The following is a 55015-nucleotide window of genomic DNA, read 5'->3' as shown; positions in this document are numbered from 1 at the left end:
TCGCAGGGTGTGGTTGAGGCCGTCGATGTGCGCCTCGAGCTTCTGCCGTTCCTGGACCATCCGGTCGAAGGCGTCGTCGCTCGCCTCGACGCTGGGCTCGTAGGTGCACGGCAGCAGCTCGACGATGGTCCGGCTGGTCAGACCCGCCGCGAAGAGCTGCTGCAGCAGCACGACCCGCTGGACGGCCTCCTCGCCGTAGTGCCGCTGACCCGACGCGCTCCGCACGGACGTCAGCAGCCCCTGCTCCTCGTAGTAACGCAGCGACCGTGCGCTCACGCCGGCCCGCTCGGCCAGCTCCCCGATCCTCATCCGATCCCCACCATCTCCATGATCCGGCTCACATCGACGCCGACGGACTTGCCCCTGACGTCAGTGTCAGGTTTTACCGTCATCGACGCACACCCTCGAACACCATAGGAGCAACGATCCATGACCAGTCTCTTCAGCAGCCACCGGGTCGGCGGGCTCGTCCTGCCCAACCGCGTCGTGATGGCCCCGATGTCCCGCGTGCGCGGCACGGCGGACGGCCTCGCGACCGAGCAGATGGCGAGCTACTTCGCCCAGCGCGCGACCGCCGGGCTGCTGATCTCCGACGGGATCCAGCCCAACCGGGTCGGCACCGCGAACCCCGGTGCCGCGGGTCTGCGCGACGCGCGCGAGGCGGCGTCGTGGAAGCCGGTGACGGACGCGGTGCACCTCAACGGCGGCCGCATCTTCGCCCAGCTGATGCACGGCGGCCGGATCGGCCACGAGTCGGTGAGCGGCGTGCAGCCGGTCGGGCCCTCCGCCGTGGCGGCCGGCGCCTCCGTCTTCACCCCGAGCGGGCCGCAGCCGGCCCCGGTCCCCCGCGCGCTGGCCACCGACGAGGTCCCCGAGCAGGCGCGGTCGTACGCCGAGGCGGCGGTCCGCGCGCTCGACGCGGGCTTCGACGGCGTCGAGCTGCACGGCGCCAACGGCTACCTGATCAGCCAGTTCCTCTCCTCCAACGCCAACCTGCGCACCGACTCCTACGGCGGCTCGATCGCCAACCGCATCCGGTTCGCGGTCGAGGCCGTCGAGGCCACCGCGGACGCGATCGGCGCCGACCGGACCGCGATCCGCCTCTCCCCGGGCGCCGGGCTGTGGAACGTGGTCGAGGAGGACGTTCCCGGCCTGTACGGCGCGCTGCTCACCGAGCTCGACCGTCTCGGTTTGGCCTACGTCCACCTCGAGGCGACCACCGACGAGGCCACGATGGTCGCGCTGCGCCGGCGTTGGAGCGGCACCTTCATGGTCAACCCCAGCACGTGGCTGCAGCGTGGCGATGAGCCGTACGGGCCGGTGCCGACCAACCGGGAGTCGGCTGACCACTGGCTGGGTCTCGGCGCGGACCTGATCAGCTTCGGCCGCGCCTACCTCGCCAACCCCGACCTCGTCGAGCGGCTCCGCCTCGGCCTGCCGCTCAACGCGGCAGACCCGGCCACCTTCTACGGCGGCGACGAGACCGGCTACCTGGACTACGGCACCTACCGGCACACCGCCTGACGTCGACACGTCCGGATCTCGATGCGCTCCGCCCAGGGGCTCGTTGGTCGAGTGCGAGCGCCGGCGAGCGGATCGAGACCCGGTCAGGCGGTGCGGGTGGCCAGGATGTCGGCGAACGCCTCGAGCGCCTCACGCACGGCACCGGCGGGGACCGGGCCCAGGCAGGCCTTGGCCCGGCGGGCCTCCTCGGCGACGTAGGCACGGGCCTCGTCCATGGCGGGGTGGGCCCGCAGCAGGGCGAGCGCCTCGGCGAGGTCGTCGTCGGAGGCGGACAGGTCGGAGTCCAGCAGCGCGATGAGGCGGGAGTCGGACGGCCGGGCGGCACGTCGGGCCATCAGCACCGGCAGCGTCGGGACGCCCTCGCGCAGGTCGGTGCCGGGCGTCTTGCCGGACACGTCGCCGTCGGAGGCGATGTCGAGGATGTCGTCGGAGATCTGGAAGGCCGCGCCGACGATGTCGCCGTACGCCGTGAGCGCCTCCTCGACCTCCTTGGACGCGCCGCCGAACAGCGCGCCGTAGCGGGCGGAGGTGGCGATCAGGATGCCGGTCTTGCCGGCGATGACGTCGAGGTGGTGGGCGACCGGGTCGTCGCCGGCGAGCGGTGCCTGCGTCTCCAGGATCTGGCCCTCGACGAGCCGGGCGAACGTCTTCGACTGGATGTGCACGGCCTCGGGCCCGAGCTCGGCGGTCAGCTCGGAGGACCGGGCGAAGAGGAAGTCGCCGGTGAGGATCGCGACGTGGTTGTCCCAGCGGGCGTTGGCGGAGTCGGCACCCCGGCGGACGAGCGCCTCGTCCATCACGTCGTCGTGGTAGAGCGACGCCAGGTGGGTCAGCTCGACCACGCACGCGGCGGTCAGGACGTCGTCGCTGTCGGGCCGGTCGCCGCACTCGGCGGCGAGCAGCACCAGCAGCGGCCGGAACCGCTTGCCGCCGGCCTCGAGCAGGTGCCCGGCCGCCTCGGTCACGAACGGCGCGCGTGACTGCACGTGGCCGGCCAGCGCCTTCTCCACCAGCGCGAGACGGCTCTTCAGCCGCTGCTCGAGCTCGGGGTCGGAGACCGGGAGTGCGAGTTCGGGTGTGCTCACCTGATGAATGATCCCGCATGGTGCACGAGATCGAGAACCGGACCCGGCACGATCCCCAACACCAAGGTCGCGATCGCCGTCACGGCGATCACCCCGGTCGTCAGCGGCGAGGCGGCGGTGACGGCCGCCGCACCCTCGGTCTCACGGTCGGTGAAGAACATCAGCAGGATGAAGCGGACGTAGAAGAACACCGCCACGATGCTCGATGCGATGGCGACGATGACCACCGGCCACGCGCCCGCCGACAGCGCGACGGAGAAGACCGCCCACTTGCCGATGAAGCCCGCGGTCAGCGGGATGCCGGCCATGGAGAGCAGGAAGTAGGCGAAGACGGCGGCGGTCAGCGGTGCCCGCCGGCCGAGCCCGGCCCACGCGGCGAACCGGCTCGTCTCGCCACCCGCGTCGCGGACGACCGAGACCAGGGCGAACGAGCCGACGATCGCCAGGCCGTACGTCGTCAGGTAGAACAGCACCGCCTCGAGACTGCTGATCTCGCCCTTGCCCAGGTCGCCCGCCGCCTGCACGCCGAGGAGGCCGGTGAGGAGGAAGCCGGTGTGCGCGATCGACGAGTAGGCGAGCATCCGCTTCACGTCGGTCTGCACGACCGCCACCACCGCGCCGACGATCATCGTCAGGATGGCGACCACCCAGAGCATCGGCTGCCAGCTCCACCGGTCGGCGCCGAACGCGACGTAGAAGAGGCGGAGGAACGCGCCGAAGGCGGCGATCTTCGTGGCCGCCGACATGAACGCCGTGACGGCCGTCGGGGCGCCCTGGTAGACGTCGGGCGTCCACGAGTGGAACGGGACGGCGCCGACCTTGAAGAGCAGGCCGACGCTCATCATCCCGACGCCGATGAGCAGCAGGGAGTGGTTGGCCCAGTCGCCCTGGACGGCGGCCGCGATGCCGGAGAACTGCATCGTGCCGGCGTACCCGTAGACGAGCGCGAGCCCGTAGAGGAAGAAGCCGGAGGAGAAGGCGCCGAGGAGGAAGTACTTGAGCGCCGCCTCCTGGGACAGCAGCCGACGCCGGCGGGCGAGACCGCAGAGCAGGTAGAGCGGGAGCGAGAGCACCTCGAGCGCGGCGAACAGCATGATGAGGTCGTTGGCCGCCGGGAACAGCATCATCCCGAAGACGGCGAACAGCAGCAGCGGGTAGACCTCGGTGTGCTCGAGGCCGCGGGTCGACGCCTCCCGCTCGGCGGTGGTGCCGGGCAGTGCCGCGGCCTGGCCGGCGAAGACGGTGACGCCCCCCTCGACCCGGCGCTCCGCGAACAGCAGCGCGCCGCCGATCGCGCAGACGAGCACCAGACCCCACAGGTAGACGCTCGGCCCGTCGACCGCCAGCGCACCCTCGGCGCCGACGAGACCCCGGGCACCCTGGAGCGCGTCGAGGTTCACCCCGACGTAGACGGTGCCGGCCAGGGCCACGACCAGGCCGACGACGGTCAGGCCGATCTGGGTGAGGTAGCGGTTCTGCCGCGGCACGAACGCCTCGACGAGCACACCGGCGCAGGCGACGCCGAAGACGACGAACAGCGGCCAGAGCTGCGCGTACTCGATGTGCGGCTGGGTGAAGTTCACGGTCACTTCCCTCCTGCGACGACCGGGGCGTCGTCGGACACGCCGGCGTGCTCCATCAGCGCGCTGATCGTCGGGTTGGCCACGTCGAGGAGCGGGCCCGGCACGAAGCCGAAGAGCACCAGCGCGACGACCAGGGGCGCGAGTACGCCGACCTCGCGCCGGTCGAGGTCGCGCACCACCGGGATCTCGGCGGGCGACACCGCCGGGTCGCCGCCCGGTCCGGTGAAGACCCGCTGGTAGGCCCAGAGCACGTAGACGGCGGCCAGCACGATGCCGGTGACCGCGACCGCGCCGACCCACCAGTGGTAGTCGAACGCGCCGATCAGGACGAGGATCTCCGAGACGAACTGGGAGAGGCCGGGCAGGCCGAGCGTCGCGAGTCCGGCGACGAGGAACAGGCCCGCCAGCACCGGCGTCATCCGCTCCTGGCCGCGCAGCTCGCTGATGCGGACCGTGCCGTGCCGGCGCAGGAGGAACCCGACGGCCAGGAACAGGCCGGCGGTCGCCACTCCGTGGTTGATCATGTAGAGGATCGCGCCGGAGCCGCCCTGGCTGGTGAACACGAAGATGCCCAGGGTGATGAAGCCGAAGTGCGACAGCGACGTGAGGCCGACCAGGCGGAGCAGGTCGTCCTGGCCGATCGCGAGGAAGGCGCCGTAGACGATCGAGATCAGCGCGAGCGTCACGACGACGGGCGTGGCCCACTGCGACGCGTTCGGGAACAGCCCGAGGCAGAAGCGCAGCATCCCGAACGTGCCGATCTTGTCGAGGATGCAGACCAGCAGCACGCTCGTGGCCGGGGTCGCCTTCTCGGTCGTGTCGGCCAGCCAGGTGTGCAGCGGGAACAGCGGCGCCTTGACCATGAACGCCACGAAGAACGCGATGAAGATCCAGCGCTCGATGTCGGTCGAGAGGTCCAGCTTCTGCAGGTCGGTGATGAGGTACGACGGCCCGCCGCCCGTCTGGGCCGACTCGACGTAGAGCGCGATGACGCCGGCGAGCAGCACGAGGCCGCCGCCGAGCTGGTACATGAGGAACTTCAATGCCGCCCAGGAACGTCCCTCGCGGCCGAAGCCGCCGATGAGGAAGTAGGCCGGGATGAGGGTCGCCTCGAAGACGACGTAGAAGAGCAGCACGTCGGTGGCCGTGAAGACGACCAGCGAGAAGCCTTCGAGCGCGAGCACCCAGGCGAAGAAGGACGACCGGGTGGTGTCGCGCCAGGCGGCGACCAGGACGATCGGCACGAGCGCCACCGTGAGCAGCACCATGAGCAGGCCGAGGCCGTCGACGCCGAGGGCGTAGTGGGCGCCGAAGGCCTTGATCCAGGTGACGTCCTCGGTCATCTGGAAGCCGCGCTCACCCTTGTCGAAGCGGGCCGCGACGATGATGCCCTGGATGAGGGCGAGCAGCGAGAACGCGAGCGCGATCTGCTTCGGCCGGCCTCCGCCCGCGGGTGTCAGCAGCGTGACGAGCGCGCCGACGAGCGGCAGGGCGCAGAGGATGGTCAGCGTCATGTGAGGTTCACCGCCAGCAGGGCCAGGACCACGACGAGGGTGCCGCCGAGGACGGAGAGTGCGTAGGAGCGGACGTAGCCGTTCTGGACCCGCCGGAGCAGGCCCGCGACGGCACCGACGGCCACCGGGCCGCCGGTGAGCAGTCCGTCGACGACGTACTTGTCGGTGTCGACGAGCGTGCGGGTGACGTGCTCGCTCGGCCGGACGACCAGGGTGTCGTTGATCGTGTCGCCGTAGAGGTCGTGACGGGCCACCGTGACCGGCCAGGCGACCTTCTGCGGCGCGACGTCGGGGACCGGACGGCGGCCGACGAGGAGCCAGGCGACCCCGACGCCGATCGCGACGACCACGACGGTGAGGGTCGAGACGGCCCAGCCGGGCAGCCCGCCGGACTCGTGCTCGGGGGTCCCGACGACCGGCCCGAGGTAGTCGACGATCCAGTCGCCGATGAGCATGACGCCGCCGAGGACGCTGAGGGCGGCGAGCACGATCAGGGGCCCCGTCATGACCTGCGGTGACTCGTGCGGGTGGACGCCCTGGCGCCACCGCTTCTCGGTGAAGAACGTCATCAGCATCAGCCGGGTCATGTAGAAGCCGGTGACGCCGGCGCCCAGCAGCGCGAGGACACCGACCACCCAGTTGTCGTGGAGCGCTGACTCGATGATCTTGTCCTTGCTCCAGAACCCGGAGAACCCGGGGAAGCCGATGATCGCGAGGTAGCCCATGGTGAAGGTCAGGAACGTGACCGGCATGGCCTTGCGCACCAGCCCGTAGTGGCGCATGTCGACGTCGTCGTCCATGCCGTGCATGACCGAGCCGGCGCCGAGGAACATGTTGGCCTTGAAGAAGCCGTGCGTGAGCAGGTGGAAGATCGCGAACGCGTAACCCGCGACGCCCAGGCCGGCGCCCAGCATCATGTAGCCGATCTGGCTCATCGTGGAGCCGGCCAGCACCTTCTTGATGTCGTCCTTGGCGGTTCCGATGATCGCTCCCCACAGGAGCGTCACGACCGCGACGATCACGACCACCGTCTGCGCGGCGGGCGCGTGCTCGAAGACGAAGTTGGACCGGACGATCAGGTAGACGCCGGCGGTCACCATGGTGGCCGCGTGGATGAGCGCCGAGACCGGGGTCGGACCCTCCATCGCGTCGAGGAGCCAGGCCTGCAGCGGCACCTGGGCCGACTTGCCGCAGGCGCCGAGCAGGAGGAGGAGGCCGAGGATGTTCATCCGCGTCTCGCTCGCGTCACCGGTCGCCTGGCTGATCACGCTGAAGCTCGTCGAGCCGAACGTGACGAACACGAGCATGATCGCGAGGCTCATCCCCATGTCACCCACGCGGTTCATCACGAACGCCTTCTTCGCGGCGGCCGCGGCGGACGGCTTGTGCTGCCAGAACCCGATGAGCAGGTAGGACGCCAGGCCGACGCCCTCCCAGCCGAGGAAGAGCGCGATGTAGTTCTCGGCGAGCACCAGCGTGAGCATCGCCGCGACGAAGAGGTTGAGATAGGCGAAGAAGCGCCGCTTGCGGTCGTCGTGGGCCATGTAGCCCAGCGAGTAGATGTGGATGAGGCTGCCGACGCCGGTGATGAGCAGCAGGAACAGGCTGCTCAGCGGGTCGTAGAGCAGGTCCATGCCGACGTTGAGGTGGCCGGTGTGCATCCACGTGTAGAGGTGCTGCTTCACCTGCCGGTCGCCGTCGTCGCGGCCCAGCGCGACCACGAACATCACGAGGCTGAGCAGGAAGCTGCCGATCGGGAGCAGTGTGGCCAGCAACGGGCCCCATCCGTCGGTACGGCGCCCGCCCACCAGCAGGATCGCGGCACCGAGGGCCGGCAGGGCGATGACCAGCCAGAGCAGGGTGAAGACGCCGTCCGCGTGGGCAGGGTCGACGACGGGGATGCTGTTCACATCGAGGAGGGGCATCTACGGCCTCAGAACTTCAGCAGGCTGGCGTCGTCGACGGAGGCCGAGCGACGGGTCCGGAAGATGGTCATGATGATCGCGAGCCCGACCACGACCTCGGCGGCGGCGACGACCATGACGAAGAACGCCGCGATCTGGCCGTCGAGGTTGCCGTGCTGGTAGGAGAACGCGACCAGCGCGAGGTTGGCGGCGTTGAGCATGAGCTCCACGCTCATGAAGGCCACGATCGCGTTGCGCCGGGTCAGCACCCCCACCGCGCCGATGGTGAACAGGATCGAGCTCAGGACGATGTACGGCGTCACGTCGTTCATTCGGCGTCCTCCTCGGTCTCGATACGCTCGCTGGCGCTCGCTACTCGACCAGCGGAGCCTGCGTCGCCCTCGGTCTTGATGCGACCAGCGGAGCCTGCGTCGCCCTCACTTCCGCTGGTCGAGTAGCCCGAGCCGCTAGGCGAGGGCGTATCGAGACCAGTGAGCCCGGGCTCCTGCGGGATCGTCCGGACCGCCCCGCGGGCGGCGAGCACCCGGTTGACCGAGGCGTCGGACGTCGTACCGTCCGGGAGCAGGGCAGGGGTGTCGACCGCGTTGTGCCGGGCGTAGGTGCCCGGCGGCGGCAGCGGGCCGGGGTGCTCGCCGGTCTCGGAGAAGGCCCGGATGCGCTGGGCGGCCAGGCCGGCCTGCGTGACCTTCGGGTCGAGCCGCTCGCGGTGCGCGAGCACCATCGCACCGATCGCCGCGGTGATCAGCAGCGCGCTGGTGACCTCGAAGGCGAAGACGTAGCGGGAGAAGATCAGGTTCGCCAGCGCCTGGATGTTGCCGCCCTTGTTGGCGGTCGTGAGGCCGGTCATCGTGCCGAGGCTCATCTGCGCCACGCCGATCACCAGCGTCAGGCCGAGGACCAGCCCGCCGACGATCGCGAGCAGCCGCTGGCCGCGGATCGTCTCGACGATCGAGTCAGACGCGTCGACGCCGACGAGCATCACGACGAAGAGGAACAGCGTCAGGATCGCGCCGGTGTAGACGACGATCTGCACCGCGAACAGGAAGGTCGCGTCGAGGGCGGCGTACTGCACGGCGAGGCTGATCATGACCACGGCCAGCAGCAGCGCCGCGTGCACCGCCTTGCGGACGAAGAGGATCCCGAGCGCGGCGATCACCATGATCGGCGCCAGGGTCCAGAACGCGGCGCTCACTCCGCCACCTCCGCCGACTCCGCCCGGCGAGCGGCGAACTCGGCGGCGAACGCCGGGTTGGCGTAGGTGCCGCGGTAGTAGTCGCCCTCGTCGTCGGAGAGCCGCATCGGGTGCGGCGGCTGCTCCATGCCCGGCAGCAGCGGGGCGAGCAGGTCCTGCTTCTCGTAGATGAGGTCGGCGCGGTTGTCGTCGGCCAGCTCGTACTCGTTGGTCATCGTGAGCGCCCGGGTCGGGCACGCCTCGATGCACAGCCCGCACAGGATGCAGCGCAGGTAGTTGATCTGGTAGACGCGGCCGTAGCGCTCACCGGGGCTGAACCGCTCGTCCTCGGAGTTCGAGGCGCCCTCGACGTAGATCGCGTCCGCCGGGCAGGCCCAAGCGCACAGCTCGCAGCCGACGCACTTCTCCAGCCCGTCGGGCCAGCGGTTGAGCTGGTGCCGGCCGTGGAACCGCGGGGCGGTCGGCATCTTCTCGAACGGGTACTGCTCGGTGACGACCTTCTTGAACATGGTCCGGAAGGTCACCCCGAACCCGGCGACCGGGTCCCACAGGGACTCCTTGAGCGTCATCAGGCCTCCTCTCGGACCACGGTGCGGCCCTGCTGCGTGAAGCTCAGCGGCTGCGCGGCGCCGCGGACGGCGCCACCGGTGGGCATGGGCGGGGTCGGGAAGCCGCGGCCGCCGTTGGTGGAGCCGGTCGAGACCCCGACCTTCGGCTCGGCGGTGTCCTCGGTCTTGCGGGTGGGCCAGAACGAGACGACCAGCAGCGCGACGACGAGGACGCCGAGCGCGATGAGCAGGGTCGGCCGGTCGAGGCCGCCCTCGAGCTGGATCGCCTTGACGGTGGCGACGGCGACGAGCCACACCAGGCTGACCGGGATGAGCACCTTCCAGCCGAGCGCCATGAACTGGTCGTAGCGCAGTCGCGGCAGTGAGCCGCGCAGCCAGATGAAGATGAAGATGAAGAACAGCACCTTGCCGAAGAACCACAGCACCGGCCAGTAGCCGCTGTTGGCGCCCTCCCAGATGTGGTCGATCCAGAACGGCGCGTGCCAGCCGCCGAGGAACAGGGTCGTCGCCAGGGCGGAGACGGTCGCCATGTTGATGTACTCGGCGAGGAAGAACAGCGCGAACTTCAGGCTGGAGTACTCGGTGTGGAAGCCGCCCACCAGCTCGCCCTCCGCCTCCGGGAGGTCAAACGGCGCCCGGTTGGTCTCACCGACCATCGCGATGCAGTAGATGATGAAGCTCGGCAGCAGCGTGAGGCCGAACCACAGGTTGTCCTGCGCGGCGACGATCTCGCTGGTCGACAGGCTGCCGGCGTAGAGGAAGACCGCGACGAGCGCGAGCCCCATCGCGACCTCGTAGGAGATCATCTGGGCGCTGGAGCGGATGCCGCCGAGCAGGGAGTACGTCGACCCGGACGCCCAGCCGCCGAGCACGATGCCGTAGATGCCGATGCTGGCGATCGCCATGACGAACAGCACCGCGACCGGCATGTCGGTCAGCTGGAGCGGCGTCTCGTGGCCGAAGAAGTTGACCTCGGGCCCGAACGGGATCACGGAGAACGTCACGAACGCCGGGACGACCACGATGATCGGCGCCAGCAGGTAGACGACCTTGTCGGCCGCCTTGGGGATGATGTCCTCCTTCAGGGCCAGCTTCACGCCGTCGGCGAGTGACTGCAGCAGGCCGAAGGGGCCGTTGACGTTGGGGCCGATGCGGTGCTGCATCCGGGCCACCACACGACGCTCCCACCAGATGTTGAAGAGCGTCAGCAGCACCAGGACGAGGAAGACCAGGACCGTCTTGATGATGATGATCCACCACGGGTCGTGGCCGAACTGATCAAGCACCGGTGACCTCCACTCGTGAACCCGGCGACGCGACGTCGGCGAGCAGGCCACGTCCCGTCGAGCTCGTCGGCAGCCAGACGACGTCGTCGGCGATGTCGGCGACCTCGGCGGGGACCGTGACGGAGCCGCGGTCGCCGGTGACCGTCACGGTCGTCCCGAGCCGCTCGATGCTGGCGGCGCTCAGCCGCGCGACCGGCGGTCGGGCCGTGGCCGCGAGCGCCTTGTCGCCCTGCTGCAGCGCGCCGTTGTCGAGGAGCAGCCTCCAGGTCGCCAGCTTGAACGGCCGCTCGCTGGCGGGGGTCTCGATACGCTCGCTGGCGCTCGCTACTCGACCACCGAGACGCTCGCTGGCGCTCGCCGCTCGACCACCGAGTCTGTTGCCGACCCTGTCGCTGGTCGAGTAGCCCTCGCGAGGAACGAGCGAGGGCGTATCGAGACCACGCGACCCGAGCGCACCGAGCTCGTCGGCGATGCCCCGCAGCACGCGGGCATCCGTGAGCGCCTGCGGATTGTGGAAGATCTGCGGGAAGGACCGCTCGCGGCCCTCCCAGCTGACGAACGTGCCGGCCTTGTCGGTGATCGCCGCAACGGGGAGCACCACGTCGGCGGCGCGGGTCACGTCGGTCTCCCGCAGTTCGAGGCTGACGACGAACGCGGCCGCGTCGAGCGCGGCACGGAACGCGGCCGGGTCGCCGGTGTCGTCGGGGTCGACGCCGCCGACCACCAGACCGCCGATCTCACCGGAGAGGACAGCCCGGACGATCTCGTCGGCGTCCCGTCCGCCGACGCCCGGCAGCAGGCCGGCCTCGACGGCGCCCCGGTCGCCGGCACGACGGGGCACCCAGGCGAGCCGGGCACCCGACTTCGCGGCCAGGTCGGCCGCCGCGGCGAGCGCGCCCGGCGAGGTCGCCAGCCGCTCGCCGACGAGGATCACGGCGCGGGAGTCGAGGCCGTGGTCGGCGTGCCCGAGCAGCGAGGACAGCGCGGCCGCCTCGTCGCCGGGCGCCGTCGGGACGACGGTCGCCGACAGCTTGCCGAGGCCGCGGGTCGTGAACGGCGACAGCGCGACGACGCGGGTCCGCCCGGCTCGGACGGACTTGCGCAGGCGCAGGAAGATCGTGCCGGCCTCGTCCTCGGGCTCCAGACCGGCCAGCACGACGACCGGCGCGGACTCCAGGTCGGCGTACGTGACGCCGAGGCCGGTGCCCCTCACGTGCTCGTCGAGGAAGGGGACCTCCTCGGCGGACAGCGGGCGGGCACGGAAGTCGACGTCCTCGGTGCCGAGGGTCTCCCGGGCGAAGGCGGCGTACGCCCGGGCGTCCTCGAGCGTGAGCCGGCCGCCGGGCAGCACGCCGGTGCCACCGGCGGCGGCGAGCCCGCGCGCGGCGACCTCGAACGCCTCGAGCCACGAGGCGGGGCGCAGCGCGCCGTCCTCACGGATCTGCGGGTAGGTGATCCGGTCGGCGCCGTAGAGGTAGGCGAAGCCGAACCGGTCCTTGTCGGTGATCCACTCCTCGTTGACCTCCGGGTCGTCGCCGGCCAGCCGTCGCACCACCTTGCCGCGACGGTGGTCGACGCGGATCGCGGCACCGCTGGAGTCGTGCTCGGTGACGCCGGGCGTGGAGACCAGGTCGAAGGGACGGCTGCGGAAGCGGTACTCCTCGCTGGTCAGCGCGCCGACGGGGCAGATCTGGATCGTGTTGCCGGAGAAGTACGACGAGAACGGGGCGTTCTCCGCGATGCCGATCTGCTGCTGGGCGCCCCGCTCGATCAGCGCGATGAACGGGTCCCCGGCGATCTCGTCGGAGAACCGCGTGCAGCGCTGGCACACGATGCAGCGCTCACGGTCGAGAAGCACGTTCGGCGAGAGGTGGATCGGCTTCGGGAACGTCCGCTTGATACCGCCCGACTCGGCGAAGCGGGACTCGCCGCGACCGTTGGACATCGCCTGGTTCTGCAGCGGGCACTCGCCGCCCTTGTCGCAGACCGGGCAGTCGAGCGGGTGGTTGATCAGGAGGAACTCCATGATCCCGTTCTGCGCCTTGGTCGCGGTCTCGTTGACGGTCGAGACGACCATGCCCTCGGCGACCGGGATGGTGCACGAGGCCTGCGGCTTCGGGAAGCCGCGACCGTTGCCGGCGTCGGGTACGTCGACCAGGCACTGGCGGCAGGCACCGACCGGCGCCAGCAGCGGGTGGTCGCAGAAGCGCGGGATCTGGATGCCGGCCTGCTCGGCGGCACGGATGACCAGCGTGCCCGCAGGCACGCTCACCTCGACGCCGTCGATGGTGAGGGTGACGAGGTCCGCCTTCTCGACGCCACCGCTGGTCGCGCCTGTCGAGACCGTCATGCCAGGACCTCCTCGAAGAGGGACGACTTCGCGGGGTCGAACGGGCAGCCGCCCTGCTCGAGGTGGGCGAGGTACTCGTCCCGGAAGTACTTGATGGAGCTGGTGATCGGGCTGGTCGCGCCGTCACCGAGGGCGCAGAACGCCCGGCCGAGGATGTTGTCGCACTGGTCGAGCAGCAGGTCGAGGTCCTCCGCGCTGCCCTGGCCCTTCTCCAGGCGGCCGAGCACCTGGACGAGCCACCACGTGCCCTCGCGGCAGGGCGTGCACTTGCCGCACGACTCGTGCTTGTAGAACTCCGTCCAGCGCAGCACGGCGCGCACGACGCAGACCGTCTCGTCGAAGATCTGCAGCGCACGGGTGCCGAGCATCGACCCGGCCGCGCCCACCGACTCGAAGTCGAGCGGCACGTCGAGGTGCTCGGCGGTGAACAGCGGCGTCGACGAGCCACCGGGCGTCCAGAACTTCAGCTCGTGCCCCTCGCGTACGCCGCCCGCGAGGTCGAGCAGCTGGCGCAGCGTGATGCCGAGCGGCGCCTCGTACTGGCCCGGGCGGGTGACGTGACCCGAGAGCGAGAAGATGCCGAAGCCGTTGGACTTCTCGGTGCCCATCCCGGCGAACCAGTCCGCCCCGTTCTCGATGATCGACGGGACCGACGCGATCGACTCGGCGTTGTTGATGACCGTCGGGCTGGCGTAGAGGCCGGCGACCGCGGGGAACGGCGGGCGCAGCCGCGGCTGGCCGCGACGGCCCTCGAGCGAGTCGAGCAGCGCGGTCTCCTCGCCACAGATGTAGGCGCCGGCGCCGGCGTGCACGACCAGGTCGAGGTCGTAGCCGGAGCCGTGGATGTTCGTGCCGAGGTGGCCGGCGGCGTACGCCTCGGCGACCGCCGCCTGGAGGCGCCGGATCACGTGCAGCACCTCGCCGCGGACGTAGATGAACGCCCGGTTGGCCCGGATCGCGTAGGAGCTGATGATGACGCCCTCCACCAGGGTGTGGGGCGAGGCCATCATCAGCGGGATGTCCTTGCAGGTGCCCGGCTCGGACTCGTCGGCGTTGACGACGAGGTACTTCGGGTTGGGGTTGTCCTGCGGGATGAACGACCACTTCATGCCGGTCGGGAAGCCGGCGCCGCCGCGACCGCGGAGACCGGAGTCCTTGACGGCGGTGATCACCTCGTCCGGCGACATCCCCAGGGCCTTGTCGAGGGCCTGGTAGCCGCCCTGCGCCGCGTAGGACGCCAGGGTCCACGAGCGGTCGTCGGCCCAGTTCGCCGTGAGGACGGGGGTCAGCGGTCCTTCGTTGGTTGAGCTCGTCGAAACCACTGTCACTGGCCTTCCTCGGTCTCGATACGCTCGCCGGCGCTCGCTCCTCGACCAGCGGACGGGGCGCGCCAGTCGTTCTCCTGCGCGATGCTCAGCCCGGCGAGCGACGCGGCACCGGCTGAGGGTCCCTCGTCGGCGAGGCCGTCGTTGAAGCCGGCGAGCACCCGCTCGGCCTGGCGCCAGGTGCACAGCCGCGGGCCGCGGGTGGAGTGCCGCTCGACGCCGCTGCGCAGGTCGTCGACGAGCTCGACGGCGCTCTGCGGCGTCTGGTTGTCGACGAACTCCCAGTTGATCATCATGACCGGCGCGTAGTCGCAGGCGGCGTTGCACTCGATGTGCTCGAGGGTGATCCTGCCGTCGGCCGTGGTCTCGTCGTTGCCGACCTCGAGGTGGTCCTTGAGCCGCTCGAAGATCGCGTCGCCGCCCATGACCGCGCACAGCGTGTTGGTGCAGACGCCGACGAGGTAGTCGCCGACGGGACGGCGCTTGTACATCGTGTAGAACGTCGCCACGCCGCTGACCTCGGCCTCGGTGAGGCCGAGGACCTCGGCGCACGCCTGGATGCCCTCCGGCGTGACCCGGCCCTCGGCCGACTGCACCAGGTGGAGCATCGGCAGCAGGCCACTGCGCGCCTGCGGGTAGCGGGCGGCGATCTCGCGGAGCTCGGCGTACGTCGTCTCGTCGATCATCGGGGTCCCCGATCGATTGTTCGGCGGAGGAGCGAAGCGGAGGAGGCGAAGAATCGAGTGGGGTGATTCATCGATCGACTCCTCCCATCACGGGGTCGATCGAGGCGATGGCGACGATGACGTCGGCCACCATGCCGCCCTCGCTCATCACGCTGGTCGCCTGCAGGTTGGTGAACGACGGGTCGCGGAAGTGGACCCGGAACGGTCGCGTTCCGCCGTCGGACACGACGTGGGCGCCGAGCTCGCCGCGCGGGCCCTCGATCGGCACGTAGGCCTGACCCGGCGGGACCCGGAAGCCCTCGGTGACGAGCTTGAAGTGGTGGATCAGGGCCTCCATCGACTCGCCCATGATGTGGCGGATGTGGTCGAGCGAGTTGCCCATGCCGTCGGACCCGATCGCGAGCTGGGAGGGCCAGGCGATCTTCTTGTCGGCGACCATGATCGGGGCGCCCTCGAGCTTCGCGAGCCGGTCGGCCGCCTGCTCGACGATGCGCAGCGACTCCCACATCTCGTTGAGCCGGATCCGGAAGCGGCCGTAGGCGTCCGCGGTGTCCCACGTCTGCACGTCGAACTCGTAGTCCTCGTAGCCGCAGTAGGGCTGCGTCTTGCGCAGGTCCCACGGGTAGCCGGTCGAGCGCAGCACCGGGCCGGACAGGCCCAGGGCGAGGCAGCCCTCGAGGTCGAGCACGCCCACGTTCTCGAGCCGGGCCCTGAAGATCGGGTTGGCGTTGCACAGGTCGGCGTACTCGGGCAGACGCTTCTTCATCAGGTCGATGAAGCCGCGGATCTCCTCCAGCGCACCGGGCGGGAGGTCCTGCGCCACGCCGCCGGGGCGGATGAACGCGTGGTTCATCCGCAGGCCGGTGATCAGCTCGAACAGGTCCAGGACCAGCTCGCGCTCACGGAACCCGATCGTCATCACGGTGAGCGCGCCGATCTCCATGCCGCCGGTCGCGATGGCGACCAGGTGGGAGGAGATGCGGTTGAGCTCCATGAGGAGGACCCGCATGACCTGGGCCTTCTCCGGGACCTCGTCCTCGATGTCGAGCAGCCGCTCGGTCGACAGGACGTACGCCGTCTCGTTGTGCAGCGGCGCGAGGTAGTCCATCCGGGTGCAGAACGTGACGCCCTGCACCCAGGTGCGGAACTCCATGTTCTTCTCGATGCCGGTGTGCAGGTAGCCGATGCCGGCGCGGGCCTCGGTCACCGTCTCGCCCTCGAGCTCGAGGATGAGCCGGAGCACGCCGTGCGTGGACGGGTGCTGCGGGCCCATGTTGACGACGATGCGCTCGTCGGCGACCTCGCCGAGTTGGTCGGTGAGCGCGTCCCAGTCCTGGCCGGAGACGGTGAAGACCCGGCCTTCCGAGGTGTCGAAACCTGTGCTCATGAGTAGCTCCTCCGCGTGTCCGGCGGCGGGATCGTGGCGCCCTTGTACTCCACGGCGATGCCGCCCAGCGGGTAGTCCTTGCGCTGCGGGTGGCCCGGCCAGTCGTCGGGCATGAGGATCCGGGTGAGGCTCGGGTGGCCCTCGAAGACCAGGCCGAACATGTCGTAGGTCTCCCGCTCGTGCCAGTCGAGCGTCGGGTAGACCGACACCAGGCTGGGCAGCGTGGGGTCGGCGTCGGGAGCGCTCGTCTCCAGGCGGATCCGACGGTTGTGGCTCATCGAGAGCAGGTGGTAGACGGCGTGCAGCTCCTTGCCGGCGTCGTCGGGGTAGTGCACGCCGCTCACGCCGGAGCAGAACTCGAAGCGCAGCTCGTCGCGGAGGGTCCGGGCGACGGTCACGAGGTCCTCGCGGCGTACGTGGAACGTGATCTCGCCGCGGTGGATGACGACGGTCGGCTCGCGCCCCTCCAAGGCGCCGCCGAGTGCGCCGGCGACCTCGTCGTACCAGCCGCCGTAGGGCGGGGCAGCGGGCGCCGGGAAGAGCACCGGGCGGACCAGGCCGCCGAAGCCGGAGGTGTCGCCCGAGCCCCGGCCGCCGAACATGCCGGTCCGGACGCCGATCTGCTCCTGCTCCGGTGCGGTCAGGCTGCTGGTGTCCTCCGGGACGTTGTCGGGGACGTTCCCCTCGGTCATCGGAGCAGGCCCTTCATGTTCGAGGTCGGGAGCGCCTTGAGGGCGTCGTTCTCACGCTGCTCGATCTCGCGCGCGCGGTTGGCGCCGAGCTTGGTGTGCTGCACCTGGTCGTGCAGCTTGAGGATCGCGTCGATGAGCATCTCCGGACGGGGCGGACAGCCCGGGAGGTACATGTCGACCGGGACGACGTGGTCGACGCCCTGCACGATCGCGTAGTTGTTGAACATGCCGCCGGAGCTCGCGCAGACGCCCATGGCGAGCACCCACTTGGGCTCGGGCATCTGGTCGTAGATCTGGCGGAGCACCGGCGCCATCTTCTGGCTGACGCGGCCGGCGACGATCATGAGGTCGGCCTGGCGCGGCGAGGCCCGGAAGACCTCCATGCCGAAGCGGGCGAGGTCGTACTTCGGCCCGCCGCTGGTCATCATCTCGATCGCGCAGCACGCGAGTCCGAACGTGGCCGGCCAGAAGCTGGCCTTGCGCATGTAGCCGGCCACGCCCTCCACGGTGGTGAGGAGGACGCCGGACGGCAGCTTCTCTTCGATTCCCATGTCTGTTCAGTGCCTCAGTCCCAGTCGAGCCCGCCGCGGCGCCAGACGTAGAGGTAGGCGACGAACACGGTGGCGATGAAGATGACCATCTCGACCAGGCCGAAGACGCGCAGCTGGTCGAACTGCACCGCCCACGGGTAGAGGAAGATGATCTCGACGTCGAAGACGATGAAGAGCATCGCGATGATGTAGTACTTCACGGGGAAGCGGCCGCCACCCACCGGGTGCGGCGTCGGCTCGATGCCGCACTCGTAGGAGTCGAGCTTCGCCCGGTTGTAGCGCTTCGGGCCGACCAGGCTCGACATCACCACGGAGCCCACCGCGAACAGCGTCGCGAGTGCCATCAGCGCGAGCACCGGTGTGTAGAGGTGCACCAGCACGTCCTCCCCAAGCCCTCGAGATCCGACAACGGTTTGTGATCTTGTGAACTGGATCACAAGGCCGCTCAGACGTTTCTACCACTCGGCAGGCACCGCGTCACGCATCTCCGGCGGAGACAGGGAAAGAGGCTCGAATGTCTCGACCGTCCAGGGGTGGTCGAGGCACTCGAGCCTCCGGGAAGTCAGGCGGTCGCGCGGTGGAGGGCGACGACGCCGCCGGAGAGGTTGCGCCACTGCGGGCGGGTCCAACCCGCCTCGCGGATCAGCCGCGCGAGCCCCTCCTGGTCCGGCCAGGCCCGGATGGACTCGGCCAGGTAGACGTAGGCGTCGGGCGAGGAGGAGACCGCGCGGGCGACGCGCGGCAGCGTCTTCATGAGGTACTCCATGTAGACGGTACGGAAAGCGCGGTTCGTGGGGTGGCTGAACTCGCAGACCACCAGCCGGCCGCCCGGCTTGGTGACCCGACGCATCTCGGCCAGGCCGGCGGCCGGGTCGACGATGTTGCGCAGGCCGAAGGAGATCGTGACGGCGTCGAAGGTGGCGTCCGCGAAGGGGAGCCTGGTGCCGTCGCCGGCGGTGAAGGGCAGGGCCGGCTTGGCCTTCTTCCCGACCTGCAGCATGCCGATCGAGAAGTCGCACGGCACCACCTCGGCACCGGCGTCGGCGAACGGCTGCGAGGAGGTCCCGGTCCCGGCGGCCAGGTCGAGCACGCGCTCGCCGGGCTGGGGGTCGACGGCGTCGAACACCTCGCGCCGCCACCGGCGGTCCTGCCCGAGGGACAGGACGTCGTTGGTCACGTCGTAGCGGCGCGCGACCGCGTCGAACATGCGACGGACGTCGCCCGGCTGCTTGTCGAGCTCGGCCCGTGTCATGGGGTCAGGCCACCTCGTCGTAGACGTTGTCCACCACGCCGACGGCCTTGTCGACGGCGAGCGGGCTGGTGACCTGGACGGTCAGGTTGTCCTTGGACTTCTGGCACTCGACGTACGCCGCCTGGATGCCGCCCTTGCCGTCGGCCGAGCCGGTCTGGATGCAGGTGACGTCGCCCTTGCGGACGAGGGTCTCCACCTGCTGTCCCTGCTGGGCCGTCTTCGGGTCGGTGAACTGGAACGGCGAGAAGGCGCCGCCGGAGGCACGGAAGACCTGCACGACGAGCGGGGCCGACAGCGACTTGTCGACGTAGGTGCGGGTCTCACCCTCCACGCCGGACGCCTTGAGCACCTTGTTGCCGTAGGCGCGCGCGGAGCGCTCGGTCGCCGACGCCTGCTTGACCTTGTCGTCGGTCGCGCCGGGCGCGTTCTTGTAGGCGTCGCTCAGGTCGGTGGCCGTGTAGCCGCCCGGGAGCTTGTCGGGCAGGGAGACGTCACCGGTGTCGCCGTTGACCTTCGGCAGCACGATCGCGAAGACCGCGGCCAGCGCCAGGACGACGGCTCCGAGGATGACTCCGGGCAGGACGACGCGTCGTGTGTTCACGGGCCCCGACGGTACCGGCTGCCCAAGGGGTCGCCCGCATCGGCGTCCGGATACTGTTACGGGGTGCAGCCAGCTCTCGTCGCCCGCACCGTCGCCGTGCCGGCGGGCGCCGCGGCCGACCTGATCGCGCTGCTGCCCGCCGATACCCCTGTCTCGTGGGTCCGACGCGGCGAGGGCCTCGTCGGCTGGGGCACCTCCGCCTCCGTGCGGACCACCGGGCCGACCCGCTTCGCCGACGCCGCCAAGTGGTGGGCCGAGCTCGTCGCCCGGTCCGCCGTCACCGACGAGGTCGGCGAGCCCGGGACCGGACTCGTCGCCTTCGGCTCCTTCGCGTTCTCCGACGACGACGCCGTCGACTCGGTCCTCACCGTCCCGCAGGTCGTCGTCGGCCGCCGCGGTGGCGTCGCCTGGGTGACCACGATCGGCAGCGGCGACCGCGCGCCCGAGGCGCCCCTGCCGGAGCGTGTCCCGTCCCCGGCGGCGCCCCAGGGTGTGACGTACGCCGACGGCGCCCTCGACGGCGAGCAGTGGATGAGCGCCGTGGCGGACGCGGTGGCGCGGATCGACTCCGGGGCGCTGGAGAAGGTCGTGCTCGCCCGCGACCTGATCGCGACCGCCGAGTCGCCGATCGACGTGCGCTGGCCGCTGGCGCAGCTGGCGTCGTCGTACCCGATGTGCTGGACGTTCCACGTCGAGGGCCTCTTCGGCGCCACCCCCGAGCTGCTGGTCCGCCGCGAGCGCGGCCTGGTCACCTCCCGGGTGCTGGCCGGGACCATCCGCCGGACCGGCGACGAGACCCGCGACGACGAGCTGGCCGGCGCGCTGTCGCGGTCGTCGAAGGACCTCGAGGAGCACGAGTACGCCGTCCGCTCGGTCGCCGACGCCCTCGAGCCGCACTGCTCCTCGATGAACGTCCCCGAGGCGCCGTTCGTCCTGCACCTGCCCAATGTCATGCACCTGGCGACCGACGTGACCGGCGTGGTGCACGACGGCATCACCTCGCTGGAGCTGGCCGCCGCGCTGCACCCCTCGGCCGCCGTCGGCGGCACGCCGCGCGACCGCGCGGTGGCGCTGATCGCCGAGCTGGAGCAGATGTCCCGCGACCGCTACGCCGCGCCGGTCGGCTGGATGGACGCCTCCGGCGACGGCGAGTGGGGCATCGCGCTGCGCTCGGCGCTGCTGAGCGGCGACACCGTGCGCCTGTTCGCCGGCTGCGGTGTCGTCGGCTCCTCCGACCCGGCCGCCGAGCTGGCCGAGTCGCAGGCCAAGCTCGTCCCGGTCAGGGACGCGCTCGGCGGCTGACCTCCCGCGTCAGAGGTCGAGGGAGTCGCGCCAGGAGCCGAGGACCGGGTTCCAGCCGACCACCGAACGCTCGGTGATCAGGTCGGCGTTCCAGAACGGGTCGTCGTCGAGGAGCTCCTCGATCTCGGCCGCCGACTTGGCCTCGAAGATGAGCAGCGCGCCGTTGTCGTCGGTCGGCCCGGACAGCTGCAGCCCGTCCTGGGCGGCGAGGAAGGCGCGGTGCTCGGGCCGCAACCGGTCGAGCGCCTCGGTGTCGGGCGAGTAGACGTAGGTGACTGCGAAGGTGGCCATCAGAGGTCCTGCCCGTCCTGGAGGCGGAAGTACTCCTGCCCTGCCTTGGACAGGAAGAGGTTGATCTGGTTGTCGAAGATCGCCGAGCCGGCCTCGGAGTAGATCCGGTCGTGGATCGCGACGTTGCGCGGCGCCTTCACGGCGCGCGCGAAGTCGATGAGGTCACGACTCGCTGCCCACGGTGCCGACACCGGCACGAAGAGCAGGTCGACCTCCTGGTCGGTCTCGGTGATCGCATCGCCCGGGTGGAACAGCCGCTGGCCGCCCATCTCGATGCGGTAGCCGCTGTTGTGGAAGCGCGGCAGCTCGTCGTGGATGACCGCGTGCAGCTCGCCGACCGCCGTGACGGGGACGCCGGCGACGTCGAACGACTCCCCCGGCGAGACGACGACGGTGCGCTCGCCGACGGCGGGCGCCTCCTCGCGGATCTTCGCGGCGACCGCGTCGATCGTGAACACCGGCGCCTCGGAACCGCGCAGCAGGTCGGGCGAGTAGTGGTCGGCGTGCTCGTGGGTGATCAGCACTGCGTCGGCGCCGTCGAGGGCCTCCGGGTCGGTGAACATGCCGGGATCGAGGACGAGCGTGGTGCCGTCGTGCTCGAGCCGGACGCAGGCGTGACCGAACTTGGTGATCCGCATGGCCGTCATGCTAGTGCCCGAGTTTTCTCAACCAAGTGGTTGACCATTCCGCCGTACGCGGCCTAGGGTCGTATTCAACCGATGAGTTGAGGATGGGATGGACGACGACAGGCTCTCCGAGGTGTTCGCGGCACTCGCGGACCCGATCCGGCGCGACATGGTGGCCCGTCTGGCCGACGGCGACGCGGGCGTGAGCGAGCTCGCCGCGCCGTACGACGTCAGCCTCCAGGCGGTCTCCAAGCACCTCAAGGTGCTGGAGGAGGCCGGCCTCGTGACGCGCCGACGGGAGGCGCAGCGCCGGCCGGTCCACCTCGAGGCGGAGGTGTTCGACCTGATGACCAAGTGGATCGAGCGCTACCGCCAACGTGCCGAGGAGCGGTTCCAGCGCCTGGACGCCGTCCTCGAGCGGATGCAGCAGGCGCAGCGACCGACGAGGAAAGAGGACGCATCATGACCACGACCACGAAGCACGAGACGGAGATCGCGGCGGCGAAGGACCTCCCGACGATCACGATCACCCGCGAGTTCGACGCGCCGCGCGAGCTCGTCTTCCGTGCCTGGACCGACCCCGAGCTGCTCGTGCAGTGGCTGGGCCCGAAGGCCTCGCAGCTGCGCGTGACCCAGTGGGACTGCCGCACCGGCGGCTCGTGGGCCTACGTCGACGGCCGCGAGGGCGACCCGGACTACGCCGCGTTCTACGGCAGCTTCCACGAGATCCGGGAGCCGTCACGCCTCGTGCAGACCTTCACCTGGGCGGGCGCGCCCGACGGCGTCTCGCTCGAGACCCTCACGCTCGAGGAGCTCCCCGGCGGCCGGACCCGGTCGGTGATCAGGAGCGTCGTCGAGTCCTTCGAGATCCGCGACGCGATGCTCTCCAGCGGCATGGACGTCGGCATCATCGAGGGCTTCGAGAAGCTCGACGCGCTGCTGGGTACGTCACCGGCATGAGCCCCTCCGAGCAGCACGCCTACGACGCCCAGCGGTTCGCCGCGCTCACCGAGGCCGCCTCGGCCGACGACTGGGGCCGACCCACGCCGGTCGCCGCCTGGACGGCGCGCGACGTGGTCGCTCACCTGGTCGAGTGGCTGCCCGGCTTCGTCTCGCGGGCCGGCGTGACGCTGACGCCGGTGCCGGTCGCCGACGACCCGGCGGCCGCCTGGCGCCGGCGCGCCGCCGAGGTGCAGCGCGTCCTCGACGAGCGCGGCGACGAGGTCTACCGGAGCCCGATGTTCGGCGAGATGCCGCTGGGCTCGGCGATCAACCAGTTCTACACGACCGACATCTGGATGCACTCCTGGGACCTGGCCCGGGCGCTGGACCTCGACATCGACCTCGGTGAGGAGCGCTGCGCGGCGGTGCTCGCCGGCATGGAGCAGATGGAGGACGTCATCCGCAGCAGCGGTCAGTTCGGCCCGCGCGTGGCGGTCCCGGACGATGCCTCCGCGCAGGACCGGCTGGTCGGGTTCATCGGGCGGGATCCGGGGTGGCGGGCCTGACGGTCACGGCTGCGCCAGCGCCCGGATCCGCTCGTCCAACGCCCGCCGGTCGGTCCGGCCGATGACCGCCTCGACGACCTCGATGCCGCCGTTGGGCGTGGCGAGGGCCTGCTCGAGGGCGGGCAGCGAGTCGGCGCGCGTGTACGGCGTCCGCGTGGCCGCGCACAGCGACTCGATCGAGACCCCGTGCGGCGTGCCGAAGAGCCGCTCGAACCGGTCGGCGAACGGAGCCGCCCCCTGCTCGAGCGTCGCGAAGATCGAGCCGCCGTCGTCGTTGGCGACCACGATCGTCAGGTCGGGCCGCGGCTCGTCGGGGCCGAGCACCAGCCCGTTGGAGTCGTGGAGGAACGTCACGTCGCCCATCAGCGCCAGGTCGCGCGTCGACGAGCGGCCGAGCGCGGCACCGATCGCTGTCGAGACGACACCGTCGATGCCGGCCAGTCCGCGGTTCGACAGCACCTTGCGCCGGGCACCCACCTCGTAGCGCGGCACCATCAGGTCGAGGTCGCGGATCGGGTTCGACGCACCGACGACCAGCTGTCCGCCGGGCGGCAGGGCGCGGGCCACGGCGCCGGCGACGGCGTACGGCGTGAGGGCGGGCTGCTCCGCGACCAGCGCGTCGAGCCGGCGGCCGAGCGCGGCGTCGGCCTCGCGCCAGGCGCTGAGCCAGTCGAGGTCGTCGGAGCCGTCGACGTGGAGCCGGGCGAGGAAGCTCCGGGCGACGGGGAACGGCCGGGCCGACCATGCGCCGGGGGCAGGGCCGGCGACGACCTCGACGTCGTCGCGGGCGAGCAGTCGCGAGACCGGCCGGGACAGCGTCGGGTGGCCGAAGACGACAGCGCGCTCCACGTGCTCGGCGAGCGGGCCACCGAGGAGCAGGCGGTAGGTGCGGACGGCGTTCTCGCCCGTGCGCGCGCCGCTGGACGGCTCGGCGAGCAGCGGCCAGCCGGCGGCCTCGGCGAGCACCCGGGCCGGCGGACCGGCGTCGTCCCCGGCGACGACGACCGTTCGCGGGCCGAGCTCGAGCGACTCGAGGATGCGCGGCTCGGGTCGCTGGATCTCCGGACGGCGCTCGAGGGCGGGCACGGTCCAGGGAGCGTCCGGGAGGAGCGGCTCGTCGAGGTGGACGTTCCAGTGCACCGGCCCGAGAGCCGACCAGAGCTCGTCGACGTCGACGTCGTCGGGCGAGTCCAGGCTGCGCCACGGCACGAGCGGGCCGAGGATCGCCCGCTGGTCGGTGGTCTGGTTGGCGCCGGTGCCGTAGAGGCGCTCCGGCCGATCAGCGCTCACCACCACGAGCCGGACGCCGGCGTGGGCCGCCTCGAGCGCGGCCGGGTGCAGGTTGGCGACGGCGGTCCCGCTGGTGCACACGACCGCCGCGCGGGACCCGGTCTTGGTGAGCCCGAGGGCGAGGAAGGCGGCGCTGCGCTCGTCGACGCGGGTGTGCAGCCGGAGCAGGCCGGCCGCGGCCGCGTCGTAGGCGGCGAAGGAGAGCGGGGCGTTGCGGCTGCCCGGGGCGATCACGACCTCCCGGACGCCCGCCTCGACCAGCGCGGAGACGACGGCGCGGGCGAGGTCGGTACTGCTGCTCACACGCGGAACTCTCTCACCGCCGCCAGCCGCTCCTCCCAGTGGGCACGCCTGTCGTCGCTCGCCGCGAGGGCGGCGAGCCTCGCCGTGTCGACGGCCGGCGTCACCACCGGCAGCTCGCCGTCGACCGGGAGCAGCGACTCGGTCACCACGTCGTCGGTCAGCAGCTGCACCGTGGCCAGGCCGCAGGCATGAGGCAGCTCGGGCAGCGCCGCGGCCAGCGCCACGCCGGCGGCGATGCCGACGCTCGACTCCAGCGCGCTCGACACGACGACGGGAAGGCCGATCTCCTCCGCGATCCGCAGGCAGGCGCGTACGCCGCCCAGCGGCTGCACCTTCAGCACGGCGACGTCGGCCGCCTCGAGGTCGCGGACCCGGTAGGGGTCGGCGACCCGCCGGATCGACTCGTCGGCGGCGATCGGCACGTCCACCCGCCGCCTGACCCGGGCCAGGTCCTCGACGGTCGCGACCGGCTGCTCGACGTACTCGAGCCCGACCGCCCGGTCCAGCGCCGCGATGCTCGCCACGGCGGAGTCGACGTCCCACAGCCCGTTGACGTCGACGCGGATGCGGCCGCCGCTGCCGAGCGCGTCGCGGACGGCCTCGACGCGGGCGAGGTCGTCGGCGAGGGTCTGGCCGGGCTCGCCCACCTTCACCTTGGCGGTGCGGCAGCCACTCCGGGCGACGATGGCGTGCGCCTGCTCCGGCCCGACCGCCGGCACGGTCACGTTGACCGGGACGCTGGTGCGCACCGGTGCGGGCCAGTCCCCGGCCGCCGCCTCCTCGGCCGCGCGCAGCCAGGGCTCCACCACGGCCGGCTCGGTGTAGTCCAGGAACGGGCTCCACTCCCCCCAGCCGCTCGCGGTCCGGATGAGCATGCCCTCGCGGACCGTGATGCCGCGGAAGCGGGTGCGCATCGGGATCGACCAGACGTGGGTCTGCATCGCGGCGGTCCCGCTCACCCGGCCAGCCCCCTCAGCCGCATCCGGTCCGGCTTGCCGTTGGGCAGCATCGGGATCTCGGGCAGCGTGACCAGCTGGCGCGGCGCCCAGGACCGGGGCCGCTCGGCGGACACCCAGTCGCGCGCCTCGTCCAGGGAGATCGAGCCGACGACGAAGGCGACCAGCCGGTTGCCCCACTCCTCGTCGGGTACGCCGAGCACCTCGGCGGCCACGACGGAGGGATGCGACCGGAGCCGGGTGGCGACGGCGGGTGCGGGCACGTTGACGCCACCGGTGACGACCATGTCGTCGAGCCGGCCGAGCAGCTGCAGCCGGCCGTCGTCGTCGATCCGGCCGGCGTCGGAGGTGAGGAACCAGCCGTCGACGAGCACCTCGCGGGTCAGCTCCGGATCGCCGAGATAACCGTCGAACAGCACCGGCCCGCTGAGCCTGACGCGCCCGTCGACGCCGAGTGCCATGCCGACGCCGTCGAGCGGGACGCCGTCGTAGACGCAGCCGCCGCAGGTCTCGGCCGAGCCGTAGGTCGCGACGACGCGCACGTCGGCCTCTGCCGCTCGCGCCCGGAGGGACGGATCGATCGGTCCGCCGCCGAGCAGCACGGTGTGGAAGTCGGCGAGTGCGGCCGCGTCGGTGTCGAGCATCCGGTGCAGCTGGGTCGGCACGACGGACAGGAACCCGCCCGGCCCGACCGCCCCGGCGGCGTCGGCGAACGAGTCGCCGAGGACCACCGGCTCGTGCCCGGCCACCAGCGACCGGACGACGACGTTCAGCCCGGCGACGTACGACGCCGGGAGCGCCAGCAGCCACCGGCCGGCCCCGCCGACGCGGGCCGCCGAGGCCTCGGCGGAGGCGAGCATCGCCCGGCGCGAGAGCACCACCCGCTTCGGCCGGCCGGTCGAGCCGGAGGTCTCCACGACCCACGGGTCGGGCTCGCCCGGCGACGACAGCCACCGGTCGACGGCGGCGATGACTTCGGCCGCCGAGGTACCGGTGTTATTCATGTGGCGAACGCTAGTCCGCCATGATCAGATGCGCCCATGCCCTCCCCCTTCCCGGTTCCGGGGTTCTTGGCGCGCCTGATCCCGCCCACACCCCTGTCCCGCCGCCTCGCGCTCCAGTCGATGCTCTTCTCGACCGGCGAGGGCACGTTCAACACCGGCAGCGCCTTCTTCCTCACCCAGGTCGTCGGGATGTCGGCCCCCAAGGTCGGCCTGGCGCTGACCATCGCCGGCATCGCCCAGTTCGTCTTCGCCTACCCGGTCGGTCGGCTCGTCGACCGGTTCGGCCCCAAGCGGATGTGGGCGATCTCCGCGATCGGCGCCGCCGCCGGGTTCCTCCTCCTGCCGTTCGTCAACGGCTTCGGGCAGTACGTCGCCCTGGCGCTGGTCGTCGCGTTCTTCGAGGGCGTCGGCGACAACGCGCGGCACGCCTACACGCTCGACGTCTTCGACCCCAAGGAGCGGGTCCAGACGCAGGCCTACATGTACTCGTCCCTCAACGTCGGCTTCACCCTCGGCGCGATCATCGGCGGCGGCGTGCTCGCCTTCCACTCCGTGGAGCTGGTCCGCTGGACGCCGTGGTTCGCGGCCGTGCTGATGGTGGTCAACGCGCTGGCCATCGTCCGCCTGCCCGCCGCGCCGCACGACCTGCGGATCCTCTCCGGCGAGGTCCGCGTCAAGCCGACCACCCCGTCGGGCTGGCGCAACCCCGGCTGGATGGCCACGACGTTCTTCAACGGCACGATGTGGACCAACCAGACGCTGCTCAACGTCGTCATCCCGCTGTGGCTGGTCACGGCCACGGACGCCCCGCCGGTCCTGCTCGCCTGGCTGTTCGGCACCAACACGGTGCTGTGCATCTTCCTGCCGGCGTACACCTCGCGCGGCGTCAAGGACCTGCGCGGCGCCATGCGCTACGTGTGGATCTCGACCGGCTTCTTCGTCGGCTCCTGCCTCATCACGATGATCACCCACGAGACCGTCGGGTGGCTGACGATCGTCCTGGTGTGGCTGGGCCACGTGACGGTGACCGGCGCCGAGCTGGCGATCTCCGGCGCGTCATGGATGTTCCAGTCCGACCTGATGGACCCGCAGCGGCGCGGCGAGTACCAGGGCGTCGGCGACGTCTTCCGCGCGCTCGGGTCGAAGTGGGCGCCGGCGCTCTTCACGTGGCTGGCGATCTCGGTCGGCGATCTGGGCTGGCTCGTGATCGCCGCGATCGCCGTGGTGGCCGCCGCCGGCCTGGGCCGGTCGACCCAGGTGGCGGCCCGCTTCGCGCACCAGTACTTCCCGCTCGAGGACGTGAGCGTGACCGTGCCGGCCCCTCCGGTCGCGAACGCCGCGGCGCCGCCAGTGGCGAGCGCACCCCCGACCGCACTATCTTGACGTCAAGATAACTCGAGAGGACCCTGTTGATCCTGCGCCTGCTCCGCGGCCTCGTGCCTGAGGACCGCCTCACCCGCCGACTGGCGATCCAGTCGATCATCTCCGCCTTCGGCGACGGCGCGTTCCTCACGGGCTCGGCGTTCTACTTCACCCAGCTCGTCGGTCTCTCCGCGCAGCACGTCGGCCTCGGCCTGTCCGTGGCGGCCGCGGTGCAGTTCTTGGTCTCGGTCCCGACCGGCCGGTGGGTCGACCGCGTGGGTGCGAAGCACGCCTGGGTCGGGATGGCTGCGGCCCAGGCGGCGCTCTACTTCCTCTGGCCGGCGATCAACGGCTTCGTCACGTTCCTGCTGATGATGGCCGCGATGAGCGTCGTCGAGTCGACGATGCGCGCAGGCCGCAACGCCTACCAGATCGCGATCTTCCCTCGGGAGCAGCGGGTCGCCTCGCAGGCGTTCATGCGCGCCGCCCGCAACGTCGGCTACACCCTCGGCGCCCTGCTCGCCGGCATGGCGCTGGCGCTGGACTCCGACACGGCGATGGAGCTGGTGCCGATCCTCACCGGCGCCCTCCTCGTCGGCAACACGGTCTGGGTGTGGCGGCTGCCCCCGCTGGTGGTCGACGTGCCCGAGCAGCCGCTGGAGAAGGCCCTCGAGAGCGCCGGCCAGAAGGGCAGCGCGCTGCGCAACCGTGGCTTCCTGCTGATGTCGATCTTCAACGGTGTGCTCAGCACCCACGGCGTCCTCCTCAACACCGTCATCCCGCTGTGGCTGGTCGAGGAGACCGACGCACCGCGGGTCCTGCTGGCCTGGCTGTTCGGCACCAACACCGTGATGGCGGTCCTCCTGCAGGTCGCTGCCGCCCGCGGCGTCACGACCGTCCAGCAGTCGCTGCACGCGCAGTACCGCGGCGCAGCCTGCTTCGTCCTCTCCTGCGGCATCGTCCTCGTCACCCACGACACCACCGGCTGGATCACGATCGTGCTCGTCTGGCTCGGCCACGTGACCGTCACCGGGTCGGAGCTCTTCCAGTCGGCCGGCATGTGGGGCCTGGTGGCCGAGCTCTCCGACCCCGAACGGCTCGGTGACTACCAGGGCGTCTCGTCGCTCGGCTACACGCTCGGCGACGTCTGGGCGCCCGCGCTCTACACGTTCCTCGCGATGACCCTCGGCGCGCCCGGCTGGATCATCATCGCGCTCATCGTCGTGGCCGCCGCCGTCGCGATCGGGCCCGCCTCGCGGGCGGCCGAGCGGCACCTGGCCGGCGGGCCCGTGGTGACCGAGGCCGACGAGGTGCCCCACCCCGCGCACTGACGGATCTCCCGGTGTTGAATGACCCCTCGTGGCGACAGCAGCACAGTGGCTCGAGGGAGCGCGCCCGAAGACGCTCCCCGCGGCGATCTCCCCGGTCGTGGCCGGCACCGGCGTGGCGGCGTACGACGGCGAGCTGGTGTGGTGGAAGGCCCTGCTCGCTCTGATCGCGGCGCTGGCGCTGCAGGTGGCGGTCAACTACGCCAACGACTACTCCGACGGCATCCGCGGGACCGACGACGAACGGGTCGGACCGCTGCGGCTGACCGGGTCCCGGCTGGCCGCCCCACAGGCGGTGAAGCGGGCCGCGTTCCTCGCCTTCGGCGTCGCCGGTCTGGCCGGCCTCGCCCTGGCCGCGAGCACCGCCTGGTGGCTGGTGGCGGTGGGGCTGCTGTGCATCCTGGCCGCCTGGTACTACACGGGCGGCAAGCGCCCCTACGGCTACGCCGGCCTCGGCGAGGTCATGGTGTTCGTCTTCTTCGGCCTGGTCGCCGTCGTCGGCACCTACTACGTGCAGGCCGAGCGGTGGTCCTGGGCGGCCCTCTACGCAGCCGTCGGCGTGGGCGCGCTGGCCTGCGCGATCCTCGTCGCCAACAACCTGCGCGACATCCCGACAGACACGGTCTCGGGCAAGCGGACGCTGGCCGTGATCCTCGGCGACGGCCGTACCCGTGCGCTCTACACGCTGCTGGTCGCCGCCGCTGCCGTCGCCGTGGTCGCCGTCGCCGTCGCCACCACCTGGTGGGCGCTGATCGGCCTGGGCTTCCTCGTCATCGCCGGCCGCGCCGCCCGCACGGTGAGCTCCGGCGCGGTCGGGCCGGCGCTCATCCCGGTCCTGCAGGCGAGCGGCAAGGCCGAGCTGCTGTGGGCGGTGCTGGTCGCCGTACCGCTGGCGCTCGTCTGACGGTCCGTCGAGGTAGGCAGGACCCTCAGCCCACCGTCGCGACGACCGCCTCGCCACCGTCCCAGCTGGCCGTCAGCGTCTCGCGACCGGACAGCTCGACCGGGAGCAGGCGGGCGATGCTGAGCTCGTGGCCGCCGGCCTCGACCACCGCCGTCGCGTCGCGGGACGTGACCGACACGGGGCCCGCCGACGGGCCGGTGGCCGCGGAGCCACTGCCCTTGGCGCGCACCGCCGGCGTACGTCGCTCGACGATCTCGCCGTCCCGCTCGACGTCGATCGCGGCCTGCTCGCCGCCGGTGAGGATGGCGGTCAGGAAGGCGCGGACCGCGACCGGGTCACCCGACGCGTCGTAGACCCAGCGCTGCCCGAGGGCCGTGTGGGACATCGTGCAGACGAGGAGCTCGTCGGCGCCCTCCAGCGGGGCACCGCGGTAGGTCAGCGGCAGGTGCAGGACGCGGTCGCCGGCGCGGAAGAGGAGCGCCTCGACGCCGACCTCCCCGTCGGGGTCGTCGAAGCGGTAGCCGCCGACGTACTCGAGGTCGCCCAGTCCGGCAGCCCAGGGCTGCGTGGCCAACCAGGCGGCCACGAGCTCGGGCTTGGTCGGCGAGATCGTCGCGTCGACGTGGACGATCGCCATCAGTCCTCGTCCTCCTTGGAGCGCATGCGCTCCATCGTCGCGTCGGCGCGACGCTCCACCCGCGAGGCGAAGGAGGCCCGCTGGCGGTTGAGGACGAAGTAGGACGCGATGCCGCTCACGACGAACGCCAGGACCAGCACCACGAACCACGGGAAACCGCCGGTGGCGACCGCCCAGATGCCGGCGATGATCGCGAACGTGGCGGCGAACAGTGCCAGTCGCAACAGGGTGTAGACGACGAACTCCTTCACGTGTCCACACCCTAGGCTCCTGAGTGGAAAACCGAACTATCGTGGGTGCTGTGCTGAAGGTCCTGCTCGTGCTGATCATTCTCGCGATCGCCACGTACGCGCTGGTCCGGGTGGTCCAGCGTCGCGGCGTCACCCCGCCACTCGCCGGCACGCGCCGCACGAGCCGCCCCTCCGGTCCGCTGGGACCCGACGACGACGACGAGTTCCTCCGCGACCTCGACCGCAAGCGGCTCGACGGCGAGGGCCCGGACAACAGCCCCTAGGGCTCAGCCCTGGATGGCGAGCGCCGGGTGCTCGGTGCTCGGGACCGGCGCCGGCGCCGCGTAGGAGTGCTGCGACGTCGTCGAGAAGTAGTTGATCCCGATGAAGTTGAACCACAGCGTCGCCATGCCGACCAGCGCCAGGATCGCCGCGTTGCGGCCGCGCCAGCCGGCGGTCGCCCGGGCGTGCAGGTAGCCCGCGTAGACGACCCAGGTGATGAACGCCCAGACCTCCTTGGGGTCCCAGTTCCAGTACGACGACCAGGCCTGGTGCGCCCAGATCGGGCCGGTGATGAGAACGGCGAAGGTCCACACCGGGAAGCCGAAGGCGTGGATCCGGTAGGCCACCCGGTCGAGCACCTCGAGCGACGGGACCCGCGACATCCAGCCGGTCTCCCTCGGCCCGACGCGGGCCTTGACGAGATAGACCGCCGAGGTGATGCCGCCGAGCGTGAACGCACCGGTCGCGAGGATCGCCGAGATGACGTGGATGACCAGCCAGTAGGAGTTGAGCGCCTCGGTGAGCTGCGCGACCGGCTCGTAGAGCCACAGCACGGCGATCATCAGGCAGACCAGCACGAACGTCACGACCAGCGGCGCCATCCAGTGCAGGTCGAAGCGGCGGTAGAGGACGACGTACGCCGCGGCGACGACGAACGTGCCGCTCAGCGTGAACTCGTACATGTTGCCCCACGGCACCCGGTGCGGGTCGGCCGCCATGCCGCGGCCCAGCAGCGCCACGAAGTGCGCGGCGAGCGCGATGAGCGTGAGCAGGAACCCGAGGCGGCCGAACAGCGCCACCCGGTGCTCGCGGTCCTCGTCGACGGGGACCGCCGGTTGCTCGGCGGGCGCGCCGGCACCGACGAGCGCCTCGGCGGGCACCCTCTTGCGGGCGGAGAGCGCCGACCACTCCACCAGGTGGGCGATCAGCGCCAGGAAGTACAAGACCCCCGCGGCGCCGACGGCCTGGTTGGAGAGCATCCCCCAGCTGGTGTCGGTCATGACTGCTTCTCCTTCTGGAGCGCTTCGACGAGCGAGCGTACGACGGCGGCGGTGTCGCCCCCGCCGGAGCGGTCGAGCGCCGCGACCTCGACCAGTGTGCCGCCCTCGCCACGGCGGGCGCGAACCCAGACCCGACGCGGCCGGATGAACAGGGAGCCGAGCAGGCCGACGAGGCAGAGCACGACGCCGATCAGGGCGAGGTCCTTGCCGGGCGACTGGCTGATCTGGAGCCGGTTCCAGCGCACGACGCTGTCGAACGTGACCGACCCGAGGCCGTTGGGCAGCGCGACGGTCTGCCCGGGCTTCATGTCGAGCCGGAGCGGCTGCTTGGGGTTGTCCGGGTTCATGACCTGCTTGGCCGCGGACGTGTCGAGGGCGTAGACCGACTGCGGTCCGCCGGTCGGGTTGAGGTCGCCGGCGTAGACGTGCATCGAGATGAGCGGGTTGAGGTCGTTGCCCATCAGGGTCGCCGGGTTGCCGTCGTCGTCCATGATGAACGTCGGGTAGAAGACGCCCTGCAGGCCGATCTGCTCCGGCTTCGCGGCCGAGGCCTTGACGACGCCGAACGAGAAGAACGTCTGGTTCTGCGGCAGGAAGACGGTCGGCCCCGAGTAGGCGACGTTGCCCTGGCCGTCACGGACGGTGATCACCGGCGCGTAACCGTGGCCGATGAGGAAGACCTCGGTGCCGCCGATCTTGAGCGGGTGGTTGACCCGCAGGTCGTACTTCGTCGCGTCGGAGCAGTCGGCCTTCTGGCAGTAGGTCAGCTCGGACTTGAAGCCCTTCGCCATGCCACGCTTCGGGCCGGAGTTGATCCAGCTGACCTTGAAGTCGTCGATGTTGAAGGTGAACGGGTCCATCCGGCTCTCGGAGAACAGCGAGCCCGGGTCGAAGTCGTCGTACTGGCTGAGGGTGTTGGTGAACCCGGCGTCCTTCCCGACGACCACGATGACGCCGCCCTTGTAGCCGAGCAGGCTGCCCATCGCGAAGCCGACGAGCACGAGGATGATCGAGAGGTGGAAGACGAGGTTGCCGGCCTCGCGCAGGAAGCCGCGCTCGCCGCTGACGGCGTCGTCGGCCGTCTCCCCGGTCGCCGGGCCCGTCGAGGCGCGGATCCGATAGCGCTGCTTCTTGAGCAGCGTGCGGGCCCGGGCCAGGACGGCCTCCGGCTCCTCCGCGGTGGTGTACGACGACGAGTCGGGCAGTCGCAGCAGGTGCCGCGGAGCCGCCGGCGGCTGCGCGCGCAGCCCGCGCCAGTAGACCCGCAGGCGGGGCAGGATGCAGCCGATGAGCGAGATCATCAGCAGGACGTAGATGGCGCCGAACCACGGCGTGGAGTAGACGTCGAACAGGCCGAGCTTGCGGTAGATCGGTGTGAGCGTGGTGTGCGCGTCCTGCCAGCGGGACGTCTTGAGCGAGTCGACGCCGCTCTGCGGGATCAGCGAGCCGGGCACCGCGGCCAGGGCGAGCAGGAGCAGCAGCACCAGCGCGGTGCGCATCGAGGTGAGCTGACGCCAGGCCCAGCGCAGCATCTCGCGGAGGTTCAGCTCGCCGGGCCGCCGTCCGTCGGGTCCCTGGCCGTCCGGCTCGGGCGACTCCTCGCCCGGGAAGTCGGGGATCCGGCCCTCCGGGCCGGTCACGGAAGAGCGTTGGGTCATACGGAGACCGTCCAGCCGTCGACGAGATGGATCTGCAACCACTGCACCGCCCAGTCCCACCAGCCGGTGAGCAGCGCGAGTCCGATGAGCACGAACATCGCGCCGCCGAGGCGGGTCACCCAGCGGATGTGGCGGCGGATGAACGCGAGCGTCCCGAGCGCGCGGCGCCAGAGCAGCGCGAACACGATGAACGGCAGCCCGAGGCCGATGCAGTAGAACGCCAGCAGCAGGCCGCCCCGCGAGGCGGTGCCCTCGTTGCCGGCGAGGTTGAGCATCACGCCGAGGGTCGGCCCGATGCAGGGCGTCCAGCCGACCGCGAAGAGCACGCCGAGCAGCGGCGCGGCCACCAGGCCGACGGCGGGGACGCGGTGGAACCGCACGTCGCGCTGCAGCCACGGCACCAGTCCCATGAAGGCCAGGCCGAGCACGATCGAGACGATGCCGAGGGCGACCTTGAGCTGCCGGTCGTACTCGATGAGCCAGTCGCCCACGGTGCCGGCGGCGACGCCGAGCAGCACGAAGACGACGCTGAACCCGAGAACGAACAGCACGGCACCGGCCAGCATCCGGCCGCGGCCACCTCGGCCCTCGGCGAGGTCGGCGCCGGACAGCCCGGTGGCGTAGGAGAGGTAGCCCGGCAGGAGCGGGATGACGCAGGGCGAGAAGAACGACACCAGTCCCGCGACGACCGCCAGCGGCAGGGCCAGCAGGAGCGACCCGTCGGCGGTCGTGGAGTGGAACCAGTCGCTCATGACGTGGCCTGGCAGTGCTTCGCGGAGTCCGAGGCCGCGCACTGGACCAGCTCGGTGATCGTGAGCTTGCTCGGGATCGGGCCGCTGATCATGGCGCTGATCCGGCCCTGCCCGTCGAGCACGAGCGTCTGGGGCAGGGTCCGCGAGAGTCCAGGGAAGGCGAGCAGCGCTCGGCCGTCGGGCGCGTAGATCGACGGGTACGTCGCCCCGACGGAGCGCTCGAAGGCCAGCCCGTTGTCGGCGCTGTTGTCGCGGGTGTTGACACCGAGGAAGGCGGCCTGGCCGGCCAGCTCGCTGCTGGCCTGCTGGAGCAGCGGCATCTCGCTGCGGCACGGCCCGCAGCCCGACCACCACACGTTCACGACGACCGGCTTGCCGCGGTAGTCGGCGAGGTCGACCTGCTTGCCGTCGAGGGTCGACCCGCTGAGCTCGACCGGCTTGCCGCGGTCGGCGGGCGCCCAGGCGGTCGTCGAGCCGTCGCCGGTGATGTAGCCGCCGGAGTTGGTGCCGGACAGCCCGTGGCAGCCTGCCGTCGCCAGGGACAGCAGGAGCGCGAGCAGGAGGAGGGGAAGGCGTCGGGTCATCGGGTCTACGGCTTCAGCTGCTCCGGGGCGTCACCGGCCGAGAACGGCGCCTTCCGGTCCTTGGCGGGGATGAGGTCGCCGGCGGGCTCGCTGTAGGAGACCTGCGTGAGCCGGTCGCCGACGAAGTGGAAGGAGGTCATCGAGCACAGCGTGCACTGGCGCTTGCGCGGGTCGTGCAGGAAGCTGCGCCGCTCGACGTGCAGGCGCGTGGTCCAGATCGGGAGCTGGTGGCTGACGATGACGGCCTCGTGGCCGGCCGCGGCGAGGCGCGCGTCGTCGACGGCGGCCATCATCCGCGCGACGATCTCCTTGTAGGGCTCGCCCCAGCTGGGCTTGCGCGGGTTGTAGAGCTTGAGCCAGGTCCGCGGGTCGCGGAGCGCGTTGTCGCCGCGCGCGAACCTCTTGCCCTCGAAGTCGTTCCAGGACTCGATCACGCGCTCGTCCAGCGTCGGCGTCAGCTCGAGGCGCTTGGCCAGCGGTGCCGCCGTCTCCTGGGCGCGCTCGAGCGGGCTGGAGACCAGGTGGGTGATGTCGCGGTCCCCGACGACGTCGGCGACGCGCTGGGCCATCTTCTGGCCGAGCTCGGAGAGGTGGAACCCGTCGCGGCGGCCGTAGAGGATGCCCTGCGGGTTGTGCACCTCGCCGTGGCGCAGCAGGTGGACGACGGTGTCGGGGGTGCTCATCGGGCCACCGCCGTGGACGCCTGGGCCGCGGCCCGTGCGGCCTCGGGGAGCGCCGCCAGGATCGTCCCGACCGCCTCCTCGTCGTGCGCCGAGGAGAGGAACCACGCCTCGAAGGCGCTCGGCGGCAGGTAGACGCCGCGGGCCAGCATGGCGTGGAAGAACGCGGCGTACGCCGCCACGTCAGTGGTCGACGCGCCGGCGAAGTCGGTCGCCGGGGCGTCGGTGAAGAACACCGAGAACATCGTGCCCGCGTTCTGGACGACGTGCGGCACACCCGCCTGGGTGAGCGCCTGCGACGCGGCGGCCTTCACCGTCTCGGCCGCGTTGGCGATGTGGGTGTAGACCTCGTCGGTCGCCAGTCGGAGGGTGGCCAGGCCGGCGGTGGTCGCGATCGGGTTCCCGCTCAGGGTGCCGGCCTGGTAGACCGGGCCGACCGGGGAGAGGCGCTGCATGATCTCGGCGCGGCCCCCGAACGCGGCGGCCGGGAAGCCACCGCCCATGACCTTGCCGAACGTCATCAGGTCGGGCGTCCAGCCCTCGTGCTTGCCGTCCAGGCCCCAGGCGCCCTCGCGGGTGGCGCGGAAGCCGGTCATCACCTCGTCGCTGATGAACAGTGCGCCGTGGCGACGGCAGATCTCGGCGAGGAAGCCGTTGAAGCCCTCCTCGGGAGGGACGACGCCCATGTTGCCGGGGGCGGCCTCGGTGATGAGGCACGCGACGCGGTCGCCGTACTCGGCGAAGGCCGCCTCGACGGCGGCGCGGTCGTTGTAGGGCAGCACGACGGTCAGCTCGGTGCTGCTGGCGGGGACGCCGGGGGTGCCGGGCACCGCGAACGTCGCGAGGCCGCTGCCGGCGCTGGCGAGCAGCGCGTCGACGTGGCCGTGGTAGCAGCCGGCGAACTTGATGACGACCTCGCGCCCGGTGAAGCCGCGGGCGAGCCGGATCGCGCTCATGGTCGCCTCGGTGCCGCTGCTGACGAAGCGGACCTCCTCGACGGGCGTCCGGCTCACGATCTCCTCGGCCAGCTCGACCTCGGGCTCCGTCGGGGTGCCGTACGACGTCCCGCGGGCCACCGCCGCCTGGACTGCCGCCTGCACCTCAGGGTGCGCGTGACCGAGCAGCATCGGGCCCCACGAGCAGATGAGGTCGGCGTACCTGTTGCCGTCGACGTCGGTCAGCCACGCGCCGTGGGCCTCGCGGATGAACCGTGGGGTCCCGCCGACGGCGTTGAACGCGCGCACCGGGGAGTTGACCCCGCCGGGCGTCACCGCCTTCGCGCGCGCGAAGAGCTGCTCGGAGGCAGGCACGGATCCATGGTCGAGCGTGGGCACCGGCTCATTGTCTCCGAGGAGACCAAGTGAGTCGAAGCGGGGGACCGCGTCTGGAGCGCACGTGAGACGCGTCTCACGGGTACTGACAGCGTGACGCCCCGGCGACGTGGTATTCCGCCGCACGTAACCCGGGGCCCATGACGCTCGTTGGGACGTGTGTCACATGAGGGAGCAGAGGGGGAAGGGATGTCGGTCACCCGGCAGTCACGGTGGAAGAAAGCCGCGGCGCTGGTGCCGCTCGCGCTGCTCTCGGCGGCGTGGACCGTGTCGATCAGCACCACCGGCGCCCCCGAGGCGTCGGCCGGCGACAAGCACCCCACACTGCCTGACGGCAGCACCGTCCCCGGGGGCGCGCTGCAGGTCCCCGCCAGCGTGTCCGCCCCCGGCACCGGCGCCCTGGGCGCGACCGGCGAGAGCGCCGCCCAGATCGTGTCGGGTTCTTCGGCGTCGTCGATCCCGTCAGCCGCGCTGGCCGCCTACCAGCGTGCGGAGACCGTCATCAACAAGGCGGACAAGACCTGCTCCCTGCCGTGGCAGCTGCTCGCCGCGATCGGCCGGGTCGAGTCCAACCACGGCCGGGCCAACGGCAACCGGCTCTCCCCCACCGGCATCGCCCAGCCGGGCATCTTCGGCAAGCCGCTCAACGGCCGGGCCAGCACGTCGCAGATCGTCGACACCGACGCCGGGCAGTACGACGGCGACACGAAGTACGACCGCGCCGTCGGCCCGATGCAGTTCATCCCCTCGACCTGGTCGACGGTCGGCGTGGACGCGGACGGCGACGGTCGGCGCAACCCGCAGGACATCAACGACGCGGCCCTGGCGGCGGCCGTCTACCTCTGCTCGGGCACCGACGACCTGTCGTCGTCGGCCGGCCGGTCCCACGCGGTCTACCGCTACAACCACTCGTCGTCGTACGTCGCCACGGTGCTCCGCGTCATGCAGGCCTACCTGGCCGGCGACTACACCGCGGCGCCCGACGACACGATCCCCGCGACGTACTTCGAGCCCGACCCGGCGCCCGTGGAGCACCGGGCCAAGCCGCAGCGCCGGCAGACCTCGTCACCGTCGGGTGCGCACACCTCGTCGGCCGCGCCCAGCGCCGCGAGCGCGCCGTCGGGCGGCGGCCCGACCTCGGCCCCGGCGCCCACCGCTCCCAAGCCGTCGGCGTCGGCCGTCCCGCACGCCTCGCTGCCGACCGCCGCCACGCAGCCGGTCGTCGCCGTGCTGGACGCCGCCGAGGCGCTCACCCTGTGCAACCAGCAGATCGGTGCGCTCCCCGACCCGCTCGGTCTGCTCGCACCCGTCAAGAACGCCGCCGTGCAGTCGTGCGCCCAGAAGGTCAAGGGTCAGACGCGGTCGGCCGCGCTCGCGATGATCCCCAACACGGTCAGCGGGCTGCTCCATTGGCTCGGCCTCGGCTGAGCGGGCCTGTCGGTCAGCGGGAGAGCAGGCCGGCCGCCTCGACCGCCCAGTAGGTGAGGATGACGTCGGCGCCCGCGCGGCGGAACGCCGTCAGCGTCTCGAGGATCGCCGCCTCGCGGTCGATCCAACCGTTGGCGGCGGCCGCCTCGACCATCGCGTACTCGCCCGAGATGTTGTAGGCGGCCACGGGGATGTCGACGGCGTCCTTCACCTGACGCAGCACGTCGAGGTAGGGCAGGCCGGGCTTGACCATCACGATGTCGGCGCCCTGCTCGACGTCGAGCAGCGCCTCGCGGACGCCCTCGAGCGCGTTGGCCGGGTCCTGCTGGTAGGTGCGTCGGTCGCCCTCGAGCGTCGAGCCGACCGCCTCGCGGAACGGCCCGTAGAACGCGGAGGCGTACTTCGCGCCGTAGGCGAGGATCGAGACGTCGGTGCGCTCGGCGGCGTCGAGCACCGCGCGGATCACGCCGACCTGGCCGTCCATCATCCCGGACGGGCCGACCATGTGGACGCCGGCCGCGGCCTGGGCGAGCGCCATCTCGGCATACAGCCCGAGCGTCCGGTCGTTGTCGATCCGGCCGGATTCGTCCAGGACACCGCAGTGGCCGTGGTCGGTGAACTCGTCGAGGCACAGGTCGCTCATGACCGTCAGCGCGGTGCCGACCTCGGCGACCGCGTCGGCGATGGCGACGTTGAGGATGCCCTCCGGGTCGATCGCGCCCGATCCGACGGCGTCCTTGGTCTCCGGTACGCCGAACAGCATGACCCCGCCGATGCCGGCCTCCGCCGCCTCGGCGACCGCCTTGCGCAGCGAGTCACGGGTGTGCTGGACCTGGCCCGGCATCGAGCCGATCGGCACCGGGGCGTCGATCCCCTCGCGGAGGAACATCGGCAGCACCAGCTGGCGCGGCTCCACCGACGTCTCGGCCACCATGCGCCGCAGCGCCGGCGTCTGGCGCAGGCGGCGGGGACGGATCACGGGCTTCTCGATCTCGGTCAACTGCGTCTCCTCCTCGACTGAGGCTCGACTCGGCGGTCCGCTCGGTGCGCTACGCGACTACTTGGCGCGAGCCCTGCGGGCGGCCGGCTTGCGGTCCGACGGCTTGGTGACCGGCTGGCCCGCCTCGACGAGCGAGGCCCGACGGGCGGCGCCGAAGTCGGCGAGCGCGTCGGCGAGCGCCTCGATCGAGGGGTTCGGCGAGAGGACGTCGACCCGCAGGCCGTGCTCCTCGGCCGTCTTGGCCGTCGCGGGCCCGATCACGGCGATGACGGTGGACGGGTGCGGCTTGCCGGCGATGCCGACCAGGTTGCGCACGGTCGACGAGGACGTGAAGACGACCGCGTCGAACTTGCCGCTCTTGATCGCGTCGCGGGTCGGGGCCGGCGGCGGCGCGGCCCGGACGGTCCGGTAGGCGGTGACGTCGTCGCACTCCCAGCCGAGGTCGATCAGACCGGCGATGAGGTTCTCGGTCGCGATGTCGGCGCGCGGCAGGAAGACCCGGTTGATCGGGTCGAGCAGCTCGTCGTACTCGGGCCAGTCCTCGAGGAGGCCGGCGGCGGACTGCTCCCCCGACGGGACGAGGTCGGGGCGCAGGCCCCACTCGAGCAGCGCGGAGGACGTCTTGTCGCCGACGGCGGCGATCTTGAGACCGGAGAAGGCGCGGGCGTCGAGGCCGTACTCGTCGAACTTCTCGCGCACCGCCTTGACGGCGTTGATCGAGGTGAACGCCACCCACTCGTAGCGACCCTCGACGAGGCCGCGGATGGCCTTGTCCATCTGCTGCGGGTTGCGCGGCGGCTCGACGGAGATCGTGGGGACCTCCTCGGGCACCGCGCCGTAGCCGCGCAGCTTCTGGGACAGCGCCGGAGCCTGCTCCTTGGTGCGCGGCACGAGCACGCGCCAGCCGAAGAGGGGCTTGGTCTCGAACCACGACAGCGTCTGGCGCAGGTCGACGACCTTGCCGACCACGATGACGGCCGGCGGGGCCATCCGGGCGGCGCGGGCGTCGGCGGCGATGTTCTCGAGCGTCGAGCAGACCGTCGACTGCTCGGTGGTGGTGCCGACGCGGGTCATCGCGACGGGCGTCTGCGGCGAGCGGCCGGCGGCGATCAGCTCCTTGGCGATCTCGCCGATCAGTCCGACGCCGGAGAGCAGCACCAGCGTGCGGTCGTCGGCGTACGCCGACCAGTCGACCTTCTCGCCGCAGGTGACGACCGCGACCTCACGGTGGTCCTTGGTGGTCAGCGGGATGCCGGCGTAGGCAGGGACCGCGGCGACCGACGAGACGCCGGGGACGATCTCGAAGCCGATGCCGGCCTTGGCGCAGGCCTGCGCCTCCTCCGGGCCCGAGGCGTAGAGGAACGGGTCACCGGTCATCAGCCGGACGACCCGCAGGCCGCGCTTGGCCTGCTTGACGACGACCTTGGCGCGCGCCGCGTGCGTCAGCGGCTGGCCGTCCTCGCCGAAGCCGCCGTCGACCAGCTCCGGGCCCCGCTCGTCGGTGGCCGCACCTGTCGAGGTCCCCTCGACGGGCTCCGGGAGACCCAGGAGCGCGCGGACCATCGGTCCGTGCTCGGGTGACTCGGTGACGATGACGTCGGCCTGACGGATCAGGTCGGCGGCACGGACGGTCAGCAGCTCCGGGTCACCGGGGCCGCTGCCGACGAACGACACCCAACCGGTCCGCGTCGTGTTTCCGGTCTCTCGCGCCATTGCCTCTTGCCCTCTTCAGCTCTAGACGCCGCTCAGGCGTCGTGTCCAGCTTCGCTCCCGAGGGTGTCTGCACCCTCCGCGAGCATCTCCTTGGCCAACCGCGTGCCGACCCCGACCGGGTCGTCCGGGTCGCCGGTGGCCGACTTCCGCACGGCCCTCGCCCCGTCGGGGGAGAGCGCGACGGCCCGTACCCACAGCTCGTCGCCGTCGTCGCTCTCGACGACCTCGGCGAGCGTGCCGATCGGCGCTGCGCAACCACCTTCGAGCGTGGCCAGCACCGCGCGCTCGGCCTCGACAGCGGCCCGCGTCCGAGGGTCGTCGAGCGCCGCGAGGGCGTCGGCGAGCTCATCGCCGGCCCGGCACTCGATCCCCAGCGCACCCTGCCCGGGAGCGGGCAGCATCTGCAGGGGGTCGAGCGTCTCGGTCACCTCGTCGAGGCGGCCGATCCGGGACAGCCCGGCCCGGGCGAGCACGACGCCGTCGTACTCCCCGGAACGAACCTTGCCGATCCGGGTGTCCACGTTTCCACGAACGCCCACCACATCCAAACCGAGACCGAGGGCACCGAGCTGCGCGGCCCGTCGCGGGGAGCCGGTACCGACCCGTGCACCCGCCGGCAGCTCGCCGAGGGTGAGGCCGTCACGGGCGACGACGACGTCGCGCGGGTCCTCGCGCTCGGGGACCGCGACCAGCGCGACGCCCGGGTGGGGGTACGTCGGCAGGTCCTTGAGCGAGTGGACGGCGACGTCCACCTCGCCGGCCAGCAGCGCGTCGCGCAGGGCGCTGACGAAGACGCCCGTCCCCTGGGGAGCGGTCTCGGTGAGCGGTGTGCCCGCCGACTGCGACCGGTCGCCGTCGGTGGTGATCTCGACGAGCTCGACCTCGAGACCGAGCCGGTCGCGGATCAGGTCCGCGACGTGGCCCGACTGGGTCGTGGCGAGCAGGGAGCGGCGGGTGCCGATGCGGATCGGGCCGGTCATTCGGACTCCTCCGGCACCACGGAGCGGGTCACCGCGTCGACCGCGTCGGGGTCGAGGGCGAACAGCTCGGCGAGGGCGCGCTCGTAGGAGACGGCGCCCTGCTCGTTGGCGAGCTCGCGGACCCGGACGGTCGGCTCGTGCAGCAGCTTGTCGGCGACCCGTCGCACAGCCTGCAGCACCTCGGCGCGGGACCTCGCGTCGAGGTCGGGAAGCCGGTTGTCGAGCCGTGCCATCTCGGCGTCGACGACGCTGGTCGCCATCGTCCGCAGGGCCACCACCGTCGGCGTGACGCTGGCCTGCCGGCGGGCCGAGAGGAAGGCGGCGACCTCCTGGGTCACGATCCGGCGGACCGCGGCGACCTCCTGGCCGGCCTCGGTGCCGTGCAGCGCTGCTGCGAGCTCCTCCAGGCCGACCAGGGTGACGCCGGGCAGGTCGGCGACCGCGGGGTCGACGTCGCGCGGCAAGGCCAGGTCGACGACCCCCATCGGGCCGGTCACCATCTCGGGCGTGACGAGGGTGCCGCTGGCCCCCGCACACGTGATGAGAAGGTCGGCCTCGGCGATCCGCGCGGCCAGCTCGGAGAGCGGAGCCGCGGTGCCGGCGTACTCGCTCGCGAGCCGCTCGCCCCGCTCGAGCGTGCGGTTGACGATCGTGATGCTGGCGGCACCGAGCCGGCTGACCGTCGCCGTGGCGAGGCCGGCCATCGAGCCGGCACCGACGACGACGACCCGAGCGCCTTCGACGCCGTTCGGCATCGCCGACTGGAGGGCGGTGCTGACGAGGGTCGGTGCGGCGCGGTCGATGTCGGTCTCCGCGCGGGTGCGCTTGCCGACCCGCAGCGCCTGCTGGAAGAGCGTGTTGAGCGCGGGACCGACGGTGCCCATCTCCTGGCCGAGCCGGAGCGCCTCGCGGGTCTGGCCGAGGATCTGCCCCTCGCCGACCGCCATGGAGTCGAGACCGGCCGCGACCTGGAACAGGTGGGAGACGGCGCCGTCGTCGTAGTGGACGTAGAGGTGCGGCAGCATCGACTCGACGCCCTCACCCGCGCGCTCCACGAGGAGCCGCGAGAGTCCCTCGACCGAGCCGTGGAAGCGGTCGACCTCGGTGTAGATCTCCAGCCGGTTGCAGGTGGCGATCACCGTGGCCTCGGTGACGTGCTCGTTGCCGACCACGTCGTTGACCAGCTTGTGGACTCCGTCGGAGTCGAGCGCGACGCGCTCGAGGAGGGAGACCGGGGCGGTGTTGTGAGAGATGCCGACGACGAGGATGCTCATACGGGTTCTCCGTGTGCCTTGCGCTGCTCGTGATAGGCGAGGATCTGCAGCTCGATGGAGAGGTCGACCTTGCGTACGTCGACGCCCGGCGGGACGGACAGCACGGTCGGCGCGAAGTTGAGGATGCTACTGATGCCGGCCGCCACCATCCGGTCGGCGACGTCCTGCGCGGCGAAGGCCGGGACCGAGATGACGCCGATCGCGACGTCGTTCTCGCGGACGATCTGCTCGAGGTCGTCGAAGGGTCGTACGACGATCCCGGCGACCTGCTGCTCGTGCAGCGCCGGGTCGGCGTCGAGCAGGGCCACGACCCGGAAGCCGCGACTGCGGAACCCGGAGAAGTTCGCCAGCGCGTGGCCCAGGTTTCCTATGCCGACGATGACGACCGGCCAGTCCTGCGTCACCCCGATCTCACGGGCGATCTGGTAGCGCAGGTAGTCGACGTCGTACCCGACGCCGCGGGTGCCGTAGCTGCCGAGGTAGGAGAGGTCCTTGCGGAGCTTGGCGCTGTTGACGCCGGCCGCGGTCGCGAGGTCCTCGCTCGAGCACGTGGTGATGCCCTGGTCGGCGAGGGCGGTGAGTGCACGGAGGTAGACCGGGAGCCGCGCGACTGTCGCCTCGGGGATGTCCCGGACGGCGTCGGTGGGTGTCCGTGCGGTCACGTGCGTCGCTCTCTCGTTGCCCGGTCGCGCAACGGGGGCCGCCAGCGGTCCGGACGCGTCGCACGCCGTCGTTCACTTTAGGAGTTTGTGAACGTGAGAACAAAACGCAGCGGGTGTGAGCCATGTAACCGTCACATGGGCCGCAGCGCCGCCCGCAGCCGATCGGCCGACACCCGCCAGAAGTCGTGCTGCTTCCCGTCGACGAAGGTCACCGGCACCTCGTCGGTGAAGCGCTCCTGCAGCTCGGGGTCGTCGTCGATCGAGACCTCGTCGTAGGACTCGCCCAGCTCGGCGCAGACCTCCTCGATGACGGCGCGCGCGTCGTCGCACAGGTGGCAGCCGGGGCGGCTGTAGAGCGTGACGCGAGCGGTCATTCGAGCAGCCCCAGGCCACGCCGGCGCTCGATGGTGCGCAGCCGGCCCTTCTGCACCTTGCCCGTCGCCGTGTGCGGCAGCGCCTCGACGAGCTCGACCCGCGACGGCTGCTTGAACCCTGCGAGCCGCTCCGCGCAGCGCGACCGGATCCGGAAGGCGAGGTCGCCGGGCGCATCGGCGACGGGTACGACGTAGGCGACGACCGCCTCGCCGGTCTGCTCGTCGGGGACGCCGATCACCGCGACGTCGGCCACGCCGGCGACCTCGGCGATGGTGTCCTCCACCTCGACCGGGTAGACGTTGAAGCCGGACACGATGACCAGGTCCTTGAGGCGGTCGACGAGCGTCAGGTCGCCCGCGGGCGACAGGAAGCCGACGTCACCGGTCGCCCACCAGCCGTCGGGCCCCGGTCCGCCGGTGGCGTCGGGCCAGTAGCCGCTGAACAGGTTCGGCCCCTGCACGAGGATCTCCCCCGGGTCGCCCGGCTCCGGCTCGGCGCCGTCCTCGGCCCGCAGCCGGATCCCGACGCCGGGCAGCGCCGCACCCACCGAGCCGGGCTCGAGAGCCTCCGAGCACAGCGTCGAGGTGACCACCGGCGCGGCCTCGGTGAGCCCGTAGCCCTGGTGCACCGGGATGCGGGTCCGTGCCGTGAACGCCTTCACCAGCTCGGGGTCGAGCGGCGCCGACCCGGAGAGCAGCAGCCGCACCGGGCCGAGCCGCTCCTCGAGCGCCGGGTCCTGCATCCAGTAGGCGACGACCGGCGGTGCCACCGGTACGACGCTGCACGCCTCGTCCTCGATCAGGTCGAGCGTGCCCTGGGGATCGAAGCGGTCGATCAGCAGCAGCTTGGCGCGGTGGCGCAGCACCGACCCGAGGACCGCGTTGAGCCCGTAGACGTGGAAGAGCGGCAGCACCCCGAGGACGACGTCGTCCCCGTGGATCATCGGCGGGTCGACGGCGGCGATCTGCTCGACGTTGGCCAGCAGCGCGCGGTGGGTGAGCATGGCGCCGCGCGGTCGCCCGGAGGTGCCGCTGGTGTAGAGCAGCACCGCGAGCCGCTCGGGGTCCGTCAGCGGCGGCAGCGGCCGGGGGTCCGCGGCACGCAGGTCGTCGTAGGAGCGCTCGCCGGGGTGCAGCGTGGCGCCGACCACGTAGACCTGCGGGCGGACGGCGCGCTCGAAGGAGTCGCCGTCGAGCCGGCGGAGGTCCAGCTCGCCGGCGATCGCCCGGTCGACGTACTCGACCGCCTCGCGCACCGCACCGATCGCGTCGCCGTCCGCGACGACGAGCCGGGAGCCGGAGTCGCCGACCAGGCGGGCGATCTCGATGCCGGTCGCCCGCGGGTTCACTGGTACGGCGACCGCCTGGACGCGCAGCACGGCGAGATAGGTCGCGACGAACTCGAGCCCGTTGGACGCCGCGATCCCGACACGGTGACCCGCGACGATGCCGGCGGCGCCGAGGCCGGTCGCCAGGCGGGCGACCTCGGTGTCGAGCTGCGCCCAGGTCAGGCTGCGTCCGCCGGCCTCGACGAGGGCCAGCTTGTCGGGGCTCTCCAGGGCGGCCAGACCGAGCAGATCGGCGACGCCGTGGACGCTCCCGGGCAATGACATAGGCGCGATCCTATGCAACGTGAGCTGGCGCACATCACGGAACCGGACGCGTTCACTACATTGAGGCCCGTGGCCGCGCACCCGCCCCGCAGGAACCTCACCCGCCGCTCGACGCTGGCCGGCGAGGCGGCGGCGGCAGCCGCCGAGGTGGAGTCCGCGCTGACCACGCCCGACCAGCGGGACACCGCGGCGTTCTTCGACGTGGACAACACGATCATGCAGGGCGCGAGCATCTTCCACCTGGCCAAGGGCCTCTACCGGCGCAAGTTCTTCACGACCCGCGAGATCGTCGGCGCCGCCTACAAGCAGGCCTACTTCCGCTTCGCCGGCGTCGAGGACCCCGAGCACGTGGCGTCGGCGCGAGCCGCGGCGCTGGCGTTCATCGCCGGCCACACCGTCGAGGAGCTTCAGGAGGTCGGCGAGGAGATCTTCGACGAGGGGATGGCCAGCCGGATCTGGCCCGGCACCCGCGCGCTGGCCCAGCTCCACCTCGACCAGGGCCAGCGCGTCTGGCTGGTCACCGCCGCGCCCATCGAGATCGCCGAGATCATCGCCGCCCGGCTGGGGCTGACCGGCGCGATGGGCACCGTCGCCGAGCACCATGACGGCGTCTACACGGGGCGGCTGGTCGGCGAGCTCCTGCACGGCCCCGCGAAGGCGGAGGCGATCGTGGCGCTGGCCGAGCGCGAGGGCCTCGACCTGAGCCGGTGCTCGGCCTACTCCGACTCCTACAACGACCTGCCGATGCTCACGCTCGTCGGCGAGCCGTCGGCGATCAACCCCGACGCCCGGCTGCGGGCCTACGCCCGCGGACAGGGCTGGCCGGTCCGCGACTACCGGACCGGCCGCAAGGCGGCGCGGGCCGGCCTGGTCACCGCGACCGTGGGCGGGGCGCTCGTCGGCGCGGCCGCCGCAGGGGTCGCGCTGCGCGGCAGGCGAGCGTGATCAGAGACCCGCGCGGGTACGGGTGCGGGTGGATCAGTTCACGTCGTGGACCCCTGGCTGCTCACCCCTGACAGTCGTCGGTCCTTCGTCTAGCATGGCCGGAAGTTAACGCTGAGTAACTCGGGTACGAGCGGCCTGGGGAGGGGACGACATGCCGCACGGCGCTGGGCTGGAGCGTGGCCTCGACGCGCTCCGCCTCGCCGTCGCGCGCGCCCTCCTCGCCCGGCCCGCGTACGCCGGCCACGGCCTGCTCCTCATGGAGGGCGGGCCGGCGACCGAGACCTCACCGCCCGGCGACTCCGGGCCCGACGACGGCGACCTGGCCACGTCGTCCGAGGAGTCCGAGGACGACCGGCAGCGGCTGATCGCCCTCGTCGAGCTGGCGCGCAAGGGCGACACCGACGCGTTCGGGCTGCTCTACGACCACTACAACGGCGCGGTCTACCGCTTCCTCTACTACCGCACCCGTTCGCAGACGCTCGCCGAGGACCTCACCTCGGAGACCTTCTTCCGCGCGCTGCGCTCGATGACCGGCTTCCGCTGGCAGGGCAAGGACTTCGGCGCCTGGCTGATGACGATCGCCCGCAACCTGGCCACCGACCACTTCAAGGCCGGCCGCACCCGGCTGGAGCTCACGACCGAGGACATGGGCCTCCACGACGACGCGGCGGACGGCCCGGAGACCGAGGTGCTCGCCGGCCTCACCAACGAGCTCCTGCTCAAGGCCGTGTCCCAGCTGGCCCCGGAGCAGCGCGACTGCGTCGTCATGCGCTTCCTCCAGGGCATGAGCATCGCCGAGACGGCGGCCGTCCTCGGTCGCAGCGAGGGCGCTGTCAAGCAGCTGCAGCTGCGCGGCGTCCGCAACCTGGCGAAGCTGCTGCCGGAAGGGTTGCGTGGCTAGATGATCTGGACCGTAACCCTTCCCGTCCTCCCCTCGTTGGTACGGACGACAGCGGCGTCCCGCGGCACAGTGCCGTGCTCGCACGACCGCTTCCCGAGAGAAGGACAAGGCCGATGAGCCCGGCGTTCCCGACCCGCCGGCGCGCCGAGGAGTTCGACGCGCTGCTGGCCGGCGACCTCACGACGGCACCGTCGACCGAGCTGGCCGACCTCCTGGCGGTCGTCGACCAGGTCCGCGCCGTGCCCGAGATCACCCCGCGCGCCGAGTTCGCTGCGAGCCTGCGCGACCGCCTCATGGCCGAGGCCCCGTCGGCCCTCGCGCAGCCGGCCACCGAGGAGTCGACGTCACGGCTGACCGTCGGTCGTCGTACGCCGTCGAAGACCTCCCACCAGCGGCGGGTCAGCGTCGCCATCGCCGCCTTCTCGCTCGTCGGCGCCACCACCGCCTCCGCCTTCGCCTCGCAGGGCGCCCTGCCGGGCGACACCCTCTACCCGGTCAAGCGCCTCATCGAGGACGCCCGGACCTCGCTGGCCATGGGCGACCACGCCAAGGCCGACGCGCTGCTCTCCCAGGCCCGCACCCGTCTCACGGAGACCCGCGAGCTCGGCACCCGGGACAACCCGGACACCGACGCCATCACGCAGAGCCTGCAGAGCTTCAGTGACGCCGCCGACCACGCCTCCACGGTCATCCTGGCCGACTACGCCGACCACCGCGACGAGCAGGAGATCGGACAGCTCCGCACGTTCACCCAGCAAGGCGTCGCCGACATCAGCGAGCTGACCGACCTGCTGCCCACGAGTGTCGACGGCTCGCTCGCCGACGCCCTCAACACCCTGATCAGGATCGACCACTCGGCGGCCCAGGCCTGCCCCGCCTGTGACGGCGCCGGGATCACCGAGCTCCCGTCCAACCTCGTCGACCTGCTCTCGGCCACGACGAGCGGCGGCAACGACCGGGCGCCCTCGGCCGCCGCCACGACGGCCGGCCAGAAGCCCGCGAGCAAGCCGAAGCCCTCGCCCACCCGGGCCGCTGACGCCTCCGCGGCCGAGCAGCTCGCCAACCAGCTCGACCACGCCACCGGCCAGCTGACCGGCAAGGGCGACAAGTCCCCCAGCAGCGCTCCGACGAGCGTCGGCGGCGTCGTGGGCGGCGCGGGTGGTGCCGTCGGTGGCACCGTGGGTGGCGTCGGTGGCGCCGTGGGCGATGCGGGCACCCAGCTCGGTGGCCCGGTCGGCGGGCTCCTGGGCACGGTCGGCGGCGTGGTCGGTGGCCTCGGCGACACGGTCACCGGTACGACGGGCGCGCTCGGCGACACGCTGGACGGAGCCACCGGCGGGCTGCTCGGCGGCGCCAGCCCGACGCCGACGCCGAAGCCGAAGCCCTGACCCGGCCGTCCCTCAGCGGAAGACGGACGGGCGCTGCATCAGCAGCGAGTAGAGCGTCTGCTGGATCGTCTCGCGCACCTGGTCGGTGACGTTGAAGACGAGCATCGGGTCGTCCGCGGCTCCCGCGTCGTAGTCGTCGGTGCGGATGGGCTCACCGAACTCGATGATCCACTTCGACGGCAGCGGCACCAGGCCGAGCGGGCCGAGCAGCGGGAAGAAGGGCGTGATCGGCAGGTAGGGCACGCCGAGGATCCGGGCGAGCGACGGGACGTTCCCGACGAGCGGGTAGATCTCCTCCGCCCCCACGACCGACAGCGGGATGATCGGAACGCCGGTGCGCAGGGCCGCCGAGACGAAGCCGCCGCGGCCGAAGCGCTGCAGCTTGTAGCGCTCGCTGTAGGGCTTCCCGATGCCCTTGAAGCCCTCCGGCCAGACGCCGACGAGCTCACCGCCGCGCAGCATCCTCTCGGCGTCCTCGCTGCAGGCCAGCGTGGCGCCCGCCTTGCGGGCGAGCGAGCTGACGAACGGCATCCGGAACACGAGGTCGGCGCCGAGCGGGCGCAGGAACCGGCCGGTGTGGTCGTGGATGCTGACCATCGTCATGAGCCCGTCGACCGGGATCGTGCCCGAGTGGTTGGACACGACGAGGGCGCCGCCGTCGGCCGGGATGTTCTCGGTCCCGCGCACCTCGATGCGGAACCACTTCTCCGCGATCGGGCGCAGCGTGGCCAGGAGGAAGCGCTGGGTGAGCTCGGCGTCGAAGCCGTAGTCGTCGACGACGTAGTCGCCCGTCACGCGGCGGCGGAGGAAGGCGAGGAGGCGAGCGAGCTGCTGCTCCCAGTCGGTGCCGAGGACCTCGCGCGCCGCGCCCTCGAGCGCGGCCTGCCAGTCGCTGACCGGGATGCCGGCCATCGGCGAGCGCTCTCGTACGACGGCCGCGGACACGGGCGCCTCCGCAGCCTCCTCGGGGACCGCCTGCACGACCGGTGGCTCGGCCGCCTTCTTGGGACGCGGCGGCCGCTGCGCCGGCCCTTTCGCTGCCTTGCCGGCCAGGCCGCGCGCGGCCGCCGAGGGCCGCTGCCCGGTCCCGCGGCCGGGTCGGCCCCGGGTGCCGATCGGGATGACCTCGGCGCCCTCGATGTGCTCGCGCTCGCTCATCGGTGCGCTCCCGACTCGACGGCGGCTCGGGCCGACGGGAGCCGGTGCTCGAGGTCGGCGAGCAGCCGGTCGGTGCGCCCACCCGTGGGCACCAGGTTGGAGGCGAAGTCGTCGACGGTGGCGGCGGTCGAGAACCGCGGCGAGAAGCCGAGGTCGCGCCGCATCCGAGTGGTGTCCACCCCGCGGCCGTAGGTGAGCAGTGCCCGCACCTCGGGCGAGAACTCCGAGACGTGCATCGAGCGGAGCGCCCCGCCCAGCCCACCGAGCGCGAAGCCGGGCAGCGGCAGCGTCGGGCGCTGCAGCCGGCGTACGACCTGGCTGAGCGTCAGCAGGCCCTCGCCGGCGATGTTGAAGGTGCCGGGCACCGCGGCGGCGACCGCGTGGCCGAGGGCGCCGAGCAGGTCGCGCTCGTGGACGAACTGCAGGCGCGGGTCGAAACCCAGCACGGTCGGGATGACCGGCATGCGGAGGTAGCTCGCGATCGGGCTCTCGACCTGGGGGCCGAGGACGTTGGCGCAGCGCAGCAGGGTGACGACCACCTCGGGCCGGCGGCGCGCGAAGCCGCGCACGTAGCCCTCGATCTCGGCGACGTCCTTGGCGTAGCCGCCCCGAGGCTGCCGGCGCGGCTCCATCTCCTCGGTGAACATCGCCGGGTCACGGCTGCTGGCGCCGTAGACGTGCGTCGTCGACTTCACGACGAGCTGCCGGACGGTCGGCGCCTTCTGGCACGCAGCGAGCAGCTGCATGGTGCCGATGACGTTGAGCTCCTTCATCGTCGACCTGCCGCCGTTGGAGCCAGGGGTCGAGATGACGCTCATGTGGACGACGGTGTCGACGTCCTCCTTGGCGATCACCTTGGCGATCACCGGGTTGCGGATGTCGGCGCGCACGAACGACACCCCGCCGACGTCACCGCGAGGCGGTACGACGTCGACGCCGATCACCCGCTCGACGTCGGGGTGGTCGGCGGCAGCGCGCGCGAACCGCCGCCCGAGGTCTCGTGAGACCCCGGTGACGAGCACGACGCGTCCGGCCACGTGGCGACCCTATCGACTCATGCGAGCGGGGATCGGGCGCGGACGGGTGAGGTTGACCACCCGTCCGCGAGGTCGCGGGCCCACGGGGGCCGTGCGACCGCCAAGGTCACTTGCCGAGCTTGCGACGCGCGACTCGCGTCTTCTTCAGCAGCTTGCGGTGCTTCTTCTTCGCCATGCGCTTGCGGCGCTTCTTGATGACAGAACCCACGGGAAACCTTTCACGTACCGGATCCGGCTCAAGCCGGACCGGGACAGCCTAGCCGCCCGGCGCTGGCCGGGCGGAATCGAGAGGCTCCGTGGACGCTGGTCAACCCGCGTTGTAGAACGAGTTGCGGATGTACTCGTTGGCGTCGTCCTCGCGGACGCGGAACGATCGGCCCACCCGGACGGCCGGGAGGTCACCACCGTGCACCAGGCGGTAGACCGTCATCTTCGAGACGCGCATCATCGCAGCGACCTCGGCGACGGTCAGGAACTTCGCCTCGGAGAGATCCGGCTTTCCAGCCATCGTGTCCACCGTACTTTCTTGTGGCGCGCCATCGGCTTCCCCACCGATGCTCGCACGCGCCGCGTGCCGTGAGAATAGAGCCTGATGTGACTCATGGGGAAGAGGAAACTTCTGCGATTTCTTCTTTCCCGGCGTGTCGCCTTGAAACTCGCTAGACCAGGTGTTCTCGGTCTTTACTTTCAGGCCGTCACCAGACGCTCGGATCGAGCCCGTGCAGCGGGAACGCCGCCATCCGCGTCGCGTGGACCTGCCGGTCCAGCCAGGCGTCCGGGTCGTAGCCCTCCCGCCAGTCACGGTAGCGCGGCTCACGCCCGTCGGTCATCCGTCCGGGCGCCACCCGTCCCAGTCGCTCGAGGATGTGCTCCCGCCAGCCCCCGGGGGTCTCGAGGGCCGGGTCGAGCGGGCTGCCGCCCACGATGGCGAGCAGGTGGGTCCAGGCGCGGGGCACGACCTCCACGACGGCGTACCCCCCACCGCCGAAGGCGACCCAGCGACCGCCGGCGACGTCGTGGGCCAGCTCGTGGAGGGCGAGGTAGGTCGCCCGCTGGCCGTCGACGGTCAGCATCAGGTGCGCCAGCGGGTCCTCGATGTGGGAGTCGCAGCCCTGCTGCGTCACCAGGACCTCCGGCTCGAAGCCGTGCAGGAGGTCGGGCACGATCGCGTGGAAGGCGCGCAGCCAGCCGGCGTCGGCGGTGCCGGGCGGCAGGGCGACGTTGACGGCGCTGCCCGCGGCGTCCCGGCCGCCGAGGTCGCTCGCGAAGCCGGTGCCCGGGAACAGCACCTGGCCGGTCTCGTGCAGGCTGATGGTCAGCACCCGCGGGTCGTTCCAGAACGCCCGCTCGACGCCGTCGCCGTGGTGCACGTCGACGTCGACGTAGGCGATCTTCTTGGCGCCGTTGTCGAGCAGCCACTGGATGCCGGCCGCCACGTCGTTGTAGACGCAGAAGCCGCTCGCCGAGGCGCGCATCGCGTGGTGCAGGCCGCCCATCACGTTGGCGGAGTGGAGCGACTCCCCGGTCCAGACCTGGCGGCAGGCCTCCACGCTCGCCCCGACGATGTGGGCGCTGGCGTGGTGCATGTTCGCGAACACCGGGTCGTCCTCGGTGCCGAGCCCGTGCGCCAGGTCGGGCTCCAGGGTGCGGCCCGCGCGCTGGACGGCCTCGATGTAGGCCGGGTCGTGGACGGTCGCCAGCAGGTTCTCGTCGGCCAGGGGAGCCGGAACGGTGCGCAGCCGTCCGCCCGTCACGCCGAGCTCGTCGGCCAGCCGCATCGTGAGGTCGATGCGGAGCGGGCTCATCGGGTGGGCCGGACCGAAGTCGTACTCCGTCAGGCTCTGGTCGAACACCACCGTCGCCGGGCCACTGCACTCCACGGCGTCGAACCTAGCGCGGCGCGGACGGGGCGAACCCGTGCCATCCCACTTGAACATGTTCAAAACATTCGCTAGCGTCCGCGGCATCGGTGGTTTGAACGCGTTCAAAGAAGGGTCGACCATGGATGACGGCACACCTCGGCCACCGCTCGACCGAGCGATGCTCGCCAGCCTGCTGGCCTCCGGCCTCCTCTGGCTGCTCCTGCTGGCACCGCCGTGGACCGACGCTCTGGGGTTGTTCCTCGTCGGCGCGGCGTACGTCGGCCTCGGCAGCGTGGCGATGGCCGCCGTCGACACCCGGGACCCCGGCCGGGACATCCTCACCGTGCTGCTCCTCTGGGTCGTGGACGTCGGAGCCTGGGTCGCGGTGGACACCATCGGGGCCGTGGCGACGGACGGCCTGGACGAGCTCGGCGCGGCCCTCTGCTTCAGCGTGTGGTTCGGCCTGTGGATCGGTACACCGGCCTTCGTCATCTGGCACCTGCTCGCGCTCGTCCTGCGCGGCTGCCGCTGGCGCCGGCGCGGACCCCTCGGCGCGGGCGCCTAGGCTGGCCGCCGTGCCGGACCTGACGCCGAAGGCGGAGCAGACCCGCCGGGTCATCCTCGACGCGGCGATGCGGCTGTTCCGCCGCGACGGCTACGACAAGACGACGATGCGGGCGATCGCGACGGAGGCGGGCGTCTCGAGCGGCAACGCCTACTACTACTTCGGGTCGAAGGAGCACCTGGTCCAGGCGTTCTACGACGGCATCCAGCAGGAGCACGCCGCGGCCGCCGAGGCCGCCCTGGCGTCGTCGCGCTCGTTCGCCGACCGGCTCGCGGGCGTCTTCGACGCGTGGCTGACGGTGGCCGCGCCGCACCACCGGTTCGCGGGGCAGTTCTTCCGCAACGCGGCCGACCCGGCCAGCCCGCTCTCACCGTTCAGCTCCGAGTCTGCCCCGGCCCGCGAGGCGAGCATCGCGATCTTCGAGCGGGTCGTCGCCGGCTCCGACCTCAAGCTCGCGCCGGCGGTCCGCGCCGAGCTGCCCGGCCTGCTGTGGATGCTCCACATGGGTCTGGTGCTCTTCTGGGTCTACGACGCCTCACCGGACCAGGACCGGACCCGGCTGCT

General features: G+C 71.6%; 58 protein-coding genes (2 of these 58 cut by a window edge). 15 read left to right on the top strand and 43 right to left on the bottom strand.

The genetic code is table 11. The features are described 5' to 3' along the window. On the bottom strand, nucleotides 1-309 hold the 5' portion of the coding sequence (locus QDS12_RS09080) for a MerR family transcriptional regulator (protein ID WP_279878665.1). It extends 78 nt beyond the left edge of the window; only the first 309 of its 387 coding nucleotides appear in the window; its start codon is at nucleotides 307-309; the stop codon falls past the left edge of the window. Between the two features lie 120 nt (nucleotides 310-429). Here QDS12_RS09080 and QDS12_RS09075 point away from each other — a divergent pair, with 120 nt between their 5' ends. Further along, nucleotides 430-1524 (top strand): alkene reductase, encoded by a 1095-nt coding sequence (locus tag QDS12_RS09075; RefSeq protein WP_279878664.1) that lies wholly within the window; start codon nucleotides 430-432, stop codon nucleotides 1522-1524. Between the two features lie 83 nt (nucleotides 1525-1607). On the opposite strand, the gene QDS12_RS09070 is transcribed toward QDS12_RS09075, so the two are convergent. The 17 genes from QDS12_RS09070 to QDS12_RS08990 all read right to left on the bottom strand — a co-directional run bounded on the left by QDS12_RS09070 (nucleotide 1608) and on the right by QDS12_RS08990 (nucleotide 19522). Then, entirely contained in the window at nucleotides 1608-2609 is a 1002-nt protein-coding gene (locus tag QDS12_RS09070) for a polyprenyl synthetase family protein (protein ID WP_279878663.1), read from the bottom strand. Then, nucleotides 2606-4192, bottom strand: a complete 1587-nt coding sequence (nuoN, locus tag QDS12_RS09065) for an NADH-quinone oxidoreductase subunit NuoN (protein ID WP_279878662.1) — start codon at nucleotides 4190-4192, stop codon at nucleotides 2606-2608. Before nuoN ends, QDS12_RS09070 begins: the two co-directional genes overlap by 4 nt. A 2-nt stretch (nucleotides 4193-4194) precedes the next feature. Then, complete coding sequence (locus tag QDS12_RS09060; RefSeq protein WP_279878661.1) at nucleotides 4195-5706, bottom strand: NADH-quinone oxidoreductase subunit M; 1512 nt, start codon at nucleotides 5704-5706, stop codon at nucleotides 4195-4197. Continuing rightward, entirely contained in the window at nucleotides 5703-7631 is a 1929-nt protein-coding gene (gene nuoL / locus QDS12_RS09055; protein WP_279878660.1) for an NADH-quinone oxidoreductase subunit L, read from the bottom strand. The genes QDS12_RS09060 and nuoL overlap by 4 nt, the downstream gene beginning before the upstream one ends. 8 nt (nucleotides 7632-7639) lie before the next feature. Continuing rightward, complete coding sequence (gene nuoK, locus QDS12_RS09050; protein ID WP_279878659.1) at nucleotides 7640-7942, bottom strand: NADH-quinone oxidoreductase subunit NuoK; 303 nt, start codon at nucleotides 7940-7942, stop codon at nucleotides 7640-7642. Then, complete coding sequence (locus QDS12_RS09045) at nucleotides 7939-8823, bottom strand: NADH-quinone oxidoreductase subunit J (protein WP_279878658.1); 885 nt, start codon at nucleotides 8821-8823, stop codon at nucleotides 7939-7941. Before QDS12_RS09045 ends, nuoK begins: the two co-directional genes overlap by 4 nt. Further along, entirely contained in the window at nucleotides 8820-9392 is a 573-nt protein-coding gene (gene nuoI / locus QDS12_RS09040; RefSeq protein ID WP_279878657.1) for an NADH-quinone oxidoreductase subunit NuoI, read from the bottom strand. The genes QDS12_RS09045 and nuoI overlap by 4 nt, the downstream gene beginning before the upstream one ends. Continuing rightward, a complete protein-coding gene (nuoH, locus tag QDS12_RS09035) occupies nucleotides 9392-10678 on the bottom strand; it encodes an NADH-quinone oxidoreductase subunit NuoH (protein WP_279878656.1) in 1287 nt (428 codons plus the stop codon). The genes nuoI and nuoH overlap by 1 nt, the downstream gene beginning before the upstream one ends. Next, a complete protein-coding gene (locus tag QDS12_RS09030; RefSeq protein ID WP_279878655.1) occupies nucleotides 10671-13028 on the bottom strand; it encodes an NADH-quinone oxidoreductase subunit G in 2358 nt (785 codons plus the stop codon). Before QDS12_RS09030 ends, nuoH begins: the two co-directional genes overlap by 8 nt. After that, nucleotides 13025-14356, bottom strand: a complete 1332-nt coding sequence (nuoF, locus tag QDS12_RS09025) for an NADH-quinone oxidoreductase subunit NuoF (RefSeq protein WP_347882179.1) — start codon at nucleotides 14354-14356, stop codon at nucleotides 13025-13027. Before nuoF ends, QDS12_RS09030 begins: the two co-directional genes overlap by 4 nt. Continuing rightward, complete coding sequence (nuoE, locus tag QDS12_RS09020; protein WP_279878654.1) at nucleotides 14353-15039, bottom strand: NADH-quinone oxidoreductase subunit NuoE; 687 nt, start codon at nucleotides 15037-15039, stop codon at nucleotides 14353-14355. Before nuoE ends, nuoF begins: the two co-directional genes overlap by 4 nt. Before the next feature lie 67 nt (nucleotides 15040-15106). Continuing rightward, on the bottom strand, nucleotides 15107-16426 hold the full coding sequence (locus QDS12_RS09015; protein WP_279878653.1) for an NADH-quinone oxidoreductase subunit D: 1320 nt from the start codon (nucleotides 16424-16426) through the stop codon (nucleotides 15107-15109). Beyond that, complete coding sequence (locus tag QDS12_RS09010; protein WP_279878652.1) at nucleotides 16423-17118, bottom strand: NADH-quinone oxidoreductase subunit C; 696 nt, start codon at nucleotides 17116-17118, stop codon at nucleotides 16423-16425. The genes QDS12_RS09015 and QDS12_RS09010 overlap by 4 nt, the downstream gene beginning before the upstream one ends. After that, nucleotides 17115-17669 (bottom strand): NADH-quinone oxidoreductase subunit B, encoded by a 555-nt coding sequence (locus tag QDS12_RS09005; RefSeq protein ID WP_279878651.1) that lies wholly within the window; start codon nucleotides 17667-17669, stop codon nucleotides 17115-17117. The genes QDS12_RS09010 and QDS12_RS09005 overlap by 4 nt, the downstream gene beginning before the upstream one ends. Nucleotides 17670-17683: 14 nt before the next feature. Then, nucleotides 17684-18043 (bottom strand): NADH-quinone oxidoreductase subunit A, encoded by a 360-nt coding sequence (locus QDS12_RS09000; RefSeq protein WP_279878650.1) that lies wholly within the window; start codon nucleotides 18041-18043, stop codon nucleotides 17684-17686. Nucleotides 18044-18231: 188 nt separating this feature from the next. Continuing rightward, complete coding sequence (locus QDS12_RS08995; protein ID WP_279878649.1) at nucleotides 18232-18921, bottom strand: demethylmenaquinone methyltransferase; 690 nt, start codon at nucleotides 18919-18921, stop codon at nucleotides 18232-18234. A gap of 4 nt (nucleotides 18922-18925) precedes the next feature. Then, nucleotides 18926-19522 (bottom strand): hypothetical protein, encoded by a 597-nt coding sequence (locus tag QDS12_RS08990; protein ID WP_279878648.1) that lies wholly within the window; start codon nucleotides 19520-19522, stop codon nucleotides 18926-18928. Nucleotides 19523-19585: 63 nt separating this feature from the next. On the opposite strand from QDS12_RS08990, the gene QDS12_RS08985 reads away from it, so the two are divergent. After that, a complete protein-coding gene (locus QDS12_RS08985; RefSeq protein WP_279878647.1) occupies nucleotides 19586-20824 on the top strand; it encodes an isochorismate synthase in 1239 nt (412 codons plus the stop codon). A gap of 9 nt (nucleotides 20825-20833) precedes the next feature. Here the strand turns inward: QDS12_RS08985 and QDS12_RS08980 are convergent, their stop codons facing one another. Both QDS12_RS08980 and QDS12_RS08975 read right to left on the bottom strand, forming a co-directional pair. Beyond that, nucleotides 20834-21115: a YciI family protein gene (locus QDS12_RS08980; RefSeq protein WP_279878646.1), complete on the bottom strand. Its 282-nt coding sequence runs from the start codon at nucleotides 21113-21115 to the stop codon at nucleotides 20834-20836. After that, the gene (locus QDS12_RS08975; protein WP_279878645.1) at nucleotides 21115-21753 is read right to left on the bottom strand and encodes an MBL fold metallo-hydrolase; all 639 of its coding nucleotides are present in this window, start codon (nucleotides 21751-21753) and stop codon (nucleotides 21115-21117) included. Before QDS12_RS08975 ends, QDS12_RS08980 begins: the two co-directional genes overlap by 1 nt. Nucleotides 21754-21850: 97 nt before the next feature. Between QDS12_RS08975 and QDS12_RS08970 the strand changes: the two genes are divergently transcribed. From QDS12_RS08970 to QDS12_RS08960, 3 genes are read left to right on the top strand one after another with little or no spacing between them, the layout of a single operon-like run. Next, nucleotides 21851-22207: a metalloregulator ArsR/SmtB family transcription factor gene (locus QDS12_RS08970; protein WP_279878644.1), complete on the top strand. Its 357-nt coding sequence runs from the start codon at nucleotides 21851-21853 to the stop codon at nucleotides 22205-22207. Continuing rightward, nucleotides 22204-22701: an SRPBCC family protein gene (locus QDS12_RS08965; RefSeq protein ID WP_279878643.1), complete on the top strand. Its 498-nt coding sequence runs from the start codon at nucleotides 22204-22206 to the stop codon at nucleotides 22699-22701. The genes QDS12_RS08970 and QDS12_RS08965 overlap by 4 nt, the downstream gene beginning before the upstream one ends. Continuing rightward, the gene (locus tag QDS12_RS08960) at nucleotides 22698-23249 is read left to right on the top strand and encodes a TIGR03086 family metal-binding protein (protein WP_279878642.1); all 552 of its coding nucleotides are present in this window, start codon (nucleotides 22698-22700) and stop codon (nucleotides 23247-23249) included. Before QDS12_RS08965 ends, QDS12_RS08960 begins: the two co-directional genes overlap by 4 nt. 3 nt (nucleotides 23250-23252) lie before the next feature. Here the strand turns inward: QDS12_RS08960 and menD are convergent, their stop codons facing one another. The 3 genes from menD to QDS12_RS08945 are packed head-to-tail and all read right to left on the bottom strand — an operon-like array spanning nucleotide 23253 to nucleotide 26802. After that, nucleotides 23253-24842, bottom strand: a complete 1590-nt coding sequence (menD, locus tag QDS12_RS08955; RefSeq protein ID WP_279878641.1) for a 2-succinyl-5-enolpyruvyl-6-hydroxy-3-cyclohexene-1-carboxylic-acid synthase — start codon at nucleotides 24840-24842, stop codon at nucleotides 23253-23255. Then, nucleotides 24839-25783, bottom strand: coding sequence for an o-succinylbenzoate synthase (locus QDS12_RS08950; RefSeq protein WP_279880399.1), 945 nt, complete (start codon nucleotides 25781-25783; stop codon nucleotides 24839-24841). Before QDS12_RS08950 ends, menD begins: the two co-directional genes overlap by 4 nt. 14 nt (nucleotides 25784-25797) lie before the next feature. Continuing rightward, entirely contained in the window at nucleotides 25798-26802 is a 1005-nt protein-coding gene (locus QDS12_RS08945; RefSeq protein WP_279878640.1) for an AMP-binding protein, read from the bottom strand. A 36-nt stretch (nucleotides 26803-26838) separates the two neighbouring features. On the opposite strand from QDS12_RS08945, the gene QDS12_RS08940 reads away from it, so the two are divergent. From QDS12_RS08940 to QDS12_RS08930, 3 genes are read left to right on the top strand one after another with little or no spacing between them, the layout of a single operon-like run. Then, on the top strand, nucleotides 26839-28185 hold the full coding sequence (locus tag QDS12_RS08940; protein WP_279878639.1) for an MFS transporter: 1347 nt from the start codon (nucleotides 26839-26841) through the stop codon (nucleotides 28183-28185). Nucleotides 28186-28211: 26 nt separating this feature from the next. Then, the gene (locus QDS12_RS08935; RefSeq protein WP_279878638.1) at nucleotides 28212-29495 is read left to right on the top strand and encodes an MFS transporter; all 1284 of its coding nucleotides are present in this window, start codon (nucleotides 28212-28214) and stop codon (nucleotides 29493-29495) included. 28 nt (nucleotides 29496-29523) lie between these two features. Further along, complete coding sequence (locus tag QDS12_RS08930) at nucleotides 29524-30396, top strand: 1,4-dihydroxy-2-naphthoate polyprenyltransferase (protein ID WP_279878637.1); 873 nt, start codon at nucleotides 29524-29526, stop codon at nucleotides 30394-30396. Nucleotides 30397-30421: 25 nt separating this feature from the next. Here QDS12_RS08930 and QDS12_RS08925 read toward each other — a convergent pair whose 3' ends face one another. Next, nucleotides 30422-31033, bottom strand: coding sequence for a hypothetical protein (locus tag QDS12_RS08925; RefSeq protein WP_279878636.1), 612 nt, complete (start codon nucleotides 31031-31033; stop codon nucleotides 30422-30424). Beyond that, nucleotides 31033-31284, bottom strand: a complete 252-nt coding sequence (locus tag QDS12_RS08920) for a DUF4229 domain-containing protein (RefSeq protein ID WP_279878635.1) — start codon at nucleotides 31282-31284, stop codon at nucleotides 31033-31035. The genes QDS12_RS08925 and QDS12_RS08920 overlap by 1 nt, the downstream gene beginning before the upstream one ends. Nucleotides 31285-31334: 50 nt before the next feature. On the opposite strand from QDS12_RS08920, the gene QDS12_RS08915 reads away from it, so the two are divergent. Continuing rightward, nucleotides 31335-31547, top strand: coding sequence for a hypothetical protein (locus QDS12_RS08915; protein ID WP_279878634.1), 213 nt, complete (start codon nucleotides 31335-31337; stop codon nucleotides 31545-31547). A 3-nt stretch (nucleotides 31548-31550) separates the two neighbouring features. Here the strand turns inward: QDS12_RS08915 and ccsB are convergent, their stop codons facing one another. The 6 genes from ccsB to hemL are packed head-to-tail and all read right to left on the bottom strand — an operon-like array spanning nucleotide 31551 to nucleotide 37530. Next, nucleotides 31551-32546 carry a c-type cytochrome biogenesis protein CcsB gene (gene ccsB / locus QDS12_RS08910; RefSeq protein ID WP_279878633.1) on the bottom strand — a complete coding sequence of 332 codons (996 nt, stop codon included), beginning with the start codon at nucleotides 32544-32546 and terminating at the stop codon, nucleotides 31551-31553. Further along, complete coding sequence (locus tag QDS12_RS08905; protein ID WP_279878632.1) at nucleotides 32543-34204, bottom strand: cytochrome c biogenesis protein ResB; 1662 nt, start codon at nucleotides 34202-34204, stop codon at nucleotides 32543-32545. Before QDS12_RS08905 ends, ccsB begins: the two co-directional genes overlap by 4 nt. Continuing rightward, entirely contained in the window at nucleotides 34201-34956 is a 756-nt protein-coding gene (locus QDS12_RS08900) for a cytochrome c biogenesis CcdA family protein (protein WP_279878631.1), read from the bottom strand. The genes QDS12_RS08905 and QDS12_RS08900 overlap by 4 nt, the downstream gene beginning before the upstream one ends. Continuing rightward, a complete protein-coding gene (locus tag QDS12_RS08895; RefSeq protein WP_279878630.1) occupies nucleotides 34953-35540 on the bottom strand; it encodes a TlpA disulfide reductase family protein in 588 nt (195 codons plus the stop codon). The genes QDS12_RS08900 and QDS12_RS08895 overlap by 4 nt, the downstream gene beginning before the upstream one ends. 5 nt (nucleotides 35541-35545) lie before the next feature. Further along, nucleotides 35546-36223, bottom strand: a complete 678-nt coding sequence (locus QDS12_RS08890) for a histidine phosphatase family protein (protein ID WP_279878629.1) — start codon at nucleotides 36221-36223, stop codon at nucleotides 35546-35548. Continuing rightward, nucleotides 36220-37530 carry a glutamate-1-semialdehyde 2,1-aminomutase gene (gene hemL, locus QDS12_RS08885; RefSeq protein ID WP_279878628.1) on the bottom strand — a complete coding sequence of 437 codons (1311 nt, stop codon included), beginning with the start codon at nucleotides 37528-37530 and terminating at the stop codon, nucleotides 36220-36222. Before hemL ends, QDS12_RS08890 begins: the two co-directional genes overlap by 4 nt. A 210-nt stretch (nucleotides 37531-37740) precedes the next feature. On the opposite strand from hemL, the gene QDS12_RS08880 reads away from it, so the two are divergent. Beyond that, nucleotides 37741-38979, top strand: coding sequence for a lytic transglycosylase domain-containing protein (locus tag QDS12_RS08880; RefSeq protein WP_279878627.1), 1239 nt, complete (start codon nucleotides 37741-37743; stop codon nucleotides 38977-38979). A gap of 13 nt (nucleotides 38980-38992) precedes the next feature. On the opposite strand, the gene hemB is transcribed toward QDS12_RS08880, so the two are convergent. The 7 genes from hemB to QDS12_RS08845 all read right to left on the bottom strand — a co-directional run bounded on the left by hemB (nucleotide 38993) and on the right by QDS12_RS08845 (nucleotide 46595). After that, the gene (hemB, locus tag QDS12_RS08875; protein WP_279878626.1) at nucleotides 38993-39979 is read right to left on the bottom strand and encodes a porphobilinogen synthase; all 987 of its coding nucleotides are present in this window, start codon (nucleotides 39977-39979) and stop codon (nucleotides 38993-38995) included. 57 nt (nucleotides 39980-40036) lie between these two features. Then, complete coding sequence (locus QDS12_RS08870) at nucleotides 40037-41692, bottom strand: uroporphyrinogen-III synthase (protein ID WP_279878625.1); 1656 nt, start codon at nucleotides 41690-41692, stop codon at nucleotides 40037-40039. Nucleotides 41693-41724: 32 nt separating this feature from the next. Continuing rightward, on the bottom strand, nucleotides 41725-42672 hold the full coding sequence (gene hemC / locus QDS12_RS08865; protein ID WP_279878624.1) for a hydroxymethylbilane synthase: 948 nt from the start codon (nucleotides 42670-42672) through the stop codon (nucleotides 41725-41727). After that, nucleotides 42669-43946: a glutamyl-tRNA reductase gene (locus QDS12_RS08860; RefSeq protein WP_279878623.1), complete on the bottom strand. Its 1278-nt coding sequence runs from the start codon at nucleotides 43944-43946 to the stop codon at nucleotides 42669-42671. The genes hemC and QDS12_RS08860 overlap by 4 nt, the downstream gene beginning before the upstream one ends. Then, nucleotides 43943-44608, bottom strand: a complete 666-nt coding sequence (locus QDS12_RS08855) for a redox-sensing transcriptional repressor Rex (protein ID WP_279878622.1) — start codon at nucleotides 44606-44608, stop codon at nucleotides 43943-43945. The genes QDS12_RS08860 and QDS12_RS08855 overlap by 4 nt, the downstream gene beginning before the upstream one ends. 131 nt (nucleotides 44609-44739) lie before the next feature. Continuing rightward, nucleotides 44740-44982 (bottom strand): glutaredoxin family protein, encoded by a 243-nt coding sequence (locus tag QDS12_RS08850; protein ID WP_279878621.1) that lies wholly within the window; start codon nucleotides 44980-44982, stop codon nucleotides 44740-44742. Continuing rightward, nucleotides 44979-46595: an AMP-binding protein gene (locus QDS12_RS08845; RefSeq protein WP_279878620.1), complete on the bottom strand. Its 1617-nt coding sequence runs from the start codon at nucleotides 46593-46595 to the stop codon at nucleotides 44979-44981. The genes QDS12_RS08850 and QDS12_RS08845 overlap by 4 nt, the downstream gene beginning before the upstream one ends. A gap of 69 nt (nucleotides 46596-46664) precedes the next feature. Between QDS12_RS08845 and QDS12_RS08840 the strand changes: the two genes are divergently transcribed. The 3 genes from QDS12_RS08840 (at nucleotide 46665) to QDS12_RS08830 (ending at nucleotide 49829) form a co-directional block, all read left to right on the top strand. Continuing rightward, complete coding sequence (locus tag QDS12_RS08840; protein ID WP_279878619.1) at nucleotides 46665-47540, top strand: HAD-IB family hydrolase; 876 nt, start codon at nucleotides 46665-46667, stop codon at nucleotides 47538-47540. Between the two features lie 151 nt (nucleotides 47541-47691). After that, entirely contained in the window at nucleotides 47692-48441 is a 750-nt protein-coding gene (locus tag QDS12_RS08835; protein ID WP_279878618.1) for a sigma-70 family RNA polymerase sigma factor, read from the top strand. A 113-nt stretch (nucleotides 48442-48554) separates the two neighbouring features. Next, the gene (locus tag QDS12_RS08830; RefSeq protein ID WP_279878617.1) at nucleotides 48555-49829 is read left to right on the top strand and encodes a DUF5667 domain-containing protein; all 1275 of its coding nucleotides are present in this window, start codon (nucleotides 48555-48557) and stop codon (nucleotides 49827-49829) included. Nucleotides 49830-49841: 12 nt separating this feature from the next. Here QDS12_RS08830 and QDS12_RS08825 read toward each other — a convergent pair whose 3' ends face one another. The 5 genes from QDS12_RS08825 to QDS12_RS08805 all read right to left on the bottom strand — a co-directional run bounded on the left by QDS12_RS08825 (nucleotide 49842) and on the right by QDS12_RS08805 (nucleotide 53904). Then, the gene (locus QDS12_RS08825) at nucleotides 49842-50969 is read right to left on the bottom strand and encodes a 1-acyl-sn-glycerol-3-phosphate acyltransferase (protein WP_279880397.1); all 1128 of its coding nucleotides are present in this window, start codon (nucleotides 50967-50969) and stop codon (nucleotides 49842-49844) included. A 14-nt stretch (nucleotides 50970-50983) separates the two neighbouring features. Beyond that, on the bottom strand, nucleotides 50984-52024 hold the full coding sequence (locus QDS12_RS08820) for an NAD-dependent epimerase/dehydratase family protein (protein ID WP_279878616.1): 1041 nt from the start codon (nucleotides 52022-52024) through the stop codon (nucleotides 50984-50986). A gap of 106 nt (nucleotides 52025-52130) precedes the next feature. Then, complete coding sequence (locus tag QDS12_RS08815) at nucleotides 52131-52232, bottom strand: AURKAIP1/COX24 domain-containing protein (protein WP_017933175.1); 102 nt, start codon at nucleotides 52230-52232, stop codon at nucleotides 52131-52133. 99 nt (nucleotides 52233-52331) lie between these two features. Next, nucleotides 52332-52532 (bottom strand): helix-turn-helix domain-containing protein, encoded by a 201-nt coding sequence (locus QDS12_RS08810; protein WP_279878615.1) that lies wholly within the window; start codon nucleotides 52530-52532, stop codon nucleotides 52332-52334. A gap of 187 nt (nucleotides 52533-52719) precedes the next feature. Then, nucleotides 52720-53904, bottom strand: coding sequence for an acetoin utilization protein AcuC (locus QDS12_RS08805; RefSeq protein ID WP_279878614.1), 1185 nt, complete (start codon nucleotides 53902-53904; stop codon nucleotides 52720-52722). Between the two features lie 121 nt (nucleotides 53905-54025). On the opposite strand from QDS12_RS08805, the gene QDS12_RS08800 reads away from it, so the two are divergent. Both QDS12_RS08800 and QDS12_RS08795 read left to right on the top strand, forming a co-directional pair. Next, on the top strand, nucleotides 54026-54451 hold the full coding sequence (locus tag QDS12_RS08800; protein WP_279878613.1) for a hypothetical protein: 426 nt from the start codon (nucleotides 54026-54028) through the stop codon (nucleotides 54449-54451). 10 nt (nucleotides 54452-54461) lie between these two features. Continuing rightward, nucleotides 54462-55015 carry the 5' portion of a TetR family transcriptional regulator gene (locus QDS12_RS08795; protein ID WP_279878612.1) on the top strand. Its footprint extends 121 nt past the window's final position, so the window shows 554 of its 675 coding nt (coding positions 1-554); the start codon lies at nucleotides 54462-54464; the stop codon falls past the right edge of the window.

Source organism: Nocardioides sp. CER19 (assembly GCF_029846275.1).
Lineage (GTDB): Bacteria > Actinomycetota > Actinomycetes > Propionibacteriales > Nocardioidaceae > Nocardioides.
Note: the sequence above shows the minus strand (reverse complement) of the source record. Positions and strands in the feature narration are given on the sequence as shown.

Bases quoted from the DNA above. Each gene is read 5' to 3' on its own strand.
- hemC (WP_279878624.1), bottom strand. From the start codon at position 42,672: ATGACCGGCCCGATCCGCATCGGCACCCGCCGCTCCCTGCTCGCCACG.
- QDS12_RS08970 (WP_279878644.1), top strand. From the start codon at position 21,851: ATGGACGACGACAGGCTCTCCGAGGTGTTCGCGGCACTCGCGGACCCG.
- QDS12_RS08830 (WP_279878617.1), top strand. From the start codon at position 48,555: ATGAGCCCGGCGTTCCCGACCCGCCGGCGCGCCGAGGAGTTCGACGCG.
- QDS12_RS09010 (WP_279878652.1), bottom strand. From the start codon at position 17,118: ATGACCGAGGGGAACGTCCCCGACAACGTCCCGGAGGACACCAGCAGC.
- QDS12_RS08900 (WP_279878631.1), bottom strand. From the start codon at position 34,956: ATGAGCGACTGGTTCCACTCCACGACCGCCGACGGGTCGCTCCTGCTG.
- QDS12_RS09005 (WP_279878651.1), bottom strand. From the start codon at position 17,669: ATGGGAATCGAAGAGAAGCTGCCGTCCGGCGTCCTCCTCACCACCGTG.
- QDS12_RS08850 (WP_279878621.1), bottom strand. From the start codon at position 44,982: ATGACCGCTCGCGTCACGCTCTACAGCCGCCCCGGCTGCCACCTGTGC.
- QDS12_RS08835 (WP_279878618.1), top strand. From the start codon at position 47,692: ATGCCGCACGGCGCTGGGCTGGAGCGTGGCCTCGACGCGCTCCGCCTC.
- nuoL (WP_279878660.1), bottom strand. From the start codon at position 7,631: ATGCCCCTCCTCGATGTGAACAGCATCCCCGTCGTCGACCCTGCCCAC.
- QDS12_RS09015 (WP_279878653.1), bottom strand. From the start codon at position 16,426: ATGAGCACAGGTTTCGACACCTCGGAAGGCCGGGTCTTCACCGTCTCC.
- ccsB (WP_279878633.1), bottom strand. From the start codon at position 32,546: ATGACCGACACCAGCTGGGGGATGCTCTCCAACCAGGCCGTCGGCGCC.
- QDS12_RS08950 (WP_279880399.1), bottom strand. From the start codon at position 25,783: ATGCAGACCCACGTCTGGTCGATCCCGATGCGCACCCGCTTCCGCGGC.
- QDS12_RS08870 (WP_279878625.1), bottom strand. From the start codon at position 41,692: ATGGCGCGAGAGACCGGAAACACGACGCGGACCGGTTGGGTGTCGTTC.
- QDS12_RS08965 (WP_279878643.1), top strand. From the start codon at position 22,204: ATGACCACGACCACGAAGCACGAGACGGAGATCGCGGCGGCGAAGGAC.
- QDS12_RS08960 (WP_279878642.1), top strand. From the start codon at position 22,698: ATGAGCCCCTCCGAGCAGCACGCCTACGACGCCCAGCGGTTCGCCGCG.
- QDS12_RS08860 (WP_279878623.1), bottom strand. From the start codon at position 43,946: ATGAGCATCCTCGTCGTCGGCATCTCTCACAACACCGCCCCGGTCTCC.
- nuoE (WP_279878654.1), bottom strand. From the start codon at position 15,039: ATGATCGACGAGACGACGTACGCCGAGCTCCGCGAGATCGCCGCCCGC.
- QDS12_RS08975 (WP_279878645.1), bottom strand. From the start codon at position 21,753: ATGCGGATCACCAAGTTCGGTCACGCCTGCGTCCGGCTCGAGCACGAC.
- QDS12_RS08940 (WP_279878639.1), top strand. From the start codon at position 26,839: ATGCCCTCCCCCTTCCCGGTTCCGGGGTTCTTGGCGCGCCTGATCCCG.
- QDS12_RS08905 (WP_279878632.1), bottom strand. From the start codon at position 34,204: ATGACCCAACGCTCTTCCGTGACCGGCCCGGAGGGCCGGATCCCCGAC.
- QDS12_RS08810 (WP_279878615.1), bottom strand. From the start codon at position 52,532: ATGGCTGGAAAGCCGGATCTCTCCGAGGCGAAGTTCCTGACCGTCGCC.
- QDS12_RS08945 (WP_279878640.1), bottom strand. From the start codon at position 26,802: ATGAATAACACCGGTACCTCGGCGGCCGAAGTCATCGCCGCCGTCGAC.
- QDS12_RS08800 (WP_279878613.1), top strand. From the start codon at position 54,026: ATGGATGACGGCACACCTCGGCCACCGCTCGACCGAGCGATGCTCGCC.
- QDS12_RS09030 (WP_279878655.1), bottom strand. From the start codon at position 13,028: ATGACGGTCTCGACAGGCGCGACCAGCGGTGGCGTCGAGAAGGCGGAC.
- nuoI (WP_279878657.1), bottom strand. From the start codon at position 9,392: ATGACGCTCAAGGAGTCCCTGTGGGACCCGGTCGCCGGGTTCGGGGTG.
- QDS12_RS08845 (WP_279878620.1), bottom strand. From the start codon at position 46,595: ATGTCATTGCCCGGGAGCGTCCACGGCGTCGCCGATCTGCTCGGTCTG.
- QDS12_RS08880 (WP_279878627.1), top strand. From the start codon at position 37,741: ATGTCGGTCACCCGGCAGTCACGGTGGAAGAAAGCCGCGGCGCTGGTG.
- nuoK (WP_279878659.1), bottom strand. From the start codon at position 7,942: ATGAACGACGTGACGCCGTACATCGTCCTGAGCTCGATCCTGTTCACC.
- QDS12_RS08980 (WP_279878646.1), bottom strand. From the start codon at position 21,115: ATGGCCACCTTCGCAGTCACCTACGTCTACTCGCCCGACACCGAGGCG.
- QDS12_RS08995 (WP_279878649.1), bottom strand. From the start codon at position 18,921: ATGACACGGGCCGAGCTCGACAAGCAGCCGGGCGACGTCCGTCGCATG.
- QDS12_RS08890 (WP_279878629.1), bottom strand. From the start codon at position 36,223: ATGAGCACCCCCGACACCGTCGTCCACCTGCTGCGCCACGGCGAGGTG.
- QDS12_RS09075 (WP_279878664.1), top strand. From the start codon at position 430: ATGACCAGTCTCTTCAGCAGCCACCGGGTCGGCGGGCTCGTCCTGCCC.
- QDS12_RS08895 (WP_279878630.1), bottom strand. From the start codon at position 35,540: ATGACCCGACGCCTTCCCCTCCTCCTGCTCGCGCTCCTGCTGTCCCTG.
- QDS12_RS08925 (WP_279878636.1), bottom strand. From the start codon at position 31,033: ATGGCGATCGTCCACGTCGACGCGACGATCTCGCCGACCAAGCCCGAG.
- QDS12_RS09060 (WP_279878661.1), bottom strand. From the start codon at position 5,706: ATGACGCTGACCATCCTCTGCGCCCTGCCGCTCGTCGGCGCGCTCGTC.